The 54899-nt window shown below is 62.9% G+C and carries 52 protein-coding genes and 1 pseudogene; 42 read left to right on the top strand and 11 right to left on the bottom strand.

What is annotated here, in order from left to right:
* Positions 1 to 243: 243 nt before the first annotated feature.
* Positions 244 to 495, bottom strand: coding sequence for a hypothetical protein (locus tag GGR17_RS17240; RefSeq protein ID WP_054540687.1), 252 nt, complete (start codon positions 493 to 495; stop codon positions 244 to 246).
* Between the two features lie 210 nt (positions 496 to 705).
* Between GGR17_RS17240 and GGR17_RS17235 the strand changes: the two genes are divergently transcribed.
* From GGR17_RS17235 to GGR17_RS17165, 15 genes are read left to right on the top strand one after another with little or no spacing between them, the layout of a single operon-like run.
* Positions 706 to 1074: a hypothetical protein gene (locus GGR17_RS17235; protein WP_054540686.1), complete on the top strand. Its 369-nt coding sequence runs from the start codon at positions 706 to 708 to the stop codon at positions 1072 to 1074.
* Between the two features lie 43 nt (positions 1075 to 1117).
* A complete protein-coding gene (locus GGR17_RS17230) occupies positions 1118 to 1738 on the top strand; it encodes a lytic transglycosylase domain-containing protein (protein WP_054540685.1) in 621 nt (206 codons plus the stop codon).
* Complete coding sequence (locus GGR17_RS17225) at positions 1735 to 2028, top strand: TrbC/VirB2 family protein (RefSeq protein ID WP_012187163.1); 294 nt, start codon at positions 1735 to 1737, stop codon at positions 2026 to 2028. Before GGR17_RS17230 ends, GGR17_RS17225 begins: the two co-directional genes overlap by 4 nt.
* Complete coding sequence (locus tag GGR17_RS17220; RefSeq protein ID WP_009808059.1) at positions 2021 to 2299, top strand: type IV secretion system protein VirB3; 279 nt, start codon at positions 2021 to 2023, stop codon at positions 2297 to 2299. Before GGR17_RS17225 ends, GGR17_RS17220 begins: the two co-directional genes overlap by 8 nt.
* Positions 2289 to 4664 (top strand): VirB4 family type IV secretion/conjugal transfer ATPase, encoded by a 2376-nt coding sequence (locus GGR17_RS17215; RefSeq protein WP_054540684.1) that lies wholly within the window; start codon positions 2289 to 2291, stop codon positions 4662 to 4664. The genes GGR17_RS17220 and GGR17_RS17215 overlap by 11 nt, the downstream gene beginning before the upstream one ends.
* Complete coding sequence (locus GGR17_RS17210) at positions 4661 to 4828, top strand: hypothetical protein (protein WP_173585996.1); 168 nt, start codon at positions 4661 to 4663, stop codon at positions 4826 to 4828. Before GGR17_RS17215 ends, GGR17_RS17210 begins: the two co-directional genes overlap by 4 nt.
* The gene (locus GGR17_RS17205) at positions 4818 to 5972 is read left to right on the top strand and encodes a lytic transglycosylase domain-containing protein (RefSeq protein ID WP_173585995.1); all 1155 of its coding nucleotides are present in this window, start codon (positions 4818 to 4820) and stop codon (positions 5970 to 5972) included. The genes GGR17_RS17210 and GGR17_RS17205 overlap by 11 nt, the downstream gene beginning before the upstream one ends.
* Positions 5972 to 6781 carry a type IV secretion system protein gene (locus GGR17_RS17200; protein ID WP_054540746.1) on the top strand — a complete coding sequence of 270 codons (810 nt, stop codon included), beginning with the start codon at positions 5972 to 5974 and terminating at the stop codon, positions 6779 to 6781. The genes GGR17_RS17205 and GGR17_RS17200 overlap by 1 nt, the downstream gene beginning before the upstream one ends.
* A 17-nt stretch (positions 6782 to 6798) precedes the next feature.
* On the top strand, positions 6799 to 7452 hold the full coding sequence (locus GGR17_RS17195) for a virB8 family protein (protein WP_054540682.1): 654 nt from the start codon (positions 6799 to 6801) through the stop codon (positions 7450 to 7452).
* A 2-nt stretch (positions 7453 to 7454) separates the two neighbouring features.
* A complete protein-coding gene (locus tag GGR17_RS17190; protein WP_054540681.1) occupies positions 7455 to 8150 on the top strand; it encodes a TrbG/VirB9 family P-type conjugative transfer protein in 696 nt (231 codons plus the stop codon).
* On the top strand, positions 8147 to 9526 hold the full coding sequence (locus GGR17_RS17185; RefSeq protein WP_054540680.1) for a TrbI/VirB10 family protein: 1380 nt from the start codon (positions 8147 to 8149) through the stop codon (positions 9524 to 9526). Before GGR17_RS17190 ends, GGR17_RS17185 begins: the two co-directional genes overlap by 4 nt.
* 4 nt (positions 9527 to 9530) lie before the next feature.
* Entirely contained in the window at positions 9531 to 10517 is a 987-nt protein-coding gene (locus GGR17_RS17180; protein ID WP_054540679.1) for an ATPase, T2SS/T4P/T4SS family, read from the top strand.
* Positions 10514 to 10708 (top strand): DUF4177 domain-containing protein, encoded by a 195-nt coding sequence (locus tag GGR17_RS17175; RefSeq protein WP_054540678.1) that lies wholly within the window; start codon positions 10514 to 10516, stop codon positions 10706 to 10708. The genes GGR17_RS17180 and GGR17_RS17175 overlap by 4 nt, the downstream gene beginning before the upstream one ends.
* On the top strand, positions 10705 to 11124 hold the full coding sequence (locus GGR17_RS17170) for a hypothetical protein (RefSeq protein WP_054540677.1): 420 nt from the start codon (positions 10705 to 10707) through the stop codon (positions 11122 to 11124). The genes GGR17_RS17175 and GGR17_RS17170 overlap by 4 nt, the downstream gene beginning before the upstream one ends.
* Before the next feature lie 12 nt (positions 11125 to 11136).
* Complete coding sequence (locus tag GGR17_RS17165; RefSeq protein ID WP_054540676.1) at positions 11137 to 12213, top strand: type IV secretion system protein; 1077 nt, start codon at positions 11137 to 11139, stop codon at positions 12211 to 12213.
* 247 nt (positions 12214 to 12460) lie between these two features.
* Here GGR17_RS17165 and GGR17_RS17160 read toward each other — a convergent pair whose 3' ends face one another.
* From GGR17_RS17160 to GGR17_RS20565, 3 genes are all read right to left on the bottom strand, one after another.
* The gene (locus GGR17_RS17160) at positions 12461 to 13528 is read right to left on the bottom strand and encodes an IS110 family RNA-guided transposase (protein ID WP_054540675.1); all 1068 of its coding nucleotides are present in this window, start codon (positions 13526 to 13528) and stop codon (positions 12461 to 12463) included.
* Between the two features lie 455 nt (positions 13529 to 13983).
* Positions 13984 to 15144 (bottom strand): acyl-CoA dehydrogenase family protein, encoded by a 1161-nt coding sequence (locus GGR17_RS17155; RefSeq protein ID WP_054540674.1) that lies wholly within the window; start codon positions 15142 to 15144, stop codon positions 13984 to 13986.
* 19 nt (positions 15145 to 15163) lie between these two features.
* A complete protein-coding gene (locus tag GGR17_RS20565) occupies positions 15164 to 15955 on the bottom strand; it encodes an IclR family transcriptional regulator (RefSeq protein ID WP_054540673.1) in 792 nt (263 codons plus the stop codon).
* A 537-nt stretch (positions 15956 to 16492) separates the two neighbouring features.
* Here GGR17_RS20565 and GGR17_RS17145 point away from each other — a divergent pair.
* The 6 genes from GGR17_RS17145 to GGR17_RS17120 all read left to right on the top strand — a co-directional run bounded on the left by GGR17_RS17145 (position 16493) and on the right by GGR17_RS17120 (position 23740).
* Positions 16493 to 17395: an alpha/beta hydrolase gene (locus tag GGR17_RS17145; RefSeq protein ID WP_054540672.1), complete on the top strand. Its 903-nt coding sequence runs from the start codon at positions 16493 to 16495 to the stop codon at positions 17393 to 17395.
* Between the two features lie 115 nt (positions 17396 to 17510).
* Complete coding sequence (locus tag GGR17_RS17140) at positions 17511 to 19148, top strand: flavin-containing monooxygenase (RefSeq protein ID WP_054540671.1); 1638 nt, start codon at positions 17511 to 17513, stop codon at positions 19146 to 19148.
* A gap of 80 nt (positions 19149 to 19228) precedes the next feature.
* Positions 19229 to 19984, top strand: a complete 756-nt coding sequence (locus GGR17_RS17135; protein ID WP_054540670.1) for a glucose 1-dehydrogenase — start codon at positions 19229 to 19231, stop codon at positions 19982 to 19984.
* Positions 19985 to 20299: 315 nt separating this feature from the next.
* Positions 20300 to 21049: a transporter gene (locus GGR17_RS17130; RefSeq protein WP_162231846.1), complete on the top strand. Its 750-nt coding sequence runs from the start codon at positions 20300 to 20302 to the stop codon at positions 21047 to 21049.
* Between the two features lie 232 nt (positions 21050 to 21281).
* Positions 21282 to 22250 carry an alcohol dehydrogenase gene (locus tag GGR17_RS17125; protein WP_235974527.1) on the top strand — a complete coding sequence of 323 codons (969 nt, stop codon included), beginning with the start codon at positions 21282 to 21284 and terminating at the stop codon, positions 22248 to 22250.
* A gap of 47 nt (positions 22251 to 22297) precedes the next feature.
* Positions 22298 to 23740, top strand: a complete 1443-nt coding sequence (locus GGR17_RS17120) for an NAD-dependent succinate-semialdehyde dehydrogenase (protein WP_054540667.1) — start codon at positions 22298 to 22300, stop codon at positions 23738 to 23740.
* 66 nt (positions 23741 to 23806) lie between these two features.
* Here the strand turns inward: GGR17_RS17120 and GGR17_RS17115 are convergent, their stop codons facing one another.
* From GGR17_RS17115 to GGR17_RS17100, 4 genes are read right to left on the bottom strand one after another with little or no spacing between them, the layout of a single operon-like run.
* Positions 23807 to 24670, bottom strand: a complete 864-nt coding sequence (locus tag GGR17_RS17115) for an HpcH/HpaI aldolase/citrate lyase family protein (RefSeq protein ID WP_082386786.1) — start codon at positions 24668 to 24670, stop codon at positions 23807 to 23809.
* Positions 24664 to 25512, bottom strand: coding sequence for an FAS1-like dehydratase domain-containing protein (locus GGR17_RS17110; protein ID WP_207722680.1), 849 nt, complete (start codon positions 25510 to 25512; stop codon positions 24664 to 24666). The genes GGR17_RS17115 and GGR17_RS17110 overlap by 7 nt, the downstream gene beginning before the upstream one ends.
* Positions 25513 to 25516: 4 nt before the next feature.
* Positions 25517 to 26617, bottom strand: coding sequence for a CaiB/BaiF CoA transferase family protein (locus tag GGR17_RS17105; protein ID WP_054540665.1), 1101 nt, complete (start codon positions 26615 to 26617; stop codon positions 25517 to 25519).
* The gene (locus GGR17_RS17100; protein WP_407926659.1) at positions 26617 to 27780 is read right to left on the bottom strand and encodes an acyl-CoA dehydrogenase family protein; all 1164 of its coding nucleotides are present in this window, start codon (positions 27778 to 27780) and stop codon (positions 26617 to 26619) included. Before GGR17_RS17100 ends, GGR17_RS17105 begins: the two co-directional genes overlap by 1 nt.
* 121 nt (positions 27781 to 27901) lie before the next feature.
* Between GGR17_RS17100 and GGR17_RS17095 the strand changes: the two genes are divergently transcribed.
* The 9 genes from GGR17_RS17095 to GGR17_RS17055 all read left to right on the top strand — a co-directional run bounded on the left by GGR17_RS17095 (position 27902) and on the right by GGR17_RS17055 (position 37346).
* Complete coding sequence (locus GGR17_RS17095; RefSeq protein ID WP_054540663.1) at positions 27902 to 28849, top strand: LysR family transcriptional regulator; 948 nt, start codon at positions 27902 to 27904, stop codon at positions 28847 to 28849.
* 451 nt (positions 28850 to 29300) lie between these two features.
* Positions 29301 to 29669 (top strand): Zn-ribbon domain-containing OB-fold protein, encoded by a 369-nt coding sequence (locus GGR17_RS17090; protein WP_054540662.1) that lies wholly within the window; start codon positions 29301 to 29303, stop codon positions 29667 to 29669.
* A gap of 1 nt (position 29670) precedes the next feature.
* Positions 29671 to 30822 (top strand): thiolase, encoded by a 1152-nt coding sequence (locus tag GGR17_RS17085; protein ID WP_054540661.1) that lies wholly within the window; start codon positions 29671 to 29673, stop codon positions 30820 to 30822.
* A 2-nt stretch (positions 30823 to 30824) separates the two neighbouring features.
* Positions 30825 to 32942: an acetate--CoA ligase family protein gene (locus GGR17_RS17080; RefSeq protein WP_054540660.1), complete on the top strand. Its 2118-nt coding sequence runs from the start codon at positions 30825 to 30827 to the stop codon at positions 32940 to 32942.
* Positions 32939 to 33784 carry a MaoC/PaaZ C-terminal domain-containing protein gene (locus GGR17_RS17075; protein ID WP_054540659.1) on the top strand — a complete coding sequence of 282 codons (846 nt, stop codon included), beginning with the start codon at positions 32939 to 32941 and terminating at the stop codon, positions 33782 to 33784. The genes GGR17_RS17080 and GGR17_RS17075 overlap by 4 nt, the downstream gene beginning before the upstream one ends.
* Before the next feature lie 13 nt (positions 33785 to 33797).
* Positions 33798 to 34856, top strand: a complete 1059-nt coding sequence (locus GGR17_RS17070; RefSeq protein ID WP_054540658.1) for an acyl-CoA dehydrogenase family protein — start codon at positions 33798 to 33800, stop codon at positions 34854 to 34856.
* A gap of 54 nt (positions 34857 to 34910) precedes the next feature.
* Entirely contained in the window at positions 34911 to 36086 is a 1176-nt protein-coding gene (locus GGR17_RS17065) for an acyl-CoA dehydrogenase family protein (RefSeq protein ID WP_054540657.1), read from the top strand.
* A gap of 27 nt (positions 36087 to 36113) precedes the next feature.
* Positions 36114 to 37043 carry an SDR family NAD(P)-dependent oxidoreductase gene (locus GGR17_RS17060; protein WP_054540656.1) on the top strand — a complete coding sequence of 310 codons (930 nt, stop codon included), beginning with the start codon at positions 36114 to 36116 and terminating at the stop codon, positions 37041 to 37043.
* Positions 37044 to 37109: 66 nt separating this feature from the next.
* Entirely contained in the window at positions 37110 to 37346 is a 237-nt protein-coding gene (locus GGR17_RS17055; RefSeq protein WP_054540655.1) for a hypothetical protein, read from the top strand.
* A 163-nt stretch (positions 37347 to 37509) separates the two neighbouring features.
* Here the strand turns inward: GGR17_RS17055 and GGR17_RS17050 are convergent, their stop codons facing one another.
* Together GGR17_RS17050 and GGR17_RS17045 are read right to left on the bottom strand one after the other, a co-directional pair.
* A complete protein-coding gene (locus GGR17_RS17050; RefSeq protein ID WP_054540654.1) occupies positions 37510 to 38343 on the bottom strand; it encodes an IclR family transcriptional regulator in 834 nt (277 codons plus the stop codon).
* A 222-nt stretch (positions 38344 to 38565) separates the two neighbouring features.
* Positions 38566 to 39360: an IclR family transcriptional regulator domain-containing protein gene (locus tag GGR17_RS17045; RefSeq protein ID WP_054540653.1), complete on the bottom strand. Its 795-nt coding sequence runs from the start codon at positions 39358 to 39360 to the stop codon at positions 38566 to 38568.
* 221 nt (positions 39361 to 39581) lie between these two features.
* Here GGR17_RS17045 and GGR17_RS17040 point away from each other — a divergent pair, with 221 nt between their 5' ends.
* The 12 genes and pseudogenes from GGR17_RS17040 to GGR17_RS16985 all read left to right on the top strand — a co-directional run.
* The gene (locus GGR17_RS17040) at positions 39582 to 39764 is read left to right on the top strand and encodes a hypothetical protein (RefSeq protein WP_054540652.1); all 183 of its coding nucleotides are present in this window, start codon (positions 39582 to 39584) and stop codon (positions 39762 to 39764) included.
* A gap of 21 nt (positions 39765 to 39785) precedes the next feature.
* Positions 39786 to 40790, top strand: coding sequence for an acyl-CoA dehydrogenase family protein (locus GGR17_RS17035; RefSeq protein WP_162231845.1), 1005 nt, complete (start codon positions 39786 to 39788; stop codon positions 40788 to 40790).
* Positions 40790 to 41926 carry an acyl-CoA dehydrogenase family protein gene (locus GGR17_RS17030; RefSeq protein WP_054540650.1) on the top strand — a complete coding sequence of 379 codons (1137 nt, stop codon included), beginning with the start codon at positions 40790 to 40792 and terminating at the stop codon, positions 41924 to 41926. The genes GGR17_RS17035 and GGR17_RS17030 overlap by 1 nt, the downstream gene beginning before the upstream one ends.
* Before the next feature lie 17 nt (positions 41927 to 41943).
* Entirely contained in the window at positions 41944 to 42738 is a 795-nt protein-coding gene (locus GGR17_RS17025) for a crotonase/enoyl-CoA hydratase family protein (RefSeq protein WP_054540649.1), read from the top strand.
* Positions 42735 to 43964: a CaiB/BaiF CoA transferase family protein gene (locus tag GGR17_RS17020; RefSeq protein WP_054540648.1), complete on the top strand. Its 1230-nt coding sequence runs from the start codon at positions 42735 to 42737 to the stop codon at positions 43962 to 43964. The genes GGR17_RS17025 and GGR17_RS17020 overlap by 4 nt, the downstream gene beginning before the upstream one ends.
* A 2-nt stretch (positions 43965 to 43966) precedes the next feature.
* Positions 43967 to 45397, top strand: coding sequence for an NAD-dependent succinate-semialdehyde dehydrogenase (locus GGR17_RS17015; RefSeq protein WP_054540647.1), 1431 nt, complete (start codon positions 43967 to 43969; stop codon positions 45395 to 45397).
* Positions 45398 to 45898: 501 nt separating this feature from the next.
* Positions 45899 to 46162, top strand: a complete 264-nt coding sequence (locus tag GGR17_RS17010) for a hypothetical protein (RefSeq protein WP_054540646.1) — start codon at positions 45899 to 45901, stop codon at positions 46160 to 46162.
* 99 nt (positions 46163 to 46261) lie between these two features.
* Entirely contained in the window at positions 46262 to 47176 is a 915-nt protein-coding gene (locus GGR17_RS17005) for an alpha/beta hydrolase (RefSeq protein WP_054540645.1), read from the top strand.
* An 84-nt stretch (positions 47177 to 47260) separates the two neighbouring features.
* A complete protein-coding gene (locus GGR17_RS17000) occupies positions 47261 to 48904 on the top strand; it encodes a flavin-containing monooxygenase (RefSeq protein WP_054540644.1) in 1644 nt (547 codons plus the stop codon).
* Positions 48905 to 49082: 178 nt separating this feature from the next.
* Complete coding sequence (locus GGR17_RS16995; protein WP_054540643.1) at positions 49083 to 49853, top strand: SDR family NAD(P)-dependent oxidoreductase; 771 nt, start codon at positions 49083 to 49085, stop codon at positions 49851 to 49853.
* Positions 49854 to 50162: 309 nt separating this feature from the next.
* The gene (locus GGR17_RS16990; protein ID WP_054540642.1) at positions 50163 to 51041 is read left to right on the top strand and encodes a helix-turn-helix domain-containing protein; all 879 of its coding nucleotides are present in this window, start codon (positions 50163 to 50165) and stop codon (positions 51039 to 51041) included.
* 325 nt (positions 51042 to 51366) lie between these two features.
* A pseudogene (locus GGR17_RS16985) lies at positions 51367 to 52068 on the top strand (transposase); the annotation flags it as partial.
* Positions 52069 to 52737: 669 nt separating this feature from the next.
* On the opposite strand, the gene GGR17_RS16980 reads toward GGR17_RS16985, so the two are convergent.
* On the bottom strand, positions 52738 to 54738 hold the full coding sequence (locus GGR17_RS16980) for a type IV secretory system conjugative DNA transfer family protein (protein ID WP_054540640.1): 2001 nt from the start codon (positions 54736 to 54738) through the stop codon (positions 52738 to 52740).
* Positions 54739 to 54899 lie beyond the last annotated feature (161 nt).

The raw sequence follows: 54899 nt of genomic DNA, 5'->3' as shown, positions 1-54899 counted from the left end.
GATTGATGGCACTTGAGCTTGACCGCCAAGTCCTCCTGACCGAGGCCCGCCTTGATGCGGGCGTCGACCAATGCCTGGCAAAGTGCCACCTGTCCCGTGCTTCTGATTGTCTTTGCCACGCGTCACATACCTTTTGTGACGTCGCTAGCGGATGAAATCTATTATCTAAAAAGTAGATATTTGAGGGTGTTATCGGCGTCTGGTTTCCATGGGCTGCAAGTCTGATGCTCCCGAGGCTGCCCATCAATCCCCTACCAATTGCAGAAATCGGCCGTAGTCCTCACTGACCTCCCTCGCTTCCTCGAAGGCACGGGCCCGTTCACCGTCGAGGCAACGGAAGTAGCTCTGGATATCCTGGATGTAATTTTCGAAATCGCCACGGATGATGTCCGCATAGTCTCGCGCTGCCTGCGAATCGCTTGGCAGGAAAGGACGAGCCGGGGCGAAGCAGGATTCCGCGAAACCCGGCCCGGGGAGGCAGATCAGGAGGGCCATAGCTTGTAATGAGAGCAGGCCTGTCAACCTTGGGTTTCTCAAACCTGTTATCTCCTTGATCGCGGACACTGGCCGTGACTAGTGTTTGCGTAACCAAACTACAGCTAAAGCACGATATTACATCTTGCGGTTGATAGTATAATATCGTAACTCTGGGGTTCAAGTAGGAATCCCCGAGGTTGCGCCATTGGAGAAAGCGTGAGCCGGGCCATGAACTGGGACATCGAAGCACCAAATGTGGTTACGGAAGCCAGATTCCGCGAGCTCGTGGAAAGCGGCCATAGCGCAGAAATCCTGTGCCAGGAGTCGGCACATAAGAAAGGCCCCAGCTATTACGGGGTCTGGATCATGCGCGTTGTCTCTGATGACGGGGTGGAAAAGCTCCTCGTCACCGCCCGCACGCGGACGACCTACAACGATATCAAGATCCGCGAATTCAAAACGATCTCCGGCGTGGTGTCTTTCTTCATTGGCCTTGGTTTTGCGCATGTCGACCTGCCGCTTGAAGCGGGAACAAGCCGGACCCACAAACTCGCGCCGTCAGACAAAGCCCCATCAGACAAGGGCGCTGGCAGCTAACCTCGTCTGTCTCTGGCTGGTCGCAGCACCTGCCTCAGCGCAAATGGTCCTGGTCATGGAGAGCGACGGCTCTCTGACCCCATCCCGGTCTCAGAGCAGTTTTGCTCGGAACTACAATGACGGCATCGGTCAGGGATCGGCAGCCGACGAACTTGCGATTTTCGGCAGCGATGAAACTGTGCCAGAGCGAGAAGCGATGCGCTTTGCAGCCCGTGTCGGTCCGGCACCCCTGCCCCGTGCCGATGTCCTAAACGCCATAGAGACCACGGCCCTGCGTTATGCCAGCCACCCCGGCCTAAGGCGCGCGGAGCTTTCCGTCACGGACTGGCTGAGCCTCTACCGCGCCAATATCGAGGTTGAGAGCGCCTACAGGCAGGATGCGATCTCACATGCGGGCGCCATTGGCCTTGGTCAGCTGATGCCCGACACCGCGCGTGATCTGGGCGTCGACCCGCGTGACCCCCAACAGAACCTCGACGGCTCTGCCCGCTACCTCGCGATGATGCTGGAGACGTTCGGCGATCCGCATCTGGCGCTGGCGGCCTACAACGCGGGGCCGGACGCCGTGCGCCAACACGGTGGCATTCCCCCTTACCGAGAAACCCAGAACCACGTGGCCCGCGTCATGGCTGTCGTGGCCCGATTGGAAGGATCAAATTCGTGAGACAGATTTCAAACCTCTTTGTCGCCTCGCTGGCGCTATTCCTGTTCATTGCCGAGCCCGCCCTAGCACAGAGCATCGATCTCTCCCCGATCCAGAGCCTGTTACAGGGCATCGTCGATGCGCTGACCGGCCCACTTGGCGTTGTCATCGCGACGCTTGCCGTTCTCGGGGTCTTTCTCAGCTGGTTCTTCAACATCATCGATCTGCGCCAGGCGCTCTGGGTCCTGGTCGGCATCGCCGGTGTCGCGGCTGCCCCCACCATCGTTGCCGCGGTCTTTGCCGGTGGCTGAGCGCTCGCCTCTCTTTCTCGGCCTCGTGCGCCCGCCCAAGCTTCTGGGCCTGCCCATCATGTACGCGATGGTCTGGCTTTTCGGGTCGGTGCTCTTGTTCGTCTGGGTCCAGCACATCGCGGTACTGGCTGTCGCGGCCCTTCTCTACCCGGTGCTTTGGAAGGCCGCAGATTGGGACCCGCGTTTCATCGACGTGATGATGACAGCCCTGCAGGAGACACCGCCCACGCGCAACAGGTCCATCCATGGCGGGGACAGCTATGCCCCGTGATGACGCCCGTGATGCTGCGCTCGATGCCCGCACAATGACGCCAGACTGGTATGCGCGCGAGACCCGGCTTGCGCATATGCTGCCCTATGTGAGCCTCGTCGACGACCAGACCGTGCGGACCCGGGTGAACGAACTCTTCCGGTGCATTCGCCTTGAGGGGATCAACAGCTACACGACGGACGATGCCTATCTCGACAAGGTGACGGCGCTTTTTGCTCGCATCGTCGCGCAACTCGGGCCAGAATTCAGCTATTACGTCCACAAGGTCTCCAAGGCCATCAAACCTGATCTCGACCCCATCCGTGAGGACAGCTTCGCGGGCGAGGTGGACCGTCGCTGGCGCGCGAAACTCGAGACCAGTGGGCTGCGCGACAAGACCCTGACGCTCACCGTCATTCACCGGCCGCCCCCGAAAAGCCTCTTGCCGTTCCTCGGTCGCAGCGCGCCGGACCGTCTGAAAGAGGAGACCCGCAAACGCTTGCAGCGCCTCGGCGAGGCCGTGAACGTCTTCCTCTCGGGCCTCGCAGAGCTCAAGCCGCGCCTGCTGTCAGCCGCATCGGGGGAGTTGGTGGGGTTTCTGGGCGCGCTCAACACGGGCACCGAGCTGCCGCTCTACCCGGCCAACACCTACGGCTTTCTGTCCTTCAACGTCGCCAATACCCGCGTGACGTTCCACGGCGACCATTTCGAGCTTTCCGAAGGCGTCGTGGGCCATCGCTACGGCAAGAGTTTCACCATCGGGGAATACTCGGAAGGCACCTCCTGCACAATGTTCGACATGCTGAACCTGCCGGTTGACATGATCGTGACGCACTCCTTCACGCCGATCAATTCGAACCTCATGGCGGGCCGCATCAAGCGGCAAAAGCGCCAGATGCAGGCCAGCCAGGACGCGGCCCTCTCGCTCCTGGAAGCCCTCGACATCGCCGCCGATGATCTCGAGGCCAAGCGCCAAAGCTTCGGCGAACACCATATGGTCGTCACACTCTTCTGCGAAACGCTCGAAGAGCTGCAAACCCTCAGCGCCGAAATCGTGAACGCCGCCGCGACCGAGGGAGTGAAAATGATCGGCGAGCGGGTCGCCGCAAAGGCGCATTACCTCAGCCAGCATCCCGGCAACCAGCCAAAGCGCGTCCGCGCCAGCGCCGTCACCAATCGCAACTTCGCGGATTTTGCGGCCTTTCACCGGACACAACTCGGCAAACCCGCCGCGAAAACCCCATGGGGCCGGGTCGTCACTTATTTGCCCACGCCGGAGCAGAGCGCCTACCGGTTTTCCTATCACGAGCAAGGCTCGCCCGACAAAGAACCGACCAGCGGCCATACCCTGATCATGGGGCGGCCCGGGTCGGGCAAATCGGTGCTGTCGGCCTTCCTGATGACCCAGGCCCGTCGCGCGGGCGCCCGGGTCTTCGTCTTCGATTACCGTCTTGGTATGGAGATGGCGGTCCGCGCGAATGGCGGGCGCTACGCGTCCCTGAACGCCGGTCAGCCCACGGGCCTCAACCCGCTCTGGACAGAGACCGATGCGCGCGGCACCGCCTGGCTCTCGGACTGGCTTGCCACCCTGCTCTACCGCGCTGACAAGCCCCTGACGCCCGCACAGACCAACCGCATCCAGGAAGTCGTGCGCCAGAATGCCCAGGCCACAAACCCCGCCCTGCGGAACTGGCGGGATTTCGCATCGCTTTTTGTGTCTACGGATGATGGCGGCGATCTGCACCAGCGCCTGCTCGAGTGGACCGAAGACGGCCGCTACGGCTGGATCTTCGGACAGAGCCTTGAGGACACTTTTTCGCTCAAGGGCGACGTCGTGGGTTTCGACCTGACCGGCATTCTCGACAGCGAGGCCGACAAGGAGCGGATGGCGGTCCTCTCCTATCTCTTTCGCCGGGTCGAGCGCGAGATCGAGGACCGCCACCCCACCATCATCGTGATCGACGAGGCCTGGAAGGCGCTCGACAATGCGTATTTCGCCGAGCGGCTCTCGAACTGGCTGGTGACCGCGCGGAAGCAGAACACCGTCGCGGTGATGATGACGCAATACGCAAGCCAGCTCGAACGTACCCGGACCGGCAAGACCATCGTCGAGGCCGTGCCGACGCAGATCCTGCTGCCCAATATCCGCGCCAGTGCCTCGGATTACGCCATGCTGAACCTCACGGAGAAGGAACTCGACGTCCTTCTCAACACGGGCAGCAACAGCCGCCTCGCACTGATCCGCGACGATCAGGGCTCAATCGTCGTCGATGCCGATCTCAGTGCTCTTGGGCCCAATCTCACCATCCTTGGCGGCATGGAGAAAGGCGAGGCGCTCGTCGGCGCCGATTACCGCGACCGCCCAGACTTCTGGAGGCTTTCATGATCCGTATTCTTGTCGCTTTGGCTGCGCTCGGCGCGCTGGCCTCCTGCACCCAGTATCGGGAGCCGCAGGCTAATTGCTTTTCCTTTCTCGCCTCGACGGCAGCGACAGCCCAGGATTGCCACTTCGCACCGCTCGGCGCGCCGGAGGGCGACATTGAAGTCTAGCCTGCCTCATATCCTCGCGTTTTGCCTGCTGCCCGGTCTCGCCTTGTCTCAGGGCGTGCCGACCAATGACAGTGGGCTGACCGCGCGTGACATCGTCGAGACTGGCGATCGCGAGGCTGACTTGGCCGTTCAGGCCGACAAGCTTGCCGTGCGCGAACTCATTGCCGAGATCGAACGGGAGCAGCTGGAAACCCTGCAACGCATCCTCGATGCCCAGACCAGCTTCGGCGGTCAGGGCTTGCCGGCTATGGTCTCGGGGCTGGAAAGCGGCAGCGGGGATCCGGCTCGGTCAGTCGAGGCGGCCTATGGCAATGCCGACATCGACCCCAATCCCGGCGGTGCGCAGATGTTCGGCGACGCCGTCGAGAACATCGAGCAGCTCATCATCCGCGTCGCCCAGGAAACCAGCGGCTTTGCGGGTGTTGGCCGCGCAGGCCTCTCCCCCGTCCAATGGCGCGCGCTGCTGCAAGCGCTGATCTGGCAGGAAAGCCGTTTCACCATCGGTGCACGGTCTCCCGTCGGCGCCTATGGTCTCACACAGATCATGCCTGGCACGGCCAGCGATCTCGGCATCAACCCGGAATATTATGACAGCCCCTACCTACAGGTGCATGGCGGCGCGCGCTATCTCGCGACCCAGCTCAACACATTTGATGGCAACATCATCAACGCCCTCGCGGCCTATAACGCCGGACCCGGCCGGGTTTTCGAGTATGGCGGCGTTCCGCCCTTTCGCGAGACCCAGCATTACGTGTCGGTCATCCCTGAACGCTACAATCTCTATCTGAGCCGTATCGGAGGGATCGATGCGCTTGGCACGATCGATCCGGCGCTTCTCGCCAATGCCAACCTCTCGCTCACGGGTCATGGGGCAGCCTTTTATGGCAGCAACTCACCAGCCGCGATCCGCCAAGCCGCCCTGCGCATTTCCGACATCGTCACGCGGATCTCCGAGACCGAGGATGTGCAGGAGAGCGTCGCGCTCAACACCTATGCACGCGCCGAACTCGTGCGTCTCGTGGCCGCCCGCATCCGGCTTCAGGCGGCACGCACCCGCGTCCTCTCTGCCGAAGAGCTGGCCCAGGCCAGCGCCCGCATGGCCGAAGGCGCGTTCATGGATTTTACGATCAGGGGGATTGAATGATGGGACATCTGCTCTTGAGGACGGCCTTGGCCACAACGCTTGGGATTGGCCTGCATCTGGACGCCCTATCCCCTGCCCTCGCGCAAGGCGTGCCCGTCGTCGACACCCAGAACATCACGCAAAATATCCAGCAGCTCCGGCAGATGATCGAGGACGAGATCCTGCAGAACGAGCAGCTGACGCAGCTCCGCGAACAGCTCGGCCTTCTCACGGACCAACTCGCGGAGCTGCAAAGAACCTACGAGGCCCTCACCCGCCTCGCCGAGCTTCCAGAAATCATCCGCACCGAGATGGAAGACGAACTCAATGGCCTACTCGACCAGGAGTTCGGGGACATCCTCGCCACGATTGAGGCGATCAAGACGGGGGATTTCTCCGGCCTGTCCGGCTCCGGCGCAGGCGAGATCGAAACCCAGATGGACCGGGTGCTGGCCGACCTCGGCTTTGACGAGGACACCCTCTCGGAAATGGCCGCGAGCGGCAATCCCGGGGCCAACCGCGTGGCGACGCAGGCCACCACCGGCGCGCTCGTCTCAGCCGCCGCCCAGAACAGCTATGAGGATGCCGGCCAATCGCTCGAGCGGGTAGACCGCCTTGTCGGGCTCATCGACGACATGGACGAACTCAAGGAAAGCATCGATCTCAACACGCGCGTGACCGCGGAGCTCGCCATTGCGCTGGTCGCCATGTGGCAACTCGAAGCCATCCAGACCGTGGGCGATGGCACCGGCGGCGTGATCGATGCCGCCACCATCGCCGAAGAGCAGCGCTTCATGGATTTCACCTTGCCGGACCTCCGGGCAGACTAATCGTGGGGGCATGACGGGTGGCGACTGAACAAGAAATCATCGAGGAAGAACTGGTCTATGGTGCTTTACGCCGCGAACGGCTCTGGCAACGCCTTGGCCTGATGGGCCTTGTCTTCGGTATCATCGGCTGTCTGAGTGCCGCGGCTGTCTCGATCCTCGACGTCGACCCGCCCCCCGTCGTTGTCCCCTATGATCCCGCCACTGGTTTTGCCCTGCCCGAGGCGTCCGTTGGGGCCACATCCGTCACCGCCAACCAGGCGATCATTGAGGCGGAGGTATTCCGCTATGTGACCGACCGGGAGGTCTATAACCAGCTCGACAACGATCTGCGCATCCGCAGCGTCCTGCGCCGCTCGGACGGAGCTGCCGAGAGCGGGCTGCGCCAGATCTGGAACAGCGCCAACGAGAATTACCCGCCGACGGTCTATGGCCCCAATGCTCGGCTCGACGTGGAAATCCTCAGCATCAACCGGATCGGAACCAACCGCGCGACGGTCCGCCTGCGCAAGCGCCTGACGTCCATTAACGGCACCCAGACCGGCCTCTTTACTGCGACGCTTCTCTTCGAGTTCCGCCCGGAGACCCGCCGCTCCATCGATGAGGTCTGGACCAATCCATTCGGCTTCACCGTTCTCGAATATTCCATCCGCTCCGACAGATTGGAGAACTGACGTTGTTGTTTATAAGATCGCTTATTTTTGTCATTGCCCTGTTGCCGGGCCTCGCCTCTGCCGAAGCCATCCCGCGTGGCGGTCCCAACGACAGCCGAGTGCGCTTGGCCACCTACCAGGAGGGTCAGGTCTACCGTCTCAGCGTGTCGCTCACCCATGTGACCACCATCGAGTTCGGCGAGGGCGAAAGCATCCGCTCGATCATCGCGGGCGACACCGAGGGCTTCGAGATCGACGGCGTCCCGGGCGGTCAGGCCTTCGCGATCAAGCCTGTGGCGCGCGGGGTGCATACCAATGTGACAGTCTATACCAACCGCCGCAGCTACTACTTCAACGTCCAGGAGGTCCGCAGCCCAACCTTCTACGTGGTGCAGTTCCGCTATCCGGAGGACGATGCGCGCCCGACCCGGGCCATCGCCGCCCAAGCGCCGAACTACAACTACGGTGCCAGCGCGCGGACCGAGTTTACGCCAACCCGCATCTGGGATGACGGGACGTTCACGTATTTCGCGTTTCCAAGAAACGCGCCTGTGCCCGCGATCTTCCGCTACGCGGGCGGCCGCGAGCGCACGGTCAACACGCAAACTCCTGAAGACGGCGTGATCCGCGTCAGCGGAGTGAACCGCCAATGGGTCCTGCGACTTGGCGAAGAGGTGGTCTGCATCGAGGCAATCCCGCCCGGGGAGGCCGCCTCATGAGCGATACCGAGAACACCGAGCTGGAAAAACGCCTCGCCGCCCTTGAGAAAGGCAGTGCCCGCGCCCCCATAGCGGCGCAGCGCCGGTCGCCCCTTCTCGCGCTGGTCGTGGTCCTCGTCATCGGCGCGGGTGGTGCCCTGCTCTATCTTCTCTCCCAGCCCGAGGAAGAGGAAGCCCTGCCGACGGCCACCCCGGACGTGTTTCAAAACGAGGGGGACGGCTTTGGTGCCATCGAGACCTTGCCCCCGCCCGAGCCAGAGGTCGTGTTCGTCGGACCGGATCCAGTCGAGCCCAACGCGGAGCTTCTGGCGCAGATCACCGCCTTGCAGACCCAGATCGAGGAATTGCGCAACGCCCCCGAACCGGTCGTCGAGGAAGACACCGCCGCCGCAGAGGCGATCGACGCGCTGACCGCTCAGATCGCGGCGCTACAAGCCGCCTCGGAAGCCGCACAGCAACGATTTCAGGACGAACTGACGGCGCGGGATCGCAGCCTTGAGCAACTCCGCATGGATCTGGAACTGGCCCAACTCGAGGCCAGCCGACCGCAACCCGCGCCAGTGGGCCCCACGGAAGATGAGCTGCGCGCACGCGAGCAAGAGCGACTGCGCCGCGAGGAAGAAGCCCGGCGCATGGCCGAGCTGGAGCGCCGCGCCGCGGAGGAACGCGCCTTCCAGGAGCGGCGCATCACCTCGCCCACCATCGCTTTTGGCGGTGCCTCCGGAGCGAATGAAACGGCTCTGACCGAACGCACTTTTGGCGAGGTGACGGATTTCGTGCTGAACGGGGCGCTGCCCTCGACGGTGACGCAGGCCGAGGTGATCGCCAATCCCTCCAACACGATTCTACAGGGCACCATGATCCAAGCCGTCATGGAAACTGCCCTTGACAGCTCCCTGCCCGGCCAGACCCGTGCCGTGGTGTCCGAGGATGTCTACAGCGTCGATGGCGTGCGCCTCTTGATCCCCCGCGGATCCCGTCTCGTCGGGCGCTACCGCGCTGGCGTCGATATCGCGCAGCGCCGCGTCACGATCGCCTGGGACCGGATCATCCTGCCCGACAACCAGACCGTCCAGATCAGCTCCTTCGGAGGTGATGAACTGGGCCGTTCCGGTGTCACGGGGTTCGTGGACACGCGCTTTGCCGAGCGTTTCGGGTCGGCCGCCCTGATTTCGCTGATTTCCGCCGCACCAAGTGCCGCCGCATCCGAGGTCCAGGATGAGACTGCCGCCGACGTTCTCGAAGACGTGGGCGATGATCTGGCAGATGCGACGGACAGCGTCATCGGCGATTATCTCTCCATCGGCCCCGTCATCTATGTCGACCAAGGCGCACGCGTCACGGTCATGGTCGACCGCGATCTGGAGATATTCTGAGCCCATGTCGCTGAGCTATCTCGAAACCTCGCTCGACCGGATTAACGCCGCCGCCCGCGACGACGTCATCGAGATCTGCATCAATCCCGACGGGACCTGTTGGGGCGAATTCCAGGGCGATCACTTCATGCGCGCGCTGGACCAGAGGCTGACCGGCGTTCAGGTCAGGGACCTCGGCAACCAGATCGCCTCATCGGCCAATACCACGATGAGCAAGGACCGCCCCATCGTCTCGGTTTCGATCACCTACAAGGGGCGCCCGATCCGCGCACAGGTCATCACCCCGCCCGCCGTGCTCTCGGCCATGTCGATCAGCCTGCGGTTCTTCTCAAGCCTGCCACTCGAGGGCATTGCGCTCGATTTCCTCTACGGAAAAGAGCGCAAGCTCGAAGACCTGCGCGTCGAAAAAAAGCGCGCCTTGCGCGCAGTGGTGGCCGCGGGTTTGATCGATGATGCGCTGGCCTTCTGCGTCGAGAACAAACTCAACATGATCGTCTCGGGTGGCACCTCCACCGGCAAGACCGTCGCCGCGCGCAAGATCCTCTCTCACGTACCGGCCGAGGAACGCATCGTGACCATCGAAGAAGCGGCCGAGCTTCTGCCGACCCAGCCAAATGCCGTGACCCTCATCGCCAATCGTGACGCGGAATTCCAGACCGCCGATGTGCTTCTCACCGCCACGCTGCGCATGCGCCCCGACCGGATCATCCTGGGCGAGGTGCGCGGCAAGGAGGCCATGACCTTTCTGGAAGCCATCAACACCGGCCATGGCGGGTCCATGACCACGCTGCATGCCGAAACCCCGCAATTGGCAGTACAGCGGCTCGCCATCGCAGCTCTGAAGACCGAAATCCCGATGACCTATTCGGACATGATCCAGTACATCGAAAATTCCATCGATGTGATCATCCAGGCCGGTCGCCATGACGGCAAACGCGGCATCACCGAATTCTACCTCCCCGGCGCAACTGAGATTGGAATTTCCCCATGAAGACGTTTGAATACAATATCCTGTCCTTCCCCATGACCCGTAAGACCAGCCTCTCCGACATGCAGGCCAGCCTGAACGAGAAGGGCGCAGACGGGTGGGAGGTGGTGTCGATCAGCACTTCGGAATTCGCCAATGTCGGGCACACGGTCTTCCTGAAGCGCGAAACCGCGCCCCTCGGAGCCGCAGCATGATGCGGGCGCGACGCCGCTTTCCGCTGAGTGCGCTGGCCGTGGCCCTGGGCCTGACGACCACCCCCGCCCTCGCCGAGCGCAACCTTGTGCCGACCCTCGAGCGCAGCTTTGACGTTTGTCCGGACCGGCCCGCCGAGCCGCTCTGGATGCAGGAGATCCCGCTCCGCCAAGTATACCATCGCGTCCTGGTCCAGGACATCTACAGGGCACAGAACCTCGAGCGGGTCGTCGAGACCGGCAACTGCGACTGCGCGACCCGGTTCCCGTCCTGGGACGCGGCCGAGGCCGTGTTTCGGGAGAGCTACGCGAGCGACGAACGGTGGGAAATGCTGCAATCCTCGGACGCCTACAACCGCCGCGCCAATGCCGCCCGCCCTGCCGCCCAGGCAATCTGCGACGCCGCAGGCAATTGGTAAGGCAGCCCCGCGATGAGTGTCGTCACCTACTTCGTTGAAACCTCCCAGGCCTATCTCGACACCGCCGCTGAGACCCAGTTTGGTGCGGTTGCGGCAACGGTCGGCACGCTCCTGGTTTTGGGGACAACGCTGGTGGTGATCCTCGTCGGCATCAACATGATCTATCAATATCGGGCCATGGATGGGCACACGGCTTTCTGGCTCGCGGTCAAGATCGGGCTCATCGGGATATTCGCGACCAATTGGATGCAGTTCAACGCGTTCTCGTCTGCCATTCTCTATGGGATCGACAGTATCGCGGGCGCGCTTGTAGCTTCCGTCGGCGGCGGCAGCCCGGGCCCTTCAGGCACCTTCGCGGAGGAATTCGACCGGCTGATCGCGGAGCTGGGCAACTATTTGAACGCTGCCGGGTCCGAACTGAACTGGATGGCCGGCGCCATGCTCGACATCGTCGGTGTTCTTCTGCTCTCAATCCTCGGCGGACTGGCCGCCTTCATCCTCGTGGCCTCCCGACTGATGATCGCGCTTCTGATCGGGATCGCGCCAGTGATGATCTTCCTGACGCTGTTCGAGGTGACCAAGGATTACTTCGCGCGCTGGTTATCCGCGCTTATCTCCTTCGCGATCTACCCTATCGTGATCGCAGGGGTCTTCGCGACCATCACCGGGGTGGCCTCGGCTCTCATCGGCGAGTTGGGTGATCCGGAAGGGGCTTCCAACATTGGTGCCCTTCTCCCCTTCTTCATGATGGTCCTCATGGCCAAGGGCTTCATCATCGCAACACCCTTCATTGTCCGCGCGATCTCCGGCAACATCATGATGCCTGCCCTCTCCGGAGGCCTCGGTGGCGGATACAGTTTCGCCCGCGCCGCCATGGGAAGCCAGCAGGCCTACAATCGCTACCTCATCGGCGGGGCCAGTGGCGCGGAATACGCAGCCCTCAGGGCGCGGCAGTTCTTCGGGGTGCAGCAGATGCCCGTGCGGCAAGGCATGGGGCAGACGGGTTCTGCAGGCGTCACAGGGTCCGCAGACTCAGGATCAAAAATGCTGGCGCAACTGGCACGGTTGGGGAGGTTAGGGCGGCGGTGACGGCCCAAATGTATGTGTCGGCTGCTGTTCGCAATCGAGAGTTTGGCACGATTTCGGAAATCGCTCATATGTATCCGGCCTGTTGATCGGCTCGCGGGCCGTGGCCTTGATGGGGTTACGCACGCGCCTTGGTCTCATTAGCGGATAGGTCGATGATGACCATTTGGGCCGTCAGACTCTGGGGGCGTATCTTCTCCGTTCCATGCTGTCCTCTCTATCGCGAACTCCTTGGTGACCGTGGAAGGCGTCAGATCGCTTCCATGGCCGCGTCTTTTGGCGCGTCGAACCGGGTGCCGTGTCGCAGAAGGCTCCAGGCGGTTCGAGCGAGTTTGTTGGCAAGCGCGACGGCCGCTTTGTTTCGCGGCATACGGGCGACCGCAGCGGTCAGCCACGGGCCGAAACTGAAGTCCGACCATCGGTGTGGGCGCATCATGATCACTTTTGCCGCCTGCACGAACAACATCCTCAGATAGCGGCTGCCGCGTTTGGTGATCCTGCCGAGAATGGTGCGACCGCCGGTGCTGAACTGTCGCGGCACCAGGCCAACCCATGCCGCGAAATCGCGCCCCCGGTCGAATGCTTCGCCTTTGCCGACGGCCGCGACCATCGCCGTCGAAATCATCGGCCCGATGCCGGGTATTGTCATGATGTTGGCGCAGTTCTCTTCGGTGCGGCTGATCTCTTCGATCTCGCCAGAGACATCCGCGATCCGTTTGTCCAGCCAGAGCCAGTCGCCATAGAACCCGATCAGAATGCCGCTCATCCAGGGCGATATCTCATCCCGTCGCTGTTCGAGGATCGTCTCGAAGGAATTCTTCAGCGCTCGCAGCCCCGACCTGACGGTGATGCCCTGTTCGATCAGGAAGGCCCGGATCTGGTTGATGGTGGCCGTGCGCCGAGAAACCAGCCGTGCCCGGACCCGGTGCAGGGCTTGAAGGTCGAGCTGATCCTGGTCTTTCTCCGAAACGGTCCGAAGGTTGGGTCGCAACGCAGCTTCTGCGATCGCCTCGGCGTCGTTGTAATCGTTCTTCTGGCCCTTGTTGAACGGCTTCACGTAAATCGCCGGTATGATTCGCGGCTCGAACCCCATGCCCCGCAGCGTTCGGCTTACAAAATGGGCGCTGAGGCAAGCCTCCATTCCCACGATGCAGCGTGGGAGTTGCTCAAAAGTGGCATTCAGGGCCAAGCGCTTGATCTGCTTGCGCATGACCAACTGGCCGGACCGGTCGAACCCGACCAGGTGAAACGTATCCTTCCCGATGTCGATCCCGATGACGGCGAGGTCTTCGATGCTTCCTGTTTTCTTTGCACACATAGCTGCTTCTCCTTGTTGCGCGGTTGATCCCGGTTAAGGATAACCCAACGGTGGGGAAGCAGCCGACACATCCCATTAGCCGACTTTCAGAGGGAATGTGGTTGGGAGCGTGGTCGCCGCAGTGGAGCACCGCTCGGAGCGAGCCTAGCACTTGAGCATTTGAAAACTGCGCACTTAGCCCGCCCGCGCCGCAGCGCTAACAGGAATGCCCGCGCCAAACGTGCAGACAGTCGAAATGACCAAGAGACCCGCAGGGTGGGCGGCTGCGGAACATGAAGCACGCATTGCTCTCACGCCTATGAAATAACTGACGTCTTGCGCTACATGTAGTATTTGCGCATTGTCAGTTCACAACAGATCAACCTGCGCAGGTACTCTTTGTCGGGCGCTCCGGCCTGCCATACGATCCTGGAGGGGCAAAGGAAGTTGAAGTTCACTGCAAGGCTCCGTAATATTCAGGCTGCGGCATCGCGGATCATGTTCCGCGCGATGACCATCTGCTGGATCTGGGTGGTTCCCTCGTAAATCCGGAACAACCGGACATCGCGGTAGAAGCGTTCGACGGCATAGTCGGCCATGTAGCCCGCCCCGCCGTGAATCTGCACTGCGCGATCCGCGACACGACCGACCATCTCGCTGGCATACATCTTGCAGCAGGCGGCATCAGTGGAGACATTGACACCGGCATCCTTGCGGCGCGCGGTTTCCTCGATCATGCAGCGTGCCGCAAAAGCCTCGGCGCGGCTGTCGGCCAGCATCGCCTGCACAAGTTGCTTTCCGGCGATGGGTTCCCCGAATTGCTTGCGCTCCATTGCATAGGCAAGGCTGTCGCGGATCAGCCGTTCCGCCGCCCCGACACAGACCGCCGAGATGTGCAGCCGACCACGATCCAACACCTTCATCGCGGTCTTGAAACCCTGGTTCTCGCGGCCGGATCCGCCGATGATGTTGTCAGCAGGAACGCGGACGTCTTGCAGGATGACATCGCTGGTGTGCGAGCCCTTCTGTCCCATTTTCCTGTCATGCGGCCCGACCGACAGCCCCGGCGTCCCGGCCTCGACCAGAAAGGCGGACACTCCCGAGGCATTTGTCGTTGCTGGATCAGTGCGTGCGAAAACCGTGAAGACATGGGCGTGCGGAGCATTGGTGATGAAACGCTTCGTGCCATTGAGGACGAAATGGTCCCCATCGCGGCGAGCCGAGGTGCGCACCGAGCCTGCGTCAGAGCCTGCGTCAGGTTCCGTCAGCGCGAACGAGGCGATCATCTCACCGCTTGCAAGCTTCGGCAGGTAGGTCGCCTTCTGCTCCGGCGTGCCGTCGATGATGATCCCCTGCGAGCCGATGCCGTTGTTTGTGCCGACGAGCGAGCGGAATACAGGCGACGTCTGCCCCAGCACGAAGGCTGCTGCAACCTCTTCAGCCATCGTCAGGCCCAGACCGCCGAACTCCTCGGGGATCGACATGCCGAAAAGTCCCATATCTCGGATTTCGGCGATCAGCGCGGGTGGAATGGCATCCTCTTCCGCCACCCGCTCCTCGTTCGGGATCAGGCGCTCCTTCACGAAGCGGTCCAGTGTGTCCAGAAATTGTGCAAGCGTTTCGGGGTCTAGTGACATGATGTTCGAAGTCCTGAATTCAGTGGGCCACCGCCGACACGCGGCGGACGAGTTCGGTAAGACGGGGCGCGATATCGCTTTCAATCCAGTCGCGCGTCAGGGTCTGGGACGGCCCGCCACAGTTGAAGGCCATGACCGGCGAGCCATCCCGCGGCGCAAGCGCCACGGCGACGGAATTGACATCCGGCTTCCATTCAGTGAGCGACATGCAATAGCCACGCTCCTGATAGCATTCGATCGCAGCCTCGATCCCGCGCCTGACTTCCGGCCAGGCGGCCCCTTCGTGCTGCACAAACTGTTCGAACAACGCGGCACGCTGTTCGGGAGGGATGACAGCAAGATAGGCGCGCCCTGCAGCGGTGGTTGCCATCTTGATATGGGCACCGACCTCGATGGCAAGTGTCACCGCATTCTCTCCTCGGCAACGCTCCAGATAAACCATGGTCAGGCGATCCGGGCTTGCCAGAGCGACAGGCATCCCGGTGTGGTCGGCAAGTTCCTGCATATAGGGCTTTGCGATCTGGCGCAGTGGTATGCCAGCAAGGCACGAAAACCCCAGCGAAAGCACCGGCGGCGCAAGTTGATAGCGCGCAGTGTCGGGATTCCAGCTCAGATAGTCGAGCTTGTGGAGGGTATAGGTCAGGCGCGAGACAGTCGACTTGCTCAACCCGGTGCGCATGGCGAAGTCGCCGTTGCCAAGTGCCTCACCCTCGCGCCGAAAGGCACGAAGAATTTCGAGACCCCGCGCAAGAGCGACCACGAAATCGCGGTCCTGCCCATCGCTTTCTGCGTGCTCCTTGCGTGGTCGCACGTTCGCCCCTCCTCGGCAGACCGCCCCTATATGAATCTAGGGTAGCAGGCGCTAAAGTCTCTGTCAATATCGCGGAATACTTTTCCGCTCTGCGGAATATATCACCTCACCGCCGACTGCTGAACAATAATCCGCTTGTCGGAATAAACACCTCTCCGCTCATGTGATGCGAACGTAACACCGGGTGCGCGACCGCACCGGCGCGGAACGCAGTAACCGCTTGATCGAGGTCACGCCGAGTCATGCGTCTCTTCCGCTCTTATGGGCACTTTCGGCACGCTTCGTGTCCGCGAGGAACGAATTGCTTCTTGCAGGAAGGCCCGGCCTGGCGGCGTTCCAGCCCATGCCGCGCGGACGCGCGCCTCGACCGGGCAGCAAGAATACACAATGAACCGAGCAAGATTATCCAATACAGGCCACTGCAGCGGTTCTAGGCTCAAAGAATTGGAGGGCGATCCGCGACCGGCCTGTGCCGATTGGGATCTCGGTCGAGATGACGCGGACCTGCAAGACAAACCTGTCTCTGGGAGGAGAAATATGCCGATCAGCAAGGAAGCCGATACACTGCGTGCGCTCTATCAGAGTTGGACCGACCAGATGGTCGCGAATCCGAATCTCTCGATCCTGAATCTGCGCAGCATGTTCGATGAATGGGGCCAGCCCGCGCTGGAGCCCGAGAACGTCACCTACAAGAGCGACCATGTCGGCGGCGTCGAGGCGATCTGGGCGCTGCCTGCGGGCGCCGACACCAAGCGCGTGATTCTCTATACCCATGGCGGCGGTTTCTGCGTGGGGTCGGCCGACAGCCACCGCAAGATGGTGGGGCATCTGGCCAAGGCTCTGGGCGTGACGGCCTGCAACCTGCATTATCGCCGTGCGCCGGAACACCCCTTCCCCGCCCAGATCGAAGACGCCGTGGCCGCCTACAAGGCGCTGCTGGCCAAGGGTTTTGATGCAAAGAACATCCTGACGGCGGGCGACAGTGCCGGTGGCAACCTTGCCGTTGCCTCGGTTCTCAAATTCCGCGAGCTTGGCCTGCCGCTGCCGGGTGCCGTCATCGCCTATTCGCCCTGGCTCGACATGGCACTGCGCGGCAAGACGCTGGAAACCAATGCCGGGACGGACGCTCTTGTCAGCCGTGCCATCCTGGAAGGGATGTCGGGAATGTTCCTGGGCGGTGCGACCGACCCGCTGAACCCGCTGGCCAACCCGCTGGAAAACGACTTCACCGGCTTCCCGCCGCTCTACATCACCTGCGGAAGCGCCGAGACGCTGCAGAGCGACTCGGAAGCGCTGCACGCCAAGGCCAAGGCCGCGGGCGTGAAGACGACGCTTTCGGTGGTTCCCGGCATGCAGCACGTCTTTCCGTCGCTGGCGGGCCGTGCGCCCGAGGCCGATCAGGAAATTGCCCGCATCGCCACCTGGTATCGCGCGCTGTGATTGCGCCACCCGATGTCGCATTGCGGCGCTGGGCGGCCTGACGCGTCAAGACAATCAATCCGGCGCCAGGCCCGTATCGCACGGGGCTTCGGAGCCATGATATGGGAAGAGAAACATGACCGAGACTCTTGAAACCACCAAGACCAAAGGGGCCGATTTCGATGCTGTCGTCGTCGGCGCGGGCTTCGGCGGCCTCTACTCCGTTTACAAACTTCGCAATGAGCAGGGCCTGAACGTCAAGGCCTATGACAGCGCCGGCGATGTCGGCGGCACCTGGTTCTGGAACCGCTATCCGGGCGCCTTGTCGGACACGGAAAGCTTCGTCTACCGCTATTCCTTCAGCGGCGAATTGCTGCAGAAAGGCCGCTGGAAGACCCGCTACCTGACCCAGCCCGAGATCCTCGCCTACATGAACGAGGTTGCGGATACCTACGATCTGCGCCGCAGCTACGAGTTCAACACCCGCGTCACCGCAGCCCGTTTCGACGAGGAAACCGGGCTCTGGCATGTGACCACCGACAAGGGACAGACCGTCACGGCGAAATACCTCATCACCGGTCTTGGCCTGCTGTCGGCGACGAACCTGCCCAAGTTCAAGGGCATCGACAGCTTCAAGGGACAGATCCTGCACACCGGCGCCTGGCCGGAGGGGATCGACCTGAAGGGCAAGCGCGTGGGCATCATCGGCACCGGCTCGACCGGGACTCAGGTGATCACCGCCACCGCCCCCATCGCGAAACACCTGACGGTGTTCCAGCGTTCGCCGCAATATGTCGTGCCGATCGGCAACACGCCGCAGGACGAGGCGACGATCGCCGCGCAGAAGGCCAGCTATGACGACATCTGGAAACAGGTGAAATCGTCGGCCGTGGCGTTCGGCTTCGAGGAAAGCACCATCCCTGCGGAAACAGCCACGCCCGAGGAACGCGAGCGCGTGTTCGAGGCGGCATGGCAGCGCGGCGGCGGCTTCTACTTCATGTTCGGCACCTTCTGCGACATCGCGACCAGCCAGATCGCCAATGACGCGGCGGCCGACTTCATCAAGAAGAAGATCGGGCAGATCGTGAAGGATCCCGAGACCGCGAGGAAGCTGACGCCGACCGACCTCTACGCCAAGCGGCCCTTGTGCGGGAACGACTACTACGGGGTCTACAACCGCCCCAACGTCACTCTGGCCGATGTGAAAGCCGATCCGATCGCGGAGTTCACCCCGACCGGCATCCGTCTGGCAAGCGGCGCCGAGCATGAGCTGGACGTGGTGATCTTCGCCACCGGCTTTGACGCGGTGGACGGCAACTACACGAGGATGGACCTGCGCGGCCGCGGCGGCGTCACCATGCGCGACAAGTGGAAGGACGGCCCCTTGGGCTATCTGGGCATGATGGAGACGGATTTCCCGAATCTCTTCATGATACTTGGCCCGAACGGCCCCTTCACAAACCTGCCGCCCAGCATCGAGACGCAGGTCGAATGGTTTTCGGACACCATCAAGATGATGGAGGCCAAGGGTCTGAAGAGCATCGAGCCGACCGAGGCTGCCCGCGACGAATGGGTCGCCCTGTGCCGCACGATTGCCGACATGACCCTGTTCCCGAAAGCTGACAGCTGGATCTTCGGTGCCAACATTCCTGGCAAGAAGAATGCCGTCATGTTCTACTTGGCGGGCCTCGGCAATTACCGCGCTGCGATCGACGCGGTTAAGGATGGTGGCTATGAGACCATGATCTTCGACCGCGAGAAGGCCTCAACCTGACGCGCTGGCCGGGGGGGAGATAGTGCCCTCCCGGCCACAGATTACTTCGACGAAAGCCGAAAAATTAAGGGAGAGAGTCTATGGGACGTGTATCTGGAAAAGTCGCCCTCGTGACGGGCGCTGCGATGGGGATGGGCAAGACCCACTCCGAACTTCTGGCGCGCGAGGGTGCGCATGTCTTTGTCACCGACCGCGACGTAGCGGCAGGCGAAGCGGTGGCCAAGGGCATCGTGGCGGCCGGGGGCAAAGCAGACTTCATCAAGCATGACGTGGCCAGCGAGGACGACTGGAACAACGCCATCGCGACGGTTCGGCAAAAGGCCGGGCGGCTGGACATTCTGGTGAACAACGCGGGTATCCTGATTCTGAAGCCGCTGCACGAAACCTCGCCCGAGGAATTCGACCGGACGATGAACATCAACGTGAAGGGTGTCTATCTGGGCATCCGCGCTGCGGTGCCGCTGATGAAGGAATCGGGCAAGGCCTCGATCATCAACATCTCGTCGATCTATGGCATCGTCGGGGCGGCCATGGCCGGGGCCTATATCACCTCCAAGGGCGCGGTGCGGCTGATGACCAAATCCTGCGCGGTCGATCTGATCCAGTTCGGCATCCGGGTGAACTCGGTCCATCCCGGTGTCATCGACACGCCAATGACCAAGGATCTGCTGCACGGCGATGCCGCGACCCGCAAGGCGATCATGGGGGCGACACTCTTCGACCGGCCCTGCCAGCCGGGCGAGGTATCGAACGCCGTTCTGTTCCTTGCCTCGGATGAGGCCTCGTTCGTGCACGGTGCGGAACTGGTGGTCGATGGTGGCTACACGGCCAACTGACCGTTCCGGGTCCACCGCGAAGGCGCAATCCTGAGAACCTGAGAACTGCCGGCAGCTTGCCTGTCGGCAGTCAACAATCGGGACAGTCGGAAAGCGCATTCCGCCTCGGAGAGTTGTGGCGCTACGGGCCACGTTGAGAGAATGGAAATCAATAGGGAGGAAATGATGATGTCGAAGCCAGGAAAGAATGTTCGGTATTCCGCAATCGTAGCGGCCGGGCTTGCTGCCCAGTGTCTAATGACGGGGACCGCCGCGTATGGGTGGGACGCGCAGCCGCGTGACTTCGTGCCCGCACCCGCGGGAACGCAGCTTGGATTGGCATATTATCTTGGCAGCACCTCAGACACTTTGGTTGACGGCAATGGCGACGAAGTGGCGGGGTCGAGCCTCGACACGAACGTGGGCCTTCTTCGCTATGTCTACTATTTCGACCTCGGGGGAATGCGTGCCGACGTGAACGTGCTGCAACCCTTCGGGGGGCTGGACAACATGAGCATCGGCGGAACCGCCGTTGGCACCAAGGACCTCTCCTTCGGGGACACGACTCTTGTCGGTACGATCTGGCCGCTGAACGATCCCGAAAACGGACGCTATTTCGCCATCGCCACCTATCTCACCATGCCGACCGGCGACTATTCTACCACTGAGCTTGGGTTGGGCTCCAACCGATGGTCCGTCGCCATTCAGCCAGGCTTCGTGTTCAATATTGCCCCCAAATGGTCGGTGGATCTTGTGGGCGACGTCACGGTCTACGGTGACAACGAGGATGGCCTTGGTGGAGCGAATGTCGAGAAGGATCCGAGCTATACCGCGCTCGGCTGGATCAACTACAATGCGAGCGACAGGACGACGCTTTCGCTTGGGGCCACGACAAGTTGGGGGGGTGCCGAAACGGTGGGAAGCATCAAGGGCGCGGACGTGGAATCCACCACCGTTCGGGTGGCCTGGTCCCAGATGCTCGACCCGACAACGCAGTTCCTGATGGAAGTCGGGCACGATGTGGACGCGCAGAATACGTTCGAGCGCGACGCAACGCTGACCCTCCGGCTCGCGAAGTTCTTCTGAACGGTGCGGGAGCGGTGGGTCGAAATATTCCTGGGAAAGGCGGAAAGCGTCGATCGTCCGGAAACGAGCGGTGCTTTCCGCCCCATTCCAGCAACTGCAAATCCAAAAGCTACATCATTGATGAGCTGTAAGGGAGGAAAACATCATGCATTGCCAATGTGTTCATGAATTCGGTCAACCCCTGCGTCCAGACGACAGGCCGGACATGACCCCTCGCGGAACGGAGGTCATCTTGTCCGTGACCGCCGCCGGCGTCTGTCACACCGACCTGCATATCCGCGAGGGGGGGTATGATCTTGGCCACGGCCGCAAGCTGGAATTCTCCAAGCGCGGGATCGCGTTGCCGCTGGTGATGGGGCATGAAACGGTCGGGGAAGTGGTCGCCGCTGGCCCGGATGTCGGCACGCTCGACAGGGGAAAGAAATATGTGGTCTATCCCTGGATCGGCTGTGGCACCTGCGCGATCTGTGCCTCGGGCCAGGAGCAATTGTGCATGAAACCGCAGTTTCTCGGCATGCATGTCGATGGCGGTTATGCCACGCAGATCCGGGTGCCGCATCCGAAATATCTTCATGAGATCGGAGATATCCCACCCGAAAACGCCGCACCGCTGGCCTGTTCGGGGCTTACGGCTTACGCCGCGCTCAAGAAGGTCGAGGGCACACTGAAGGACCATGCGCTTCTGGTGATCGGCGCTGGCGGCCTTGGGCTGATGTGCGCGCAACTGTTGCAGGCGCTGGGTGCCAAGGCGCCCGTCTTCGTCGACATCGACCCTGTCAAGCGGGCGTCCGCCCTTGCCGCGGGGGCCTGTGCGGCGGTCGATCCGCGCGCCGCGGATGCCGTGGCGCAGATTCATGCCGCCGCCGGCGAGGCGCCCCTTGCGGCGATCGACTTCGTCGGCGCCGAGGCGACGGCCGGGCTTGGCTTCGACGCTCTGGGCAAGGGCGGAACGTATGTCATCGTCGGGCTGTTCGGCGGGGCTGCCCCTTGGGCGCTTCCCCTGATCGCCGTGCGCGCGCTCACGATTCGCGGCAGCTATACGGGCTCCCCCGGAGAGTTCGCGGAACTGATGCAGCTTGCCCGCAATGGCGCGATCAAGCCGATTCCCACCACCTGTTACAAGCTCGACGAGGCTGAGGACGTGCTGAACAGCCTCGCCGGTGGCAAGATCGTCGGCAGGGCAATTCTGGCCGGTGTGTAAATGACTTGACTGAAGGCACCACGAAGGCGGGCGCCCGGGGGACCAACATGGAAACGACCTATCCTGATACTCAACTCCTGATCGACGGACGGTGGCGCGATGGCGCGCTGGGGCAGCGAACAGCCGTTTATGATCCGGCAACCGCAGAGGTGATTGGCCATTATGCGATGGCCGAACCTGCCGATCTGGAGGAGGCGGTGCAGGCCGCGGGCAGCGCCTTCGCGGCCTGGCGGGATGCCGGCGCCTATGCGCGCGGCAGCATCCTGCGTCAGGCGGCCGTGCTGCTGCGCGAGCGCGCCGATACCCTCGCGCCGTGCATGACGATGGAAATGGGCAAGCCCCTTGCCGAGGCGCGCGCCGAGGTGATGTCGTCCGCCGATCTGCTCGACTGGTTCGCCGGCGAAGGCCAGCGCGCCTATGGGCAGGTGATTCCGGCGCGTTCGCCGAACGTGACCCAGATGGTGCTCAAGCAGCCGGTGGGTCCGGTCGTGGCCTTCACGCCATGGAATTTCCCGATGTCGCAACTGGTGCGCAAACTTGGTGCCGCGCTGGCCGTCGGCTGCACCGTTGTCGCCAAGCCGCCCGAAGACACGCCGGCTTCGCCTGCGGCACTTGCACAAGCGCTTCTGGACGCCGGGCTTCCGCCGGGCGTTCTCAACATCGTTTACGGCGAACCGGCTGACATCGCGAACTATCTCATTCCACATCCGGTGATCCGCAAGGTGTCCTTCACCGGCTCGGTGCCTGTGGGCAAACAGCTTGCGGCCCTGGCCGGCAAACACATGAAGCGCATCACGATGGAACTGGGCGGCCACAATCCGGTCATCGTCTGCGAGGACGCGAATGTCGAGGCGGCGGTCGCGGCCGTTGCGGGTTTCAAGCTCCGCAATGCGGGGCAGGTCTGCATCTCGCCCACGCGCGTGCTGGTCCAGCGGGGCATCTACGACCGCTTCGCCGCGGCGCTGGCCGAGCATGTGAAAAAGGTGCGGACCGGATCGGGGCTCGAACCGGCCACGGCAATGGGCCCGCTGGTCAGCGAGCGCCGGGTCAAGGCCGTCGCCGGCCTTATCCAGGAGGCAGTGAGCGAGGGGGCGCAGGTGCTGGTCGAGGGCGATGCGGCACCGCGGGCCGGGTTCTTTCAAGCCCCGACCGTTCTCACCGATGTCAGTCTTTCATCGCGCATCCAGAACGAGGAACCCTTCGGGCCGGTCGCGATGCTGTCGCCCTTCGATACGATCGACGAGGCGATCGCTGAAGCGAACCGCCTTCCCTATGGCCTTGCAGCTTATGCGTTCACCTCGTCGATCCGCAATTCGCAAAGGTTTCAGACCGAGCTTGAAGTTGGCATGCTGGCAATCAACCACACCCTTCTGGGATTGCCGGAACTCCCGCTTGGTGGGGTCAAGGACTCCGGTTACGGGTCTGAGGGCGGCTCGGAAGCCATCAACTCATATCTGATTTCAAAGCTGGTGACGCAGGCCGCCGTCTAGGATGACCGCCCGTTGGCGCCGTCCGGCAACCTCCCGGCTGCCGGTCTGGCGCTCCTCGGTCGGGTGTCACCCTGCGCTGTCGCCATGAAAGCCGGCGGCGCGGCGGTTTTCGGGGGCCGCAGCTTCGGCAAGGATGGCGCGCGCCCGCTGGCGGACGGGTTCGTCCACCATGGTGCCGCCAAGTTGGACCGCGCCATCGCCGCTGGCCAGAACGCGTCTGGCCCAGTCGATCTGTTCGGCCGTAGGGGCAAAGGCGGCCAGCACGTGTTCGATCTGGCGGGGATGGATGCACAGCTTGCCGCCCATCCCCAGATCACGCGCGCGCCCCGCGTCGCGCGCCGTTTCGGTCGCGTCGTCCAGCAAGGTGGTCACCCCGTCGAGCGGCCCCGGCAGATCGCCAAGACGCGAGGCGAGCACCAGTTCGGAGCGTGCAGGCAGCAGCACCTCGGGGGTATGCGCGCAGCGAAGATCGGCGCAGAAGTCGACCGAACCGAAGGCAAGACGGATGACGCCCGGCACAACGGCAATCGCCCGGCATTGCGCAAGGCCGCGGGCGGTTTCGACAAGGGCGACCAAGGGTATGTCGGCCAACGCGGCCACGATGCGCCTGAGATCGTCGGGTGCCTCGGCCTTGGGAACCATGACGGCCGAGGGGCGAAGCGCCGCCGCCGCCGCAAGGTCGTCTGCATGCCAGGCTGTCCCGGCGGCATTGATGCGCAGGATCACCGGCAGGGTGGTGAAATCACGGCGCAGCATAGCGCGGGCGGCGGCCTTGGCGGTGGGGGCCACGGCATCCTCCAGATCGAGGATCACCGCATCCGCCCCCGAGGCCGCCGCTTTGCCGAAGCGTTCGGGCCGGTCGGCGGGCACGAACAGCGGGGCGCGGACAGTCGCCATACGGTCGGGGGCGATACGGTCAGGGGTCACCATTCCGCCCGCGCCTCCATCGCCACCGGCCCGCCCTCGGCCGCGGTCCAGAGCCGCAATCCGTCCCCCTCGTCCTGCGCATTCAGGGTGAAGCCGGCGGTGTCGAAGAGGGGGGAAAGGCCGCGAAAGCCGATCTGCGCGGGGCGCTTTCCGCGCAGCGCTTCGGCGAATTGCAGCAGGAGCGTGGCCTGCAGCGGCCCGTGCACGACCAGCCCCGGATAGCCCTCCTCCGCCCGGGCATAGGGGGCGTCGTAATGGATCCGGTGGCCGTTGAAGGTCAGCGCCGAGTAGCGGAACAGCAGCGTCGGGCTTGCGTCGATCGCCCGGCGATACCGGCCCTCTGGCGCGGCCTCGGCAGCGGGAGGCGCAGCAGAGGGGGGCGCAGCGGGACCGGCTGCGCGATAGATGATGTCCTGGCGTTCGGTAACGGCAAGCGCACCGTCGCTGTCGATGCGATGCTCGACCGTGACGAGGCACAGGGGGCCGCTGCGGCCTTGCTTGGCGGTCACATCGCGGACCACCGAGCGGCGGGTGACCATGTGACCGATCCGGATGTCTTCGTGAAAGCGGAAATGGCTGCCCGCCCACATGCGGCGCGGCAGGGGCACGGGCGGCAGGAAACCGCCCCGGGCCGGGTGGCCGTCGGGGCCGAGCGTCGAGGTCGGCGCGATGTCGGGGGCGAGGCAGAGGTGGATCAGGTCCGGGGCCGGTTCGCCTTCCGTCGCGGTTTCTGTGCGGTCGAAGGTGGCGTTGAACCGCGCGGCGATTGCGGTGGTCAGCCGCTCGGCCCGCGTCTCCTCGCGGCCGATCCATTGGCGCAGATGGACAAGGTCGAGCGCGATCATGTCATCATGCCTCGGCAAGGGGCTGAAGCGGCGGGACGGGGCCATAGCTGCGGTCCTCGCCCGAAAAGATGGGCGCGGGCGCAGGAATCTGCACCGGGCCGTTCGGCGTGGCGACGGTCACCCGGCGCAGATGCGGGTGGTGCGACAGCTTTTCCATGTCATTGACCGAGGCCAGCGCGATACCCGCAGCCAGAAGAGCCTCGATCGCGTCAGCCCCGTCGCGGCTGGCAAAAGCCCTGGCGACCGCGGCATCGGTCTCCGCGCGGTTGGCGACGCGGGCGACATTGGTGGCAAAGCGCGGGTCGGTGCCAAGCGCCGGATCCCCCAGAAATGCTTGGGCGAGGGCCCGCCATTCGCGGTCGCTCTGCACCGCGATCAGGATCGGCGCACCGTCGCGGGCGGTGAAGACGCCATAGGGGGCGATCGAGGGATGCGCCATGCCGATGCGCCGGGGGCTCTTTCCGCCTTCGTGATTCAGCAGCGGCACGGTCAACCAGTCGGCCATGACATCGAACATCGAGACCGAGATCGCAGCCCCTTTCCCGGTGACGCCGCGGCCGATCAGCGCTTCGAGGATGGCCGAATAGGCGGTCGCACCTGTCGCGATATCGACCAGCGATATGCCCACCCGCGCCGGTTCGGAAGGCCCGCCGGTGATCGAGCAGAGCCCCGACTCGGCCTGGATCAACAGGTCATAGGCCTTGCGGTCGGCCATTGGCCCGTCATTGCCATAGCCGGAAATCGAGCAGGTGATGAGCCGGGGAAAGTCCCGCGCCAGCCGCTCGGCCGGAAAGCCCAGCCGCGCCAGCGCGCCGCGCCTCAGGTTCTGGACCAGCACATCGGCGCCGCCGATCAGTCGCGCCAGCTCGGCCTTGCCCCGGTCCGAGCCGAGGTCCAGCGTCACCGAGGTCTTGCCGCGGTTCAGCCAGACGAAATAGCTCGACTGGCCCCTGGCCACATCGTCATAGCCGCGGGCGAAATCGCCCTCGGGCCGTTCGATCTTGATCACCTCTGCCCCGGCATCGGCCAGACGCGCCGTGGCAAAGGGCGCGGCCACGGCCTGTTCGATGGCGACGACCTTCACTCCCTGAAGCGGCAGGCCCATCAGAACGACCTCGGCATGCCGAGGATATGCTCGGCGACATAGCTGAGGATCAGGTTGGTCGAGATCGGGGCGACCTGATAGAGCCGGGTCTCGCGGAACTTGCGTTCCACATCATATTCGCAGGCAAAGCCGAAGCCGCCGTGGAACTGGATGCAGGCATTCGCGGCCTCCCAGCTGGCCTTTGCGGCCAGATACTTGGCCATGTTCGCCTGTGCCCCGCACTCAAGCCCCGCGTCATAGCGCCGGCAGGCCTCCCACCGCATCAGGTTCGCGGCCTCGACCTCGATGAAGGCCTCGGCGATCGGGAATTGCACGCCCTGGTTCTTGCCGATCGGCCGGCCGAAGACCTCGCGCTCCGAGACATATTTCGCGACCCGTTCGGTGAACCAGTAACCGTCGCCGATGCATTCGGCCGCGATCAGCGTCCGCTCGGCGTTCAGCCCGGTCAGGATGTACTTGAACCCCTTGCCCTCTTCGCCGATCAGGTTCTCGACCGGGATCTCCAGATTGTCGAAGAACAATTCGTTGGTCTCGTGGTTGACCATGTTCGGGATCGGGCGCACCGCCATGCCCGCGCCCATCGCCGCCTTGATGTCGACAAGGAAGATCGACAGGCCCTCGGATTTCTTCGCCACCTCGGCCAGCGGGGTGGTGCGGGCCAGCAAGATCATCAGATCCGAATGCTGCACCCGGCTGATCCAGACCTTTTGGCCATTGATCACATAACGGTCGCCCTTGCGGACGGCGGTGGTCTTGATCTTCGTGGTGTCGGTGCCCGTCGTCGGTTCGGTCACCCCCATCGACTGCAACCGCAATTCGCCAGCGGCGATCTTCGGCAGATAGAGGCGGCGCTGTTCCTCGGACCCATGCCGGACCAGGGTGTTCATGTTGTACATCTGGCCATGGCAGGCACCGGAATTGCCGCCCGAGCGGTTGATTTCCTCCATGATGACTGAGGCTCCTGCAAGCCCCAGCCCCGAACCGCCGTATTCCTCAGGGATCATGGCCGCCATCCACCCCGCCCGGGTCAGCGCCTCCACAAACTCTTCGGGATAGCCGCGCTCCTCGTCAATCCGGCGGTGATACGCATCGGGAAACTGCACGCAGAGTGCGCGCACCGCATCGCGGATGTCCTGGAATGACCCTTCGCTGGTCTCGATCACCTGTCTGCTCCTCTTTGTGGATGCCATGCAGTTAGCGGATGGGCGACACATCGCACAAATATATAATTGCGACTACAGCCATACCGAAATATGATGGATTGAACAAGAAGGAGGGCCGTCGGTGGATCTGCGACAGCTGCGCTACTTTCAGGCGATTGCCGAGACGGGGTCGATCTCGGCGGCGGCGCAGCGGCTGAACGTCGCCCAGCCCGCGTTGTCGCTGCATCTGCGCAACATGGAGGAGCATCTGGGCACCAAACTTCTGCTGCGCGGCGCGCGCGGGGTGAAGCTGACCGAAGCGGGAGAGATGCTGCTGGCACGGGCAAGGCGTCTTCTGATCGACATGTCGCGGCTGGAAGACGACATCCGCAACCTTGGGCGCGAGCCGCAAGGCGACGTGCGGCTGGGCTTGCCCGGCACGATCGGCGGAATCCTGTCACCGGATCTGGTGCTGGCGGCCAAGGCGCAGCTTCCCGGCGTAAGGCTGACCATCTCCGAGGCGATGAGCGGCTTCGTGCTGGATTGGCTGCGCGAGGGCCGCGTTGACCTGGCCGTGCTTTATCTGCCAGCCACCGATGCGCGTTTCCGATCAGAGCTCCTTCTGCAGGAAGAGTTGGTTCTGCTGGTCCCGCCCGGTCACGACATCTCGGCCGAGATCGAGGCCTCGGCGCTTTTGGACCTGCCGCTGATCCTGCCCGGACCGGCGCATGGGCTGCGCCAGCTTCTGGAAGGCTGGGCCCGCGCCAGAGGGATCAGGCTGGCCGTGAATATCGAACTGGATTCCTATCAGAACATCAAGGAGTTGGTCGAACGCGGGAAAGGCGTCTCGATCCTTCCTTTGCATGCGGTCGCGCGCGAAGCTGCGGCTGGCACATTGAAAGTCGTCCGCTGGCACGCCGCAGACTGCCTGCGCGAGGTGTATCTGGTGGGACCGCTGGCCGAAGCCTCAAGCCATGCTTGCGCGGCGGTAATGTCGCTACTGCGCGAGTTGATGCGCAAACAGGTGCAGGGCGAGCGCTGGACCGGAACGCGCTGGCTTGGCGCTTCGGTGTTTGATTCGACGGTTTGATAGTGTGATATTTTCTGTGGGTCCGAAAGGGACTGACGCGCCCCGGAGTTTGCCGGAGCCTGATGTCGGTTGGTTGCGCGGCCAAGGGTTCAGTTTCCAGAGCTGCGTAGAAGTTGGCCTCGGCCTGGCATGGATGATGTGACCGCCCCCTAACGGCACGGACGTATCGTTCATGCCGGACTACACCATTTTCTCATAGACGAAAGCCATTCTTTATGCGAAAATCAGTCTGATGGTTGATCCTGCGTTGCAATGGGAGGTTGCGATGCCGTGGGCTGCAGATCTTGGAACCGTGCAGGTTGCCCGGCCCCCCGCGCCAACCCTCCCGGAAGCGATGGAACTGCACGTGGAGGCATCTCCGGCTTCTGGCCGGCATGACTAGCAAATGGGGTATGCGCACGAGGCAGATGTGGTTCTGCCGTGCCAGCATCCTCATCCGAGGAGGGGAATGATGGACGATACAGCAAAAGCAACCGCCGGGCCGCAGGCGATTTACGAGAGGTTCCTGGCCGAGGGACGTTTCATGATCCAGCGCAGCCGCGAAACGGGCGAATACGTCTTCTATCCGAAGGTGATGGCACCTTCTGGCGCGGTCGATCTCGGCTGGGTCGAAGCCTCCGGCGGCGGCACGGTCTATGCCATCACGGTCAATCGCAAGCGCGAAGGCTCCTACAACGTGGCGCTCATCGACCTTGACGAGGGGCCGCGGATGATGGCCACGGTTGTCGGCGCCCTGACGCTGCCCATCGGTTCCCGCGTCAGGGCGCGGATCGAGGCGGGGGCAAATCCGCGCGTCGTCTTCGATCCGGAGGAGAAGTGACATGAGCCATTCCATTCGCGGGAAAACAGCGATCGTCGGCATGGGTGTGGCGGGCGTGGGTGAGGCGCCCGGCTACTCGGCCATTGAACTTCTGGGGCTTTCCGTCCATGCGGCGCTGGCGGATGCCGGCCTCAAACTCGGCGATATCGACGCGGTTTTCGCGGCGACCAGCAGCCACGCCTTTGCCTCGATGAGTGTCACCGAATATCTTGGCCTGAAGCCGAAATACTTCGACAGCACCAATGTCGGCGGCTCCAGCTTCGAGATGCATCTCTTGCAGGCATCTCTCGCGCTGGAGGCGGGACTCTGCGACGTGGCGCTGATCTGCTACGGTTCCAACCAGCGCACGGCAGGCGGCCGCCTCGTCTCCATGTCCGAACCGCAATGGCACGAGACGCCCTACGCGCCACGCCATCCGATCACGGCCTATGCGCTTGCCACCAGCCGGCACATGCACCAGTTCGGGACCACGCGGGACATGCTGGCCGATGTCGCGGTTTCCGCGCGCCAGTGGGCGAACCTCAACCCCGATGCCTTTGCGCGTGGCCCCTTGACCCGCGACGACGTATTGTCGAAGCGCATGGTCAGCGATCCCCTGACTGCCGGCGACTGCTGTCTGGTGACCGATGGCGCCGCCGCCTGCATTCTCGTCCGGGCGGACAGGGCCAGGGACTTCCCCCAAAAGCCCGTCTATTTCCTCGGCGCGGCCGGCGCGAACTGGCATCGGTCCATTCAGGCCATGCCCGACCTTACCGTGACCGCCGCCAGTGAAAGCGGGCCGCGCGCCTTCGAAATGGCGGGTCTGACCCGCGGCGAGGTCGATCTCGTCATGCTCTATGACGCCTTCACGATCAACACCATCCTCTTCCTGGAGGATCTCGGCTTTTGCCCGAAGGGCGAAGGCGGCCGCTTCGTTCAGGACGGGCGCATCGCACCGGGGGGGGAACTGGCGGTCAACACCAACGGCGGCGGCCTGTCCTGCGTGCATCCGGGAATGTATGGCATGTTCCTGATTGCCGAAGGCGTGGCCCAGATCAGGGGGGAAGCCGGCGAGCGCCAGTTGAAGACGGCGGATGTCGCACTCCTGCATGGCAATGGTGGCACACTGTCAAGCCAGGTTACGGCCTTTCTCGGTTCGGAGGCCGTGCTGTGACCATGACCGCAAAGCCCCGCACCCATGATTTCGCATCCCTTGGCGCGCTGCTGGCGCCGCGGTCCGTCGCGATCATCGGCGCATCCGCGGATCCTGCGCGTATCGGCGGACGCCCGATAGCGGCCATGCTGAGCGGCGGTTACAAGGGGCGCATCCTGCCGGTCAATCCCGGCCGTGACGAGGTCCAGGGGCTGCCCTGCTATGCCTCGGTCGCCGATCTGCCCGAGACGCCAGAGGCCGGCATCATCGCGGTCGCGGCGAAGCAGACGCCCGAGATCGTCAGGGCGCTTGGCGAAAAGGGGTGCCGCTCGGTCACGCTGTTTTCCGCGGGCTTTGCCGAAACGGGTGCGGAAGGCGAGAAAATCCAGGCCGAAGTGCTGGCCATTGCACGTGGCTACGGCATGCGCGTGCTCGGTCCCAACACGCTGGGGGTCTACAATGTCGCCGTGGGGTATTACGGCACCTTCTCCTCGTTTCTGGAAATGGCATTCCCCCTGCCGGGCAATGTCGGCATCGCCAGCCAGTCGGGCGCTTACGGAACGCATCTTGCGGCCGTGGCGCGGATGCGCGGCCTTGGGACCTCGGTTCTGGTTACCACCGGCAACGAGGCGGATGTGACGGTCGCCGACGCCATCGGCTGGATGGCCGGCAGCGATGCGGTGGACGTGATCTGCGCCTATCAGGAGGGTTTTCGTGACGCGGACCGCATGATCGCCGCCCTTGATGCGGCGCGTGCAGCCGGCAAGCCGGTCTTCATGCTGAAATCCGGACGCAGCTCCATCGGTGCTTCGGCGGCCGCCTCGCATACGGCCTCGCTCACCGGGGACGATGCTGTGGCCGAGGCGGTTCTTGCCGAGCATGGCGTCATCCGGGTGCGCGATACCGAACAGATGCTTGATTTCGCCTACGCGGCGCGGCAGCGGATTTATCCCGTCCACAACAGTCTCGGCGTAATCACCATCAGCGGCGGCGCGGGGATTGTCGCCAGCGATGAGGCGGAACTGTTGGGCTTGCCGATGCCGGCCATGCCGGCCGAGGCGCAGGTCCGCTTGAAACAGCTTCTGCCCTATGGCGCTCCGGCCAATCCGCTTGACTGCACGGCCCAGGCGCTGAACGACATGTCGTTGTTCGAGGAGTTCACCCGCGCGGCGATCAGGGATGGCGGATACCAGTCGATCCTGTGTTTCATGACCTATGTGGCTGGAAGCGCGACGCTCGCGCCGAAGCTGCGCGAAACCTTGCACAAGATCCGGACCGAGTTTCCCGAGCGGCTGCTGGCGCTGTGCATCATCGCGGATGATGCCGTCACGCGCGCCTACGAGGAGGCTGGTTTCCTTGTATTTTCCGATCCAAGCCGGGCCGTGCGGGCCATTGCGGCGATGGGACGGGTGGGCGAAATGATGGCGCGAAAGCCGAAGGGTCTGCCGGATCTGCCGGATGTTCACCTGCCAGCCGTCAGCCCCGACGAATACGCGGCAAAGGTGCTTCTTGCGAAAGCAGGCATCGCGGCTGCCCCCGAACGGATCGTACACTCGGCGGAAAGCGCCGCCGCCGCCGGGACCGAACTCGGTTTCCCTGTCGTGATGAAGATTGTCTCTCCCGACATCGTTCACAAGTCCGATATCGGCGGTGTCAGGCTGAACCTGGCCGATGCCGAGTCCGCCCGCGTTGCCTATCAAGAAATTCTCGACACCGTCGGCAGGGCTGCTCCCGCGGCGCGCATTGCCGGTATCCTGGTGGCCCGACAACTTTCGGGGGGCGTCGAATGCCTGATGGGCATTAGCCGCGACCCCGTCTTCGGCCCTGTCGCCGTCTTCGGTCTGGGCGGGATCTTTGTCGAGATTCTCAACGACGTGGCGATCCGCCCCTGCCCCTTCGACGAGGCGTCGGCGCGGGAGATGATCCTGTCGATCAAGGCTGCGGCAATCCTGACTGGGGCACGCGGCCGCGCGCCCGTTGATATAGATGGGCTTGCCTCCATGTTGTCACGGCTTTCCGCATTTGCCACCGCTGCGGGCCCTCGCCTGCGCGCGATTGATCTCAATCCGGTGCTCGCGCTGCCCGACGGGGCCTTCGCGCTCGACGCGGTGATCGAGTGCGATGAGGAGGATTTGCCATGATCGACTACGAAAAGATCAGGGCCTACCACATTCCCGAGGTCCGCCAGAGCTACGGTCCGCGCGAGTGCGCATTCTATGCGTTATCTATCGGCGTCGGACAGGACCCGATGGACCGGGGTGATCTGGGGTTCGTCGGCGCAGGCGCGCTGACCCCCTTTCCGACCCTGCCCCTAGTGCTCGGGCATCCTGGGTTCTGGCTTGCCAACCCCGATACCGGGGTCGATGCGCTGCGCCTCGTCCATGGTGAGCAAGGCATTACGCTGCATGCCCCGTTGCCGCCTGAAGGTGTGGTGATCGGCAAGACCCGCGTGACCGGCATCATCGACAAGGGCGCCGGGCGCGGCGCGCTGCTCTATACCGAAAAGGAATTGCGCGACGCGGAGGATGGCAGGCTCTACGCGACGACCCGTTCCACCACCTTCCTGCGCGGGGACGGAGGCTTCGGGGGGCCGACCGGTCCGGTGAAGCAGACCCATGTGCTGCCCGAAACCGAGCCCGCATATGTCCGCAAGATGCAGACGCGGCCCGAACAGGCGCTCTGGTATCGCTGGAATGGCGACAACAATCCCTTGCACCTTGATCCTGATGTTGCCGCCAGGGCGGGATTCGAGCGGCCCATCCTGCACGGGCTGTGCACCCTGGGCATCGCCGCGCATGCTCTGGTGAAGACGCTTTGCGCAGGCGATCCGACGCGGCTCAAGGGGCTTGATGTTCGTTTCAGTTCGACGGTCCTGCCGGGAGAGACCCTGCTTACGGAAATCTGGCCGGACGGCTCATTCCGCATGCGCGTGACAGAGCGCGATGTGGTGGTGCTCGCAAACGGTCTCGCCCAATTCGAATGAGGAGGAAACGGCGATGGATGTAGTAAACGCGACGGGCGAGGACAGGCTTGAGGGGCTGCGCATGCTGGTCGGAAGCGCCGCAGGCGTTGCTGCGCGCGATGGCGATCTCAAGGCTGTTCGACAGCTGCGCTTTGGCAGGCCGGGGCTGGACCGAGGCCGCTGGAGCGAGATCTCCGCGATGGGTTGGCTTGGACTTCGGCTGCCGGAAGCGGCGGGCGGGGCCGGTCTCGGCATGGCCGAATATGCGGCGCTCACCGGCGAGGTCGGCGCGGCGTTGCTGCCCGAACCGTTCATCGAGGCCCAGCTTGCGCTTGATCTCATGGGCAAGGACGCACCTGCCGAAGCGTTGAGCGGTGACAGGCTCATCTTGCCGGCCTGGCTTGATGCCCCCGATGGCCTCACGATCGCCGGAGACATCACCGAGGCCGAGGGGCGGATCTCGGGAAGACGGCGTTTCGTGCCCATGGCCGCCGCCGCCGATGCGTTTCTTGTCGTTTCGAGTGAAGCCTGCTGGTTGATCGACGCGAAAGCCGCGGGCCTGTCGCTTGAAATTGAAGACACCGTCGATGGCGGTCACACGGCGACCCTGATCCTCGATGGGGTCGAGGCGGACCGGTTGTCCGCGCCCGATGCGAAGGCCCTTGAAGCGGCGGCCCTAGCCACGGCGTCGGCCTTGCTTGGGATCATGGAGCGCGCCTTTGCCATCACGCTTGACTACCTCAAGACACGCGTCCAGTTCGGCCAACCTATCGGCCATTTCCAGGCACTGCAGCACAGGGCTGTGGATATGGAAATCGAGATTGGCCTGACGCGGGCGGTGCTGCACGATGCCATCGAGGCCTTCGATGCGGGCGACGACTGCCGTCGTATCACCTCCAGAGCGAAGGCGCGGGCGGCCGATGCCGCCATGCTGGTCACCAGAGAGGCGGTGCAGTTGCACGGTGCCATCGGTTACACCGACGAGGCCGATATCGGGTTGTTCCTGCGCCGCGCCATGGTGCTGGCGCCGCGCTACGGCAGTGCCGGCTTCCATCGCCAACGCTACGGCAGCCTGACGGAGGGGCGGCCATGAGCGGGATCACAGCGGCTTTTTTCGGAAGCGCACCCGCTTCCAGGGGAGAACGAAATGACAGCCACCGCTAGCCTGACGGCACCTCAGCCGCATGCGGATCTGAACCTGCTTTCGGATACCGACTTTCGCGCTGCGGTGCGTGGTTGGATCGCTACCAACTATCCGCAGGACCTGCGCAGTCCTCCCAAGCGGTTGCACGCTGCAGAAGCCATGCCATGGTACAAGATACTGTCGCAGCAGGGCTGGCTGGCACCCGGCTGGCCGCGCGAATATGGCGGGATGGGACTGACGCCCTCGAAGCTGCTGATCCTGATCGAGGAAATGGAGCGCTATGGTTGTGCGAGACTGCCCGATACCGGAGTGACCATGGTCGGTCCTCTCCTGATCGCGCATGGAACCGATGCGCAGCGCGCCTACCATCTGCCGAAGATCCTCTCGGGCGAAGTCATCTGGTGTCAAGGCTACAGCGAACCCAATGCCGGCTCCGACCTGGCGGCGCTGCGGACCTCTGCCGTGCGCGAAGGCGATCAGTGGGTGATCAATGGCCAGAAGGTCTGGACGACGCTGGGCATGGACGCACAATGGATTTTCGTGCTTGCCCGCACGAATCCTCAGGCCGCCAAGCAAAAGGGCATAAGCTTCTTCCTGGTGCCGATGGATACGCCCGGCGTGACGGTCCGTTCGATCATCAACATCGACCTGCATGACGAATTTGCCGAGGTCTTCTTCGATGATGTCCGCATTCCCGCCGACGCGATTGTCGGCGCGGTGAACGAGGGTTGGACCATCGCCAAGAACCTCCTTGGCTTCGAACGCCTGTTCCTGGGCTCGCCAAAGCAATCGGAAGGCGCGCTCGACCATCTTGAGCGGCTTTGCGACCATCTGGGAAAGAGGGGCGACTATGCATCGCTCCTCAACGGATTGCGCATGGAGCTCGAGGACCACAAGTCCTTCTACACGACCTTCGCAGACAAGGTGCGACGTGGCGATACGCTGGGTCCCGACGTTTCCATGCTGAAGATCAACCAATCCGCGCTCTACCAGAAGATCGCAGACCGCATCATGGACGTTGCCGGGGAACTGGGAACGCTTGCCGGGCAAGTGCCCGACGCGCCGACGCTCTATCCGGGCAGCGTCTTCCTTCAGGCGCGTCCGACATCGATCTATGGCGGGTCATCCGAAATTCAACGCAACATTGTTGCCAGGCAAGTGCTCGGTCTCGGCCGATAAAGCGCCTATTCAAGGAGGAAGTACGAAATGACAGTGGGTTTGGGGCTTGAGGGCAAGGTTGCGGTCGTCACCGGGGCGGGCGGCGGGATCGGGCGCGGCATCGCGCTGGAATTCGCCAAGGCGGGTGCCCGCGTGGTAATCAACGATATTGGCGTCTCACTGGGAGGAAGCGGCGAGCGTTCCAGCGCACCCGCCGAGGAAACCCGTGCGATGATCGAGCAGATCGGCGGGCAGGCGATCATCTCGAGCGAAAGCGTGTCTGAATGGAATGCCGCGCGCCGCACCATCGAGATGGCGATGGACAGTTTTGGACAGGTGGATGTGGTGGTCAACAATGCCGGCATCCTTCGGGACGTCATCTTCCACAAGATGGACCCGTCCGATTGGGAAGCGGTGATCAACGTCCACCTGAACGGCAGCTTCTACATGAGCCGTGCGGCGGCCGAGCCGTTCCGGGCCCAGGGCAGCGGCGCGTTCGTGCATATGACCAGCACCTCGGGGCTGATCGGCAATTTCGGCCAGGCGAATTACTCCGCAGCCAAGCTCGGCATCGTCGGCCTTTCGAAATCAATCGCCCTGGACATGAGCCGGTTCGGCGTGCGCTCGAACTGCGTCGCGCCCTTCGCCTGGAGCCGGATGACCAGCTCCATCCCGGCAACGACACCGGAAGAGCAGGCGCGTGTCGAGCGCATGAAGCGCATGACACCGGAAACCAACGCGCCGCTCGTCGTCTTCCTGGCGTCGGCGGCGGCGGCGGCGGCGGGTGTTACCGGGCAGGTTTTCGCGGCGCGCCTCAACGAGCTGTTCCTGTTCAACGCCATGCGACCGATCCGCAGCGTCCAGTCGGGAGATGGCTGGACGCCGGCCCTGATTGCAGAACGCGCCCTACCAGCCTTCCAGGCGGGTTTCACCCCGCTGGAGCGTTCGGGCGACGTCTTCTCTTGGGATCCGATCTGAGGTGCCAGGGGGAAACAACCAGCGGGCTTTTCCCGGATCTTGTTGAAGTGACGGCCCCGAAGACAGGTGACACGTGAGCTTATCAAGCAGGATACTTTCATCGACGCCGGCAACATCGGTCCGGCAGACTATTTTTCGATGATAGAGCGAGACCAGAGCATTCGCGGGGGCAGCTATGGCGGCGATCTGCTCGTCGATCATTGCGCCGGATCGCCGCTGCGGATGTTCTTTCCGGTCAGCGTTGTTCGCAAACTGATCGCCGAGGATTTCGACGATAGCGGAACGGATCAGCGACAAGCCTGACACCTGATCGGCGGTGTGCAATTCCGGGGCGGCGTCTGCCAGTCTCCGGCCAAGGCGGAGTAAGCCGATCGCAGGGGGTCGTGAAGACGTCGCAGCGAAGGAGGGCAAGGAGCCGGACAGCCAACCAACTGGCTACGAATGAAAAGCCGACCCATTACGCCATCTAGGCATCCGTCACGCGCGGGTCCTCGTGGGTGCCGTAAAGATTGGCGGAAACGCGGTTCGTCGTATCCCGCAGTTCGCGGGCCAATGCGTCGAGTTCCGTCTTCGTCATCTGGCCCATGATGGCAATGCCGCTGATACCGAAGCGCGCCCGGCCCTCGTGATCAACGATGACGGCGGCCGCAATGTCGAGCCCCTGGAAGAGGTTCCCGTGGTCGAAGGCGTAACCCGTCAACTGGGCACGCTCCACGTCTGCGGCATACTCCTCGAAAGTCGGTGCGTTCTGCCAGCGTAGCGAGTTGAACCGGCGTTGCAGTTCCGATTTCGGCAGTCGGCGGGTCGCCGCGATGCAGCGGCCCACTGCGCCGGCAAGAGCCGGGAGGCGCGATCCGAGCGCCATGTCGACACGGACCGTCTTGCCTTCCACGACGCGATCCACAAGCACGATGCGGTCATGGGGCGTGACTTTCCACAGGCCGATTAACGCCCGGTGCCCGACCGAAAGCTGCTCCAGGACAGGGTGCAGCAGATCGATCTGGTTGGTGCCAAGCAGGGGAATGGAGAATTCGAGAAGGCCGAGTCCGGGTCTATATTCCTTAGTCGCCGGATTCATCGAAATCAGACCCTCATTCGCCAAGGTGCGCAGGATGTTGAACGTGGTCGAAACGTTGATGCCGGTTTCACGTGCAATTCGGGCGACACCCGACGCCGCGTGGTCATGGGACAGGAAACGCAAGATGGAAATGGCATTCTCGACTGCGCCGACAAACTTCTGAGCGCCGCGCGTCGTCTCGTTTGCCTTTTCCTCGCCGACGATCCCTTGCACCTCTTTCATGCCTCACTCCATTCGGCTTTTCAGCCTATCATAGAATGGCCAGGACGAATTCGAAAGTACGTTGTTCGCCTTGAACAATTCCCATACAGCCAAGTGGCGATAGCAGCTTATCGAGCCGGCCGCGCGAAGCCCATAGCCCCGAGGCCCACGAAGCCTATGGCTTGTGGCATCTGGGAAGTCCTTCGGGATTGGAATGGTCGGGACGCGCGGCAGCGACACATATCAGGCGACGTCGCCCGTATGCATTTCGAGTTTCGCGGCCAGTTTGTCCGCAACCTCGACCAACGGCGCGAGAAACTGATCGCGCGCCTCATCAGGTGTCATGGCGCGGCGCAGATACATGATGTTCATGGAGCCGAACACCTGCGCGTGCGTCCGGATCGGGACGCCGATGCTGAAAAACTGCGACTCGTAGTTTTCGCGCGAATAGCCATCGTCCATCGTGGCATAGCCCCGCGCCCGCACGGTTTCGAGCAGCGCTTCCAATGCATCCGGGGCGCGCGCGAGGGCGAATTCCGGTGCGGGATTCTTCTGCGCGCGCTCCAGGAAAGCTTGCCGTTCCTCTTCCGGGCAGAAGGCGAGATAGGACCGCCCGAGGCTGGTGTAAAGCATCGGTGCCCGATATCCGGGCTTGCGGAAAAAGCGCATCGGCTCGGTTTCCCGAGATGTCTCGACGACCAGCATTGCGTCCTCGTCGAAGATCGACACATCCGAAGGCCAACCAATGAATTGCCGGAACTGCGCCAGATCCTCTGACACAATTGACCCGATGGCCTGATGCCGGTTGTAGCCCGCGCTGAGTTGCAGGGTCTTACCGGTGACGCGGTAGGTCCGGTTGTCGCTGTCGCGCACAATATATCCGGCATGGGCCAGCGTGGTCAGCATTCGCACGATCGTTGCCTTGTCCAGCGTTGTCAGGCGGTGAATTTCACCGACAGTGGCCTTTCCGGCTGTCTTGCTGATCGCAGCCAGAACGTCTAGCACCCTCAGTGCCGCAATCACCGGTTGATAGGCCATATCAGTTACCCCCTAACATTGTCATTTCCCCAACCGGCGCTTCCACCGGTCGAGAATGAAGTGGATGTGTTAGCAAAAAATTCCCCCGTCCGCAGCCTCACCTAGCAGTCTTTGTGATCGGCGAACAGCCTGTCGAACCGGGTTGCATTTTGCATCAGGAGCGCTAAAGTTTAAATGAAATAGTGTTTCAGCTGGTGAAATCATTCGAATCAGGAGAGACCATGTCCAGAACTGCATTTGTCGGCCTTGGTGCCGTAGGCGGCGCGATGGCGTCTGGCGTCGCGCGGAAGCTTCTTGCGATCGCCGCTTATGACATCGCGCTGGCGGCGCTTGCCCGCGTGGGCTCAGTCTTCGTGTCGGCCTTCGGGCCAGTCTTCGTGTCGGCATCGAGCGGGTGGGTCTGAGCCATGGCCGAGGGTGATGCAATGGACAATTCGACATACTCCATGGTCCTTGAGACATCGGAGAAGCTTTTCGCCGGCTGCGGGGGCGACGGTTTCGACCCGGCGCTCTGGTCGGCTGCCGAAGAGGCGGGCTTTCCGCTTGCCTTGCTGCGCGAAGAGAACGGTGGATTCGGTTTCTCTGCCCGCGAAGCCTTTGCCCCCGTGCGGGTGGCGGCGGCCCGTGCCGTCGCCCTGCCGCTGGGCGAAACGCTGCTGGCCAACTGGGTGCTGTCGCAGGCCGGGCTGGGATCGCTCGACGGGCCTCTGGCGCTGGCTTGGGCCGGCGTGGAGGCGGTGCCATTCGGGCGTCATCTGCGCGCGGTCGTCCGCCTGTCCGAACTGGATGGCGGTGTCGGGCTGTCGCTGATCCATACCACCGCCGATCTTTGGAACCCGGGCACCAACCATGCGGGCGAAGCGCGTGATAGTCTGATCGTTCAGGAACCGACCGCGCCGCAGGCTCGTATCGCAATGTCCCCCGTGGCCTTGCGCGCGCTCATGTCAACCTTGCGCACCGTGCAGATGGCCGGCGCAATCGAGGCGGTTGCCGATATGTGCCTGCGCTATTGCAATGAGCGTGAACAATTCGGGCGCGCACTGGGAAAGTTTCAGGTCATCCAACACCAATTGGCCATTCTTGCGACCCAAAGTTGTGCCGCCACCGTTGCCGCCGACATGGCGCTGGCAGCTTTTGAGGCGCTCATGACACAAGGGGAAGAGGTTTTCGTTCTGACTGCGGCGGCGGCAAAGCTGCGCACGGCAGAGGCCGCGACGGCAGCCGCGTCAATCGCGCATCAGGTTCATGGGGCGATCGGCTTTAGCGAGGAATATTCCCTGCATCTGCTGACCCGCCGTCTGTGGGCGTGGCGCGACGAGGACGGATCTGAATCGCAATGGGCCGAATATCTGGCGAACTGGGCGCAAAACCAACCCGAGCGGGGTCTGTGGCCAGCACTGACCGCCTGCGACTTGGCAAAGGTGGCATGATGGCACTTCCGACATTTCCGCTTGAAACGACAACTCCGGCGCAGGCGGCGCTGAGGGATGATGTCCGCGCCTTTCTGGCCGAGGCGCTTTTGGATCTGCCAGCCCGCGAACGGGCACGATCCTGGACCGGGTTCGACGCAGATTTCAGCAAGAAACTGGGCGAACGTGGCTGGCTGGGCATGACCCTGCCGAAAGCATACGGCGGCCATGACCGCAGTGCCGTGGACCGGCATATCGTCGTCGAAGAACTGCTCGCGGCGGGGGCGCCCGTCGCGGCCCACTGGATCGCGGATCGCCAAAGCGCGCCCCTGATCCTGCGCCATGCCACCGAGGAACAGCGCCGGACCATCCTGCCGCGCATCGCTGCGGGAACCTGTTTCTTCGGCATAGGCATGAGCGAGGCGGGCAGCGGATCGGATCTGGCTGCCGCGCGGACACGGGCCGAAAAGACGGCTGATGGCTATGTCCTGAACGGAACCAAGCTGTGGACGACTTACGCGCACAAGGCGCATTACATGATCGTCTTTTGCCGCACGAGCCAGGCCGAAACCCGATACGGCGGCTTTAGTCAGGTTCTCGTGGACATGAGCCTTCCGGGGATTTCCGTCAGCCCGGTTCTGGACATCAGCGGTGAGCACCACTTCAACGAAGTGTCGTTTGACAATGTCGCGCTGCCCCCCGACGCCCTCTTGGGCAAGGAAGGCGACGGCTGGGCGCAAGTCATGTCGGAACTGGCGTTCGAGCGCAGCGGTCCGGACCGGTTCCTTTCATCCTTCGTGTTGGTGGATGAGCTGCTGCGCTGCGTCAGACGCATCCCTGGATCGGCAGAAACCGCCGATCTGGGTCGCATGGTCGCCCGGCTGATGGTGCTGCGGCAGATGTCGCTGTCGGTCGCCGGGCGTCTGGCGCGGGGCGAACAGCCGGTTCTGGCGGCTGCAATCGTCAAGGATCTCGGTGCGTTGTTCGAACAGGACGTGCCGGAAATCGCGCGGCGCGTTCTGCGCGAAGATGCGTCTGACCCCGAATATGCGGCGGTGTTTCGGCGCATCCTGCTCGCCGCCCCCAGTTTTTCGCTACGGGGAGGAACCCGCGAAATCCTGCGTGGAATCATTGCCCGTGGCCTCGGGCTACGCTGAAGAAAAGGGAAGAGAACATGACACTTGTAACGACAAAGCGTGACGCGGCGGGCATTGTGACCATGACGCTCAACGCGCCGGCAACCCGCAACGCCATTTCGGAATTACCGATGATCGAGGCGATTCTTGCCGCGCTGACCGAAGTGCAGGCTGATCCGGAGGCCCGGGTGATTGTGCTGACGGGGGCGGGGCCCGTCTTTTCCTCGGGCGGGAACATCAAGTCGATGTCGCCGGGGCAAGGGCTGGTGGACAAGGTTCCGGCGATCACGCGGCGCAACTACCGGGCCGGGATTCAACGGCTGCCGCTTGCCTTCGAGGATTGCGACCTGCCCATCGTCGCCGCGGTCAATGGCCCCGCAGTCGGTGCCGGTTGTGATCTGACATTGATGTGCGACCTGCGCATCGCCGGCGCGTCTGCGACGTTCGCCGAAAGTTTTGTCCGCATCGGCATCGTGCCGGGCGATGGCGGCGCGTGGCTGCTGCCGCGCGTTGTGGGCTTTGCGCGCGCCTCGGAAATGGCGCTGACCGGCGACACGATTGATGCGCAAACCGCGCTGAGCTATGGGCTGGTCAGCCGCGTGGTTCCGGACGACGCGCTGATGACCGAGGCGCGCGCCATTGCCGGACGCATTGCCGCCAATCCGCCTCACGCCGTGCGCATGACCCGCCGGCTGCTGCGTCAGGCCTATAACCGTGATCTGTCCGTCACGCTGGAGCTGTCATCGGCCATGCAGGCCCTTGCACATGAAACAGATGACTACACCAGGGCGCTTGCGGCCATGCGCGCGCGCATCGAGAAATCCAGATCATGACCGGCGCGCTTGACGGGATCCGGGTGCTCGATCTTTCTCGGGTTCTGGCGGGACCCTGGGCCACGCAGATTCTGGGCGATCTGGGGGCCGAGGTGATCAAGGTCGAACGACCCGGCGCGGGCGATGACACGCGCGCCTGGGGGCCGCCTTCGGCCGAGCTGGGCGGAGAGCAGTTTTCGGCCTATTACCTGACCTGCAACCGCAACAAGCAGTCAATCGCCATTGACATGGCCCTGCCCGAGGGGTCGGCGCTCATCAGGCGCATGGCCCGCGAGGCGGATATCCTGGTCGAGAATTTCAAGACCGGCGATCTGGCGCGTTACGGGCTGGACTATGACAGCTTGCGCGCGATCAATCCGCGGCTGATCTATTGTTCCGTTACAGGGTTCGGCCAGACCGGACCCTATGCCGGGCGCGGCGGCTATGATTTTCTGGTGCAGGGCATGGGCGGACTGATGAGCGTCACCGGCAAATCTGCCGACGACCCGGTGAAGGTCGGCTTGCCGGTCATAGATATCTTTACCGGCCTCTACGCCACCATCGCCATTCAGGCCGCCCTGCACCACCGCGAACGCTCCGGTGAAGGGCAGTACATCGATTGCGCCCTGCTGGATACATCTGTCGCCATTCTGGCCAATCAGGGGATGAACTGGCTTATCGGTGGCGTGACACCTCGCCCCATGGGCAATTCACATCCCAATGTCGTGCCCTACCGCGCCTTTGCGACGGCTGACGGGCATGTCATCGTTGCCGTGGGCAACGACAAACAGTTTGTTGCGCTGTGCCGGGTGCTGGGCCGGGCCGACCTGGCTGGACACCCCGACTATCTGACCAATGAACTGCGCAATCGCAACCGCGCGACGCTGGAGCCGGAACTTGAACGCGAGATCTCCGGCTGGAACAGCCCTGACCTTCTTGCCGCGATGGAGGCTGCCCGAGTGCCGGGCGGACCGATCAACCGCATCCCGGAGGTTTTTGCCGACCCGCAGGTGCAGGCGCGCGGCATGGTCGTGCCCGTCGCCACCCCTGCCGGACAGGACACGCCACAGGTCCGGTTTCCACCGATCATGACCGCCTCGCCTGCCACGATCCGGCGCGCACCACCGGCGCTTGGGGCTGATGGTTCGGCGATATTGCGTGGTCTGGGGCTCGACGACACTGAAATCCAGCGGCTTTCCGCGACGGGAGCAATCTCTTTGCCAGAGCCAAATCAAGGGAGGAAATGACAATGACTCACCCCACCTTCATCCTGAACGGAGAGGCCCGGGACACGGGAACCCTGGGAACGTTACCGTTGATGGACCCGGCGACCGAAACCGAAATCGCCCAAATCCCCAAAGCGGGCCGGGCCGAGGCGATCGAGGCGGCGCGACTTGCCGCCGAGGGCTTTGCCGAGTGGTCCGCCGTTTCACCCTTTGAACGAGGCAAGATCCTGCGCGCTGCCGCAGCGATCATGCGGGAACAGGCGGACGCCGCCGCCGCCGACATGACCCGTGAGCAGGGCAAGCCCCTGGCGCAGGCGCGGGGCGAATGGATGATTTCCGCCGACACTCTGGATTGGTGCGCCGAAGAGGGTCGCCGCACCTATGGCCGCCTTGTCCCGTCGCGGACGGAAAACATGACATGGGCCGTGCATCAACGGCCCGTCGGGCCGGTCGCGGCCTTTACACCCTGGAACTTCCCCGCCTTCACGGTGATGCAGAAACTTGCGCCGGCGCTGGCGGCGGGCTGTTCCGTGGTCCTGAAGCCGGCGGAGGAAACGCCGATGACGGCCTGGCGCATCTGCCGGGCGCTGCTTGACGCGGGATTGCCGCCCAAGGCCATCGGGTTGATCTGGGGCGATCCGGCGGAAATTTCCGACACGCTGATCAAGGCGCCGGAGATCCGCAAGATTTCCCTGACCGGGTCCATCCGCGTCGGGCGTCTGCTCGCCAGCGCCGCCGGCCATGAACTCAAGAAAGTCACCATGGAACTGGGCGGCCACGCACCGGTGATCGTTGCCCGCGATGCCGATCTGTCCCAGTTGGTTCCGCTGGCGGCAGAGTGGAAGTTCCGAAATGCGGGGCAGGTCTGCGTTTCGCCAACGCGGTTTCTGGTCGAGGCCCCTCTCTATGACGACTTCGTTTCAGGTATGGCCGAAGCGGCTGGGAAAATCACTGTCGGCAACGGGGCAGACCCGAAGACAGCCATGGGGCCGCTGACAACCCCAGCGCAGATGACCAAAGTGCAAGAGCTGTACGATGACGCCGTGTCCAAGGGCGCTCGCGTCGCTGCGGGCGGTGCACGGATCGGAAATCAGGGCTGGTTCTTTGCCCCCACCGTACTGGCGGACATGACGGCCGACATGCGCGCCATGAACGAAGAGCCCTTCGGCCCGCTGGCTCTGGTGGCAAAGGTTGAAGATATTGACGCCGCGCTGGCAGAAGCGAATCGGATGCCGGTCGGACTCGCGTCCTATGCCTTCACCGGAGATTCGCTAACGCGGCATCGCATCGTTTCCGGCATCAAGGCCGGGATGCTGGGCGTCAATCATTTCGCCCTGGCGATGCCCGAGACACCTTTCGGTGGTGTGCTTGACAGCGGAATGGGGTCGGAAGGGGGGATGGAAGGCATAGGCGCTTACCTGACACCGTTCCTGGTCACCGCACGGGAATCATGATGCAACCCTGAGAAGGTTTCGAAAGTCTTCGGAAATCAATGTCAAAAGGCCCGCCCCATCCAGATTGGGGCGGGCATCGCAGCAAGATCATGCTTCAGGCGTCTCTTGCACAAATGCGCTGACGGCGGGCGTTGAAAGTCCAGCCACGCCGCACCCCCTCACGAGCATTGCAATGGCCTGGTTTGCGGCGCCCGACACCTCGCGCGCACATCATCAGTCGCTCGGCATCGCGTGCTCGTCGCACATTTGTTCCCGGTTCGGGGATAGGCGACAGGCCTCGATCTTATGTAGCATTTCATTTGATGAAGTACAATTTCATTGACAGGGCGCCATTCGCCTATAAGCTTGAAAATGTCAAAATGGGGAGCCCCGCTGGCAGCTTTGGAGGAAAGCTGGGAGCGGGAAGGTGGACTGGGCCGTCGGTTGCTCAGGCGCATTGTCGCAGCAGGCCAGGGGGGCTGTCTCGGGGCGGTAATACCTGAGCGGAGGAGGAACGGTAGCATGGCAAACACTGAAATGAAGGTGGTGGATTGCGGTCCGCTTTCGCCGGAGAAGGCGAGCAGCGTTGCGCTCGCCGAAGGCGGGATCAGCACCCGGAGCACGGGTGTTTTCGGGGCCCTCGGCGTACATGGCGTCGCGCGCGATCACGCGGGCGGAATGACAGGCGGAATGATCTGTTTCCCCGATGCCGTGCACGTCACGCAGACCCATCAGGCCGGGGGCGCCACCCGCACCGGCCTTGGGCCTGTCCGCGAGGCTGCATAGCCTCCGCAACAGCGACGTCCGTCGCGCTCTTGTCAACTCCAGGCGAGGAATCCCCATCCGGGGACCGGCCATTTACCAACCAAGGGAAGGAAGTACGATATGCCAAGCAAGGAATCTGAAGCGCTCGCCGATCTCTACCGGTCGTGGGTCACCGCAATGACGGCCAAGCCCGACATGGAGCTTGAAGAAATCCGGCGTCTGTTCGGCCATTGGGGCGACGTGACCGCCGATCCGACGCGCGTCGACTACCAGGAGATCGCGGTCGAAGGGATCCCGGCGATGTGGGCGATCCCCCACGGTGCCGTGCATGATCGCGTTCTGCTTTGCTCGCATGGTGGCGGTTATGTCGTCGGCTCGATGTACTCCCACCGCAAGCTCTTTGGCCATATCGCCAAGGCGGTCGGCTGCCGGGCGCTGATCGTCGATTACCGGCGCTCCCCCGAGAATCCGCATCCCGGTCCTGTCAATGACATGGTCACCGCCTATCGCTGGTTGCTGGAGTGCGGGGGGTTGAAGCCGGAGCATATCGCGTTGACGGGCGACTCGGCCGGCGGCGCGCTTGCGCTCACCACAATCGCCGCCGCGCGGGAAAAGGGGTTGCCGCTTCCGGTGGCGACCATGCCGATGTCCCCCTGGGCCGGAATGGATCTCTCGGGCGAGACCTACGAAACGAACAAGGACAGGGATGCGCTGGTTTCGCGCGACACCACCAGGAACCTGGGCAGTCTTTTCATCGGTGAGAAGGGCGATCCGAAGGATCCTTTGGCAAATCCGCTTTACACCGACTATTCGAAATTCCCGCCGATATACCTCACGGTCGGAGACGCCGAGACTCTTCTCGACGACAGCCGGCGCATAGCGGAGCGGGCGAAGGAAGCGGGCGCGGACGTCAAGATCGATGTTTTCCCCGACATGCAGCATGTCTTCCAGTTTCTCGCGGGAACCGCGCCTGAAGCCGACGATGCAATCAAGCGCATGGCCGAGTGGGTTCGTCCGAAGCTTGGTCTGAGCTGAGTCGCATAGGGAAGATTGTACCAATCGCGCGATCCGGGCGAAGACGATTCGTCCGGGCGCCACGAAAATCATGGGAGGACGCAAATGAACATTGCCGAAAAAGTGCACTCGAACACGAAGCTCGAAATGGGCGAGGGCGAGTTGGACGTTGTCGTGGTAGGCGCCGGCTTCGCTGGTTTGTATCAACTTCACAAGCTTCGCGAGAAGGGCTTCAAAGTGAAGCTCCTCGAGGCTGGTTCGGATATCGGCGGCATCTGGCACTGGAACCGCTATCCCGGCGCGCGCGTGGATAGCCACGGGGCGCTTTATCAGTACTCGGATCCCGCGTTGTGGAAAGACTGGGCGTTCAAGGAACTCTATCCGGATTGGCAGGAACTCCGCGAGTATTTCGACCATGTCGATTCAAGGTGGGATCTGCGCAAGGACGTCATGCTCGACACGCGCGTGACCGGCGCCGAGTTCGACGAGACCAGCCGCAAATGGACGATCCACACCGAGGGCGGTCGGGATTTCGTGGCGCGCTTCTTCGTCCTCTGCACCGGATTCGCGGCCAAACCATATATTCCGGCTTTCAAGGGGCTCGAGAGCTTCAGGGGCGAGACCCATCATACCGGACTCTGGCCTCAGGAAGGCGCCGATCTGACCGGCAAGCGCGTCGCCGTGATCGGCATGGGCGCAAGCGGGGTTCAGGTCGTGCAGGAGACGGCCCCGGAATCCAGCCACCTGACGCATTTCGTTCGCACACCCTGCCTGGCCATTCCGATGTGGCAGCGAACGATGAGCGAAACCGACAACGAGGAGATGTGGCGCGACATGCCTGCCGACATGGCAGTGCGACTCAAGACGTTCGGCAGCTTCAACTACGATTTTTCCCCTTGGGGTGTCTTCGATATCGCGGACGAGGACCGTGAAGAAGTATTCGAGCGCATCTGGCAGCGCGGTGGCTTCTGGTGGTGGCTGAACAACTTCAAGGACGTTATCTTCGACGAGAAGTCCAACCGCGCACAGTATGACTTCTGGCGCAAGAAGGTTCTGGCGCGGATCAAGGATCCCAGGCTTGCCGAGATCTACGCACCGAAAGAGCCGCCGCATCCCTACGGCGTCAAGCGTCCGTCGCTGGAGCAGAACTTCTATGAAGTCGTACAACGGGACAATGTCGATGTGGTCGATCTGAAGCGCGAGACAATCGAGTGCTTCACCGAGAAGGGGATCAAGACCAGCGAACGCGAGTACGAGTTCGACGTGATCGTCCTGGCGACAGGTTTCGATGCGGTGTCCGGCGGCTTGACCTCGCTGGACATAAAGGGGGTTGACGGCCGCACGATTGGCGAGAAGTGGAGCGATGGCGTGCGCACCCAGCTGGGAATGGCCACGAAGGGGTTCCCGAACCTGTTCTTCCTCTACGGCCCGCAAAGCCCGAGCGGCTTTTGCAATGGTCCCACCTGCGCCGAGGCACAGGGAGGCGTGATGGTCAAGATCCTTGAAAATCTGCGTGCCGAAGACGTGACCCGGATCGAGGCTCAATCCGACGCCGAGGAAGCATGGCGCAAGTTCTGTCTGGAGGTGGCCGACATGACGCTCTTCCCCAAGGCCAACTCCTGGTACATGGGCGCGAACATCCCCGGCAAGCCGCGTGAACTGCTCATGTATCCGGCAGGGCTGCCCTCGTATCTCGAGGCATGCGAGAAGTCGATCGCAGAGGGGCTCTCGGGTTTCCAAAAAGCTTGATGGACGGGTGTCTGGCAAATGGTAGGTAGACACACAGCGCCACCAGGGTTCGACGGCTAAATGGCCGCGCGGCCCTTGGGAGACTGGGCGACCGCCTTGAACTTCGAGAGACGACTTCGGGACCGGTCGGTTCCGATGCCCGAGCACAGTAAAACACAAAAGCGAAGGAGAAGAGATTATGCGTCTCGCAAACAAACTTACGGTCATCACCGCCGCCGCATCCGGCATGGGCAAGGCCGCCGTGGAACTTTTTTCGAAAGAGGGCGCGCGCGTTGCGGCGATCGACCTCAATGAGGAAGGACTGGCTTCGCTCAAGGCGGAGATGAAGGAGAAAGGCTTCGACATCATCACCATCGCCGCCGACCTTTCGACGGAAAGCGGCGCACGCGACAGCCTTAACGCCGCCGTCAAGGCGTTGGGCGGCCTTGATGTTCTCTGGGCTCATGCGGGGATACCCGGACCGGGCGGCATCGAACAAGTGGATATGGCAGCGTTTCGCAAGTCGCTCGCCGTAAATGTCGAAGCCGCAGTCATTGCCGCCGGCGAGGCGGTGGGCCACATGCGTCAACGCGGGGGCGGGTCAATCATTTTCACGAGCTCGATATCCGGACTCGTGGGGTCGATGTGGAGCCCACTCTACTCCGCAGCCAAATTCGCTGTCGTCGGCCTGACCAAATCCCTCTGCCAGACCTACGCCCTCGACAATGTGCGCGTGAACGCGATCTGTCCCGGTCTGACGGAGACGCCGATGGCCTTCGAATTCACCAGCCGGAAGGGTGATCCGAAGGAGGCCGCCAGAAACAAGGAAATGATGGTCAATTCCGTGCCGTTGAAACGGCTCGGTCGTCCCGAAGACATGGCGCAGGCCGCCCTCTGGCTGGCCTCGGACGACTCTGCCTACGTCACAGGCGTCGCTCTTCCCGTGGACGGGGGTTTCACCGCAAAATAACGATCCTGCGCGTGCGTTGCAGCGAAGCGGGGGCGAAACGGCGCTCGACAAGATTGGCGGCGGCCAGGGAAGCAACAGATGCCGTGGTCGGGTCTGTCGTTTGGAACCGCCGCGAGACAACCATACTGGTCGCAAGATGTGCTCAGCATCCGCCTTTGCCGTTCGTGCAAGGGGTCTGACACCCAAATCCGCTTGATCAAGACGGATACTGCAGGCCGGCATCGTGATCGACGCGCAGGAATTGGCGGCCACCGACTGATCGAACATGGGGGTGCCGGGGAGGGCACCTCTTCCCTGAGGGAGGAAAACATGAACAATCTGATACCACCAGACCTGATCCCGCAGTGGATACCCGGAAACAGGACGCTCGACAGCACATGCCTCGGCTGGAAAGGCATCACGCTGATGGGCTACCAATACGATGAGCAGGAAGCGGACATCCCCGAGATGCGCGACTACATGATCGTCGTCTACCAGGGCGGGAAATCGACCATGCGGCGACGCAGCGGCGGCCCCTGGCAAACGGCGACCGTGGAGCGCGGCGTCGTGTCCCTGCTGGCGCGGGCCGAGCAGTCGACCTGGCATTGGGACAAGCCGATCGACGTGAAGCATATCTATTTCAGCCACGACTCCCTTGCCGAGACCGCGGCACAGGTTTTCGAGCGCGAGCCGACATCGATCGAGATCGACGATCACCTCCGCCGCGTCGATACGGTCATTCCGCAGTGCCTTCAGGTTCTCGAGGATGAGATGGCGCATGGTGGTCCTGGTCAGAAGCTTCTGGTCGACGCCGTCCGAACCCAGATCGCCGTTCATCTGTTGCGCCGGTTCGCGAGGGTCGATCTCCCGAACGTGAATCCCGCCGTCTTCAGCGCACGGCAGAGACACAGGATTCTCGAATTTGTCGAGGAACATCTATGTGAGAACTTCGGTCTGGAAAGCCTGGCAAGCACGGTCGCGCTGAGCCCTTTCCACTTTTCCAGGCAGTTCAAGGCCGAGTTTGGTCAGCCACCGCACTCTTTCATTGTCCGCAAGAGGATCGAACGTGCAAAGTCGATGTTGAGAAAGGGCAATATCGCGATGAAAGCGGTGGCCCTTGACTGCGGGTTTTCAGACCAAAGTCATTTCTGCCGGACCTTCCGCAAGATGGTTGGCGTCACGCCCGCAGAATATCGGCGGTCTGCGTGACCTGAGGCAGGCTGCCTCCAGGTCGACCCCCAACATTCGACTGTAGGGCACCTCGATTTATCACGGTTTTCTGCTGTTCCGGGCCGGTTCGGCGGGTTGAAGCGCGCATGAGGCGGCCGCGCGCGCCGTGGCCGTCCCGGGCTCTGCGGGTGGCATTCGCCGTTTTTGGAGAGATACCGTAATGGGCCCGGCGCGTATCTCAGCCGTTTTGCTTGATTACGGCGTAGTAGACAGGGTGTCGTTGCCCAATGACACGCATGAAGTGTGTCTGCGAGGCTTTGCCACAAGGTGCGCCTCAATTTCTACGAGCGAAGAGGACAACGACATGGAAATCTTTATCGGGCTGGACGTCTCTCTGGCAAGCACCGCTGTTTGCGTTCTTGGTGAACGCGGCAAGATATTGAAAGAAGCTGACGTAATCAGCGAGCCGGAAGCGCTGGTCTCGTTTTTTAAAGATCTGCCCTATGCAATCACCGGGATCGGCCTAGAAGCCGGGCCCTTGTCGCAATGGCTGCACAAAGGCATATCCGAGGCTGGGCAGCCGGTGGTCTTGATGGAAACGCGCCGGGTAAAGAAGGCACTGAACGCGTGCGCCATCAAGACTGATCGACGGGTCGCACAAGGCATCGCTCGTCTTCTGCAAATGGGCTGGTTCAGCGAAGTGCATTGCAAGTCGGTTCCAGCTCAAGAAACACGTGCGCTGCTAACGGCGCGCAAAGCGATACAGAATGCGCTGATAAACCTGGAACTGTCGGTGCGTGGTGTGTTGCGCAACTTTGGTCTGAAGATCGGGCCGGTCTCAAAAGTCCGCTACGATGTGCGTATCAGGGAACTGGCTGCTGGAAATACGATGCTGCAGGCTGCGGTCGACGATCCCACGCGCTTTCGGAGATCACGCGATATCGGTCCTTGGGTTGGACTGACTCCCGGTCGGGACGAATCCGGGGAGCGCTCCATTGCAGGCGCAATTACCAAGGCCGGGGATGCGGGGCTCCGAGCAGCGCTCTATAAGGCAGCCAACGTGATGGCATTGTTGCAGAAAGGCGGCTTGAGGCGTGAGTTCCCCTTTCCCCTTCGGGTTCAAGCCACGCGGACGATCTCGGCGGTGCCGAGGGCGTTGAAGCGGTTCATGAGTGCGATGCGGACGTGGATTTCGGCGGTGAAATCGACTGGTCAGGTCGTGTCTCCAAATGCGGTGACGGCGCGATGCGCGGACTGCAGTTCGAGGCGGCATCCTGCGTCATTCGTCAGGTCAAACGCCTCTCGGCCTTGAAAAGCTGGGCCGTGCGTCTCGCGGGACGGCGCGGGTTCCGCAAGGCGGCAGTGGCGACTGCACGCAAGATCGCCGTTCTCATGCTGACACTCTGGAAGAACGAAACCGAATATCAATGGGCGAAGGAGGCCGCTGCCTGATCTGAATTCGCGCCCCGGAAGCGGGGAGCGAAGTCCCGACGGGACGGAGGAAGATTGATCTCGCACAAACGGTTGGGCGCGGCCCCGTGCCGCTTACCCCGCAAACGACATTGGAGACGATCCGCCACCGAACACCATCATGAGGCGCGAAACCCGCGACCTCGGAGAGAACCATGACCCCGGACGGACAAACCGCTCACCCGCTTGACAAAGCCGCAGTCAGAGAACCGTTTGTGACATTCAGCGTTACGGAAGCTACGCGCAGGTCGCTATGCCCGCCTCCTTATCGAGCAACCAGCTTTTCGCCATCCCCCTCCCGCAGCATCGCTTCCATGTCGTCCAAGCCATCGACTGCAGAGCGCATCTGGGCCTCATCATCCACGCCCACTGTCTCGGCATCTGCAACCCGGCTCTCAAAATCCATCTCTATCTGTCGCTGTTCCTCGGCGATAACGGCGTGAACGACAGGCGCGGTCTTCTTTGGAGCGGCGTCGGCTTGGCCTGACGGTTGACCATCGCCAGCCTGGCTTGCCCTCTCCACATCGGCTTCTGTTCCCCCTGGCACATCCAACGGCGGCGTCATCGGCATGGCGCGCACACTCAGCGGCAGCGTGCCCTGCGGTCCCCTGTCCCCCGGCTTCGGAAACGGCAACTCGCCTGATTGCGCCGCGTGGATCGCCTTGAACAGCCGATCGTCAAAATATTGGATCCGCTTCGCGCGGACGGGCATCTGGGCATCGATGACCATGACGATTTCGTCGAGCGGTAGGCGGCGCGCCTCATCTTCGGGCAGGAGAGAGCTTTCTTCGGTCCGTGTGGATTGGCTGCGCCCTTCAAAGGGGTTCTTGCCGATGGACTGCGAGCGCGTGACGACGGTTTTCGTGGTCTTGCCGACCGCCTTGCTCAGCTCTTCGACGGTTTTTTCATCCGACGGCGTCAGGTAAAGCTTGACGCCCGCGTTGCCCTGCAAGGCGCGGCGGGTGTTCTCGCCATAGATTTCATCGAGGGCGGGGATGGTTTGGGTGACCACGGCCAAATGGCCGCGATAGGTGCGCAGGGTCTCGATGCTCTCGACCACGATGGGCATCTTGCCGAGACGATTGAACTCGTCGAGCATGATCATCACGGGCCAGGGTTCATCCGGCCCGGGATCCTTTTCCTGCATGGCGGAGAGGAGATCGGAGAAGAAGAGCCGGATCAGGGGCGCGAGGGGTTTCACCATCAGCGGCTGGACGACGAGATAGACCGAAAAGGGCTTTTTCCGGATCGTGCGGAAATCAAAATCCGACACCGCCGTCGCCTCATCGATGGCCGGGTTCTGCCACTGGTCCAGCCCCGAGGTCATCAGGAGCGAGACATAGGAGGTCAGCGTATCGTTGTTGGTCGAGGCCAGCCGCGTGAAGATCAGCTTGGCGGCCCTGTTATCCACCTCGTGGCCGCGGGCGAAGTATTCCTTCTGCTTGTTCCCCCCCGACGCGGCAATGCGGTAGATCTCGCCCAAGGTCGGGCGCTTGCGCTGGAAGGCCAAGAGACCCGCCGCCACGAAGAGATCGATCCCGCCTTTGAGCAGGCCCTGCACCCGGTCATTGTCGCTCTGCAGGAAGAGCGTCGCCAGGAGCTGCAATTCCATCTGCTGGCGCGCGGGATCTTTCAGCTCAAAGATGCGCAGGAGCGGGTTGTAGCGGTGCGTGCGCTTGCCCTCCCAATCGGTGGGGGCAAAGCGATAGACCTTGTCGCCTTGGGCTGCGCGATGCCGGGCCGTGGCCTCGAAACACTCGCCCTTCACATCGAGCGTCACGGCGGAGCCTTGCCAGGTCAGCAGGTTCGGAATGACGAAGCCCGTGGTCTTGCCGCGGCCCGTGGGCGCCACGATCAGCGCATGCGGGAAAACCTTCGAGCAAATGTAATTGGCGCGGGAGCCCGGCGTCCCCAGCTTGCCGAGGATGAACCCGGTCCCTGGCGCCCCGAAGAACCCATTGGCCTTCATCTCGCGCGCGGTCTGCCAATGGGTCTGGCCAAAGCCTGTCAGAGCGGACCCCGAGAGGGCGAGGCTCAGCATCAGGCCGGCGGCGGCGAAGCTGCCGATGATCAGGTGAATAAGTTGCGCGTCCTCCGGGCGGCGGTCCAGGATCGCCAGATAGTTCTGCGCGATATATGCAAAGTCGATCTCGGCCCCAAAGCCGAGATCCTGGTAAGTCAGCACCGCCGAGGCGATGGTATAGCCCATGGCCCCGGTCACCAGCGTCACAAGCAGGACGCCCGTGGCGATCCGCGCTTTTCCCATGGCGGCGCTCAATGGACCTGTCCCCGCTCGGTCTCGCCATCCACGTCTGTGGTGCGGTGTTTTTCATATTCGGTGTCGGCAAGATCATCGACCACCTGGCGCAAGGCCTCCGTGTTGGCCGTCGCGGCATCGGATTGCAGATAGACCTTGGCGACATAGAG

It is taken from the genome of Actibacterium naphthalenivorans (assembly GCF_014196965.1).
Lineage (GTDB): Bacteria > Pseudomonadota > Alphaproteobacteria > Rhodobacterales > Rhodobacteraceae > Actibacterium_A > Actibacterium_A naphthalenivorans.
Note: the sequence above shows the minus strand (reverse complement) of the source record. Positions and strands in the feature narration are given on the sequence as shown.

Bases quoted from the DNA above. Each gene is read 5' to 3' on its own strand.
- GGR17_RS17185 (WP_054540680.1), top strand. From the start codon at position 8,147: ATGAGCGATACCGAGAACACCGAGCTGGAAAAACGCCTCGCCGCCCTT.
- GGR17_RS17110 (WP_207722680.1), bottom strand. From the start codon at position 25,512: ATGATCGCGCTCGACCTTGTCCATCTGCGCCAATGGATCGGCCGCGAG.
- GGR17_RS17200 (WP_054540746.1), top strand. From the start codon at position 5,972: ATGGGACATCTGCTCTTGAGGACGGCCTTGGCCACAACGCTTGGGATT.
- GGR17_RS17030 (WP_054540650.1), top strand. From the start codon at position 40,790: ATGGCACTTCCGACATTTCCGCTTGAAACGACAACTCCGGCGCAGGCG.
- GGR17_RS17170 (WP_054540677.1), top strand. From the start codon at position 10,705: ATGATGCGGGCGCGACGCCGCTTTCCGCTGAGTGCGCTGGCCGTGGCC.
- GGR17_RS17135 (WP_054540670.1), top strand. From the start codon at position 19,229: ATGGGACGTGTATCTGGAAAAGTCGCCCTCGTGACGGGCGCTGCGATG.
- GGR17_RS17035 (WP_162231845.1), top strand. From the start codon at position 39,786: ATGGACAATTCGACATACTCCATGGTCCTTGAGACATCGGAGAAGCTT.
- GGR17_RS17015 (WP_054540647.1), top strand. From the start codon at position 43,967: ATGACTCACCCCACCTTCATCCTGAACGGAGAGGCCCGGGACACGGGA.
- GGR17_RS17235 (WP_054540686.1), top strand. From the start codon at position 706: ATGAACTGGGACATCGAAGCACCAAATGTGGTTACGGAAGCCAGATTC.
- GGR17_RS17090 (WP_054540662.1), top strand. From the start codon at position 29,301: ATGGACGATACAGCAAAAGCAACCGCCGGGCCGCAGGCGATTTACGAG.
- GGR17_RS17080 (WP_054540660.1), top strand. From the start codon at position 30,825: ATGACCGCAAAGCCCCGCACCCATGATTTCGCATCCCTTGGCGCGCTG.
- GGR17_RS17180 (WP_054540679.1), top strand. From the start codon at position 9,531: ATGTCGCTGAGCTATCTCGAAACCTCGCTCGACCGGATTAACGCCGCC.
- GGR17_RS17010 (WP_054540646.1), top strand. From the start codon at position 45,899: ATGGCAAACACTGAAATGAAGGTGGTGGATTGCGGTCCGCTTTCGCCG.
- GGR17_RS17155 (WP_054540674.1), bottom strand. From the start codon at position 15,144: ATGTCACTAGACCCCGAAACGCTTGCACAATTTCTGGACACACTGGAC.
- GGR17_RS17060 (WP_054540656.1), top strand. From the start codon at position 36,114: ATGACAGTGGGTTTGGGGCTTGAGGGCAAGGTTGCGGTCGTCACCGGG.
- GGR17_RS17210 (WP_173585996.1), top strand. From the start codon at position 4,661: ATGATCCGTATTCTTGTCGCTTTGGCTGCGCTCGGCGCGCTGGCCTCC.
- GGR17_RS17020 (WP_054540648.1), top strand. From the start codon at position 42,735: ATGACCGGCGCGCTTGACGGGATCCGGGTGCTCGATCTTTCTCGGGTT.
- GGR17_RS17005 (WP_054540645.1), top strand. From the start codon at position 46,262: ATGCCAAGCAAGGAATCTGAAGCGCTCGCCGATCTCTACCGGTCGTGG.
- GGR17_RS17165 (WP_054540676.1), top strand. From the start codon at position 11,137: ATGAGTGTCGTCACCTACTTCGTTGAAACCTCCCAGGCCTATCTCGAC.
- GGR17_RS17025 (WP_054540649.1), top strand. From the start codon at position 41,944: ATGACACTTGTAACGACAAAGCGTGACGCGGCGGGCATTGTGACCATG.
- GGR17_RS16995 (WP_054540643.1), top strand. From the start codon at position 49,083: ATGCGTCTCGCAAACAAACTTACGGTCATCACCGCCGCCGCATCCGGC.
- GGR17_RS17105 (WP_054540665.1), bottom strand. From the start codon at position 26,617: ATGGGCCTGCCGCTTCAGGGAGTGAAGGTCGTCGCCATCGAACAGGCC.
- GGR17_RS17140 (WP_054540671.1), top strand. From the start codon at position 17,511: ATGACCGAGACTCTTGAAACCACCAAGACCAAAGGGGCCGATTTCGAT.
- GGR17_RS17045 (WP_054540653.1), bottom strand. From the start codon at position 39,360: ATGGCCTATCAACCGGTGATTGCGGCACTGAGGGTGCTAGACGTTCTG.
- GGR17_RS16980 (WP_054540640.1), bottom strand. From the start codon at position 54,738: ATGGGAAAAGCGCGGATCGCCACGGGCGTCCTGCTTGTGACGCTGGTG.
- GGR17_RS17160 (WP_054540675.1), bottom strand. From the start codon at position 13,528: ATGTGTGCAAAGAAAACAGGAAGCATCGAAGACCTCGCCGTCATCGGG.
- GGR17_RS17050 (WP_054540654.1), bottom strand. From the start codon at position 38,343: ATGAAAGAGGTGCAAGGGATCGTCGGCGAGGAAAAGGCAAACGAGACG.
- GGR17_RS17175 (WP_054540678.1), top strand. From the start codon at position 10,514: ATGAAGACGTTTGAATACAATATCCTGTCCTTCCCCATGACCCGTAAG.
- GGR17_RS17070 (WP_054540658.1), top strand. From the start codon at position 33,798: ATGGATGTAGTAAACGCGACGGGCGAGGACAGGCTTGAGGGGCTGCGC.
- GGR17_RS17120 (WP_054540667.1), top strand. From the start codon at position 22,298: ATGGAAACGACCTATCCTGATACTCAACTCCTGATCGACGGACGGTGG.
- GGR17_RS17065 (WP_054540657.1), top strand. From the start codon at position 34,911: ATGACAGCCACCGCTAGCCTGACGGCACCTCAGCCGCATGCGGATCTG.
- GGR17_RS17240 (WP_054540687.1), bottom strand. From the start codon at position 495: ATGGCCCTCCTGATCTGCCTCCCCGGGCCGGGTTTCGCGGAATCCTGC.
- GGR17_RS16990 (WP_054540642.1), top strand. From the start codon at position 50,163: ATGAACAATCTGATACCACCAGACCTGATCCCGCAGTGGATACCCGGA.
- GGR17_RS17215 (WP_054540684.1), top strand. From the start codon at position 2,289: ATGCCCCGTGATGACGCCCGTGATGCTGCGCTCGATGCCCGCACAATG.
- GGR17_RS17075 (WP_054540659.1), top strand. From the start codon at position 32,939: ATGATCGACTACGAAAAGATCAGGGCCTACCACATTCCCGAGGTCCGC.
- GGR17_RS17230 (WP_054540685.1), top strand. From the start codon at position 1,118: ATGGTCCTGGTCATGGAGAGCGACGGCTCTCTGACCCCATCCCGGTCT.
- GGR17_RS17145 (WP_054540672.1), top strand. From the start codon at position 16,493: ATGCCGATCAGCAAGGAAGCCGATACACTGCGTGCGCTCTATCAGAGT.
- GGR17_RS17115 (WP_082386786.1), bottom strand. From the start codon at position 24,670: ATGGTGACCCCTGACCGTATCGCCCCCGACCGTATGGCGACTGTCCGC.
- GGR17_RS17000 (WP_054540644.1), top strand. From the start codon at position 47,261: ATGAACATTGCCGAAAAAGTGCACTCGAACACGAAGCTCGAAATGGGC.
- GGR17_RS17040 (WP_054540652.1), top strand. From the start codon at position 39,582: ATGTCCAGAACTGCATTTGTCGGCCTTGGTGCCGTAGGCGGCGCGATG.
- GGR17_RS17085 (WP_054540661.1), top strand. From the start codon at position 29,671: ATGAGCCATTCCATTCGCGGGAAAACAGCGATCGTCGGCATGGGTGTG.